Raw genomic sequence first — 57,671 nt, 5'->3', positions numbered from 1 at the left:
AAAGTTGCTGCAATCGGGCAATGAGACTGAAGAACCCAGGAATGCCGGTACCCGAGTTGAACGCGCCCGAGTTGAAGCCGCTGACTAAACCGCTCGGGAATGTGAGGAGGGGACCGGTGACGCCGGTGTTGAAGAAGCCGGAGGTGTAGCCGTTGAATAACGAGCCGCCGCTGGCGGTGTTTCCGATGCCTGAGACGGAGCCGTGTCCCACCCCGCCGCTTGCCGAGTTGTTGAAGCCCGAGACATTGGAACCGATGTTGTTGAAGCCTGACGACGTGGCACTGACGTCGGTAGTGGAACCGAACGCGGTGTTGAAGTTTCCGGAGTTCCAGAAGCCGGTGTTCACATTGCCCGAATTGCCATTACCGGTGTTGGTGTGACCGGAATTCCAGAAGCCGGTGTTGCCTCCGGTGAGGATACCGCCTCCGGCGTTGCCGGCTCCGGTGTTGACGTCACCCGAGTTGAAGAACCCTGTGTTCAGGGTGCCCGAGTTGCCAAAGCCGAAGTTCCCGGTTCCGCTTTCGCCTATGCCGATGTTGCCGTAGCCGGAGTTGCCGATGCCGATGCCTTGTAGTTTCCCGAATTCAGGGTCGGTAGGCGCATGGAATCCAGAGCCGAACAGACCGAGATTGCCATCACCGGAGTTGAAGAATCCGATATTTCCGGTGCCGGAATTGCCGAAGCCGATGTTGCCGGTGCCGGAGTTCAGGCCGTCGAAGTGGAATTGGCCGGTGACCGAGTCGTAGTAGGTACCCCCGATGCCGATCAATTTGTTACCGGAAAGCCCGAACCCTATGTTGCCATTTCCGGTGTTCCCGCCGCCGACGTTGGAGTCGCCGTGGTTGCCGAGGCCGAAGTTCCCGTTACCGAGGTTGCCCAGGCCGACGTTGGCACCTGGGTTGGAGCTGGTGGTCGCGTCGCCCAGGTTTCCGAAGCCGATGTTCTGGTTTCCGATGTTGCCGGAGCCCCAGTTCCGGCTCCCGTTGTTGCCGCTGCCGACGTTGGCGCTGCCGATGTTGCCGCCGCCGATGTTCTGGTTTCCGATGTTGCCGCTGCCGACGTTGTTGCTGCCGTTGTTGCCGTTGCCGACGTTCAGGCCACCGTTTTTGTTGCCGATGCCGATGTTGGGGTCCCCGGGCGCAGCCGGTGCGGCTCCCTTGACGCCGCCGAAGAGCTGCCCGATGCCGGGTAGGCCCTGCAGGGTCTGCTGCCAGGACGACAGCTGGGCGGCCACCGCGGAGGCGCCGCCGTGGTAGCCGAACATTGCGGCGACGTCGGTGGCCCAGAACTCCTCGTAGGCGGCCTCGGCGGCGGCGATGAAGGGGGCGTTGAAGCCGAAGAAGTTGGTGCGGACCGCTTGCACCATGGCTTGGCGGTTGGCGGAGATCACCTCGGGGTGCACCATCGCGGATTTGCAGGCCTCGAAGACCTCGGCGACGGCTTTGGCGCCGACGGAGGCGGTCAGGGCGCGGGTGGACGCCGCACGCAGGAACGCCGAGTAGGGGCTGGCTGCTTTGGTCATCGCCGCCGCGGCCGGGCCTTGCCAGGCCTGGCTGGTCAGCCCGGTGGTCACCGAGGCGAATGAGTCTGCCGCCGAACCTAATTCCTCGGCCAGGCCCGACCAGGCCGCCGCGGCTTCGAGCATGGGTGCTGACCCAGCGCCGCACAACATCCGTAGGGAGTTGACCTCTGGTGGAAGCATGGAAAAGTTCACAGCGCTGACCTCCGTTAAACCCGCCGCCCGCGACGAGTAAGCCCGACGCCGCAGACAATACGACTGCGCTACCCGCCATGTTTCGTTTTTGCTAAAAGTTTCGAGAATTCCGGGCGGAGTGGGCGTTCTTTGGGTGTCAGACGCTTTGCGGCGGTTGCTGGCGCCGTGGTTGAGACCGGGTATATCGGTACGGACGACATGCCTCTGCGGGAATTACCCGGGCGCCTTGCTCAGTCGCAGGGCCGAAAAATGGATTTAAAGTATCGGCGACGGCCGGGTGCGGCTGAATACGCCCGCCGGACTGGTTTCTCTATCAAGAAAGGCACAGATGAGACTGCAGCGGCATACCCTTCACGGACGCGGTCGCAGCCTCGTCGGAAGGTCCAAAAACTCGCCTGTTCGGCGCCGCCCCCGCGCGCCGATTGAATCGAAAAAGCAGCACGCCTGCCCGGCATCGGGTCCGATCCGCGGTGTGATCGGAGCCCGGGTTGCCGGCGGGGTGTTCAAGTTCCCGCCTCTCTCGAAGCCGCGTTGGCCCGATCCGGGTTGCCCAGGCCGGTGCTCCCTGTGCGCTCAGTGTGAGATCGACGAACAGATGACATGACCGGTGTTGGCCGAGCAAGCGCTTGGTTGATAGGCTGGGCGGGTGGAGCGAGTGGCCGGTCAGGCTAACAGCCGCCGAGACGAGTTACTGGAACTCGCCGCGGTGATGTTTGCCGAGCGCGGCCTGCGCGCCACCACCGTGCGTGACATCGCCGACGGCGCCGGGATCCTTTCCGGCAGTCTCTATCACCACTTCGCCTCCAAGGAGGAGATGGTCGACGAGCTGCTGCGCGGATTTCTCGACTGGCTGTTTGCACGTTACCGCGAGATCGTCGACAGCGAACCCAACCCCTTGGAGCGGCTCAAAGGCTTGTTCATGGCGTCGTTCGAGGCCATCGAACATCGGCACGCCCAGGTCGTCATCTACCAGGATGAGGCGCAGCGGCTTTCGTCGCAGCCACGGTTCTCCTACATCGACGAACGCAACAAGCAGCAGCGCGCGATGTGGGTCGAGCTGCTCAAACAGGGCGTCAAGGAGGGTTACTTCCGGCCCGACCTGGACGTCGACCTGGTCTATCGCTTCATCCGTGACACCACGTGGGTGTCGGTCCGCTGGTATCAACCCGGCGGACCGCTCACCGCACATCAGGTGGGTCAGAAATATCTCGCCATCGTTCTGGGCGGAATTGCAAAAGAAGGAGTCTGAACATGGCTGGGTTTTCCGAGGCATATGTCATCGATGCGGTGCGTACCGCGGTTGGCAAGCGTGGCGGCGGGCTGGCAGGAATCCACCCTGTCGATCTCGGTGCCCTGGGGTGGCGGGGACTGCTGGAGCGGACCGACGTCGACCCGGCTGCCGTTGACGACGTGATCGCCGGCTGCGTGGACGCGATCGGCGGGCAGGCAGGCAACATCGCCCGACTCTCGTGGCTGGCCGCCGGCTATCCGGAAGAGGTGCCAGGCGTCACCGTCGACCGGCAATGCGGATCCAGTCAACAGGCCATTTCCTTTGGCGCGCAGGCGATCATGTCGGGTACCGCGGATCTGATCGTCGCCGGTGGCATGCAGAACATGAGCCAGATCCCGATCTCGTCGGCGATGACTGTCGGTGAACAGTTCGGATTCACCTCGCCCACAAACGAATCCAAGCAATGGCTGCACCGGTACGGTGACCAGGAGATCTCCCAGTTCCGTGGCTCGGAGATGATCGCGGAGAAGTGGAACCTGTCGCGGGAAGAGATGGAGCAGTACTCGCTGACCAGTCATGAGCGGGCATTCGCCGCGATTCGCGGCGGCAACTTCGACAACGAAATCCTCACCGTCGAAACCGAAACCGGCCCGTTCCGGGTGGACGAGGGTCCCCGCGAGTCGTCGCTGGAGAAGATGGCGGGGTTGAAGACCCTGGTCGACGGTGGTCGCCTGACCGCGGCGATGGCCAGCCAGATTTCCGATGGGGCATCCGCGGTGCTGTTGGCGTCCGAGCAGGCGGTGAAAGACCATGGTCTGACGCCGCGTGCCCGCATCCACCACATCAGCACCCGCGGCGCCGACCCGGTGTTCATGCTCACCGGTCCCATCCCCGCCACCCGTTATGCGCTGGAGAAGACGGGCCTATCCATCGACGACATCGACACCGTCGAGATCAACGAGGCCTTCGCCCCTGTCGTGATGGCCTGGCTCAAGGAGATCAAGGCCGACCCGGAAAAGGTCAATCCCAACGGCGGCGCGATCGCACTCGGGCATCCCTTGGGCGCCACCGGTGCGAAATTGTTCACCACCATGCTGAACACCTTGGAGCGCATCGGCGGTCGCTATGGACTGCAGACGATGTGTGAGGGCGGCGGCACCGCGAACGTGACGATCATCGAGCGCCTCTAGGTCCTCGCACCTGGGGTCGAGTGTGGAACGTGCGACGCTCCATCGGCGTTTCGCGTCGTGGAATTCACAGTCGGCGATGGTTGGGGATGGGCGACGGCGGTGAACGCGCCCGGCTGACAGCATGCCCGGATGGATTGGCCGTTTCTGGGCGCCGAAGCCCTGGCCGGCAAGGCGATCAGCGAGCGCGCACTGCGTTGTCTGTACGAGCCCGTTTATCCCGGGGTGTACGGCCCGGCCGGTATTGAGCTGACGGCAGGCCAGCGCGCACGGGCCGCGTGGTTGTGGTCGCGCCGACGGGGCGTGGTCGCCGGCAACTCGGCCGCGGCGCTGCTGGGCGCCAAGTGGGTCAGCCCGGCGCTCGACGCGGAACTGGTGCACGACAATCGAAAACCCCCGGCGCGCATCGTCGTTCATACCGACAGTTTGGCGCCGCACGAGGTACTGATTGTCGACGGGATCACGGTCACCACTCCGGCGCGCACGGCATTCGATATCGGCCGGCGAACCGCTGACCGCTTACATGCCGTACAGCGCCTCGACGCTTTGGTGAACGCCACCGATCTCAAGTTCGCTGAGGTAGAGGCCGTCGTTGCCGGATATCGCGGTGCGCGCGGGTTGGTCCGGCTTCGCCGCATATTGCCGTTGGTCGACGGAGGGGCGGAGTCACCGCAAGAGACGCGGACCCGATTGGTGTTGATCGACGCGGGGCTACCGAAACCACGGACACAGATCCGGGTGCATGGGGAATACGGCGACTTCGTGGCCCGCATCGACATGGGCTACGAGGAGCTGCGCGTTGGCATCGAATACGACGGCCCGCAGCACTGGACGGATCCGGAACAACGTGCGCGGGATATCGACCGGCACGCCGCACTGATGGACCTGGGGTGGACAATCGTCAGGGTCAGCAACGACCTGCTCCGCTACCGGGAGGCAACGTTCATTGCTCGAGTTGTCGCGGCCATGCAGGCGGCCGGATGGCGCTGGTGACCCTGGACCCCGCGAGGCGGGCGGTCCGGGACTCCGGGACTCCGCGGGGCCGCGGGGCCGAGGCATGGGAAGTCGCGAACATGAACCTCACGTCGCCGAATCGGCGTGTCGCGTCGTGAGATTCACACTCGGCGAAGGGAAGCGGGGTGTGAGAGTCGCCAGGATGGCTAATGGCGCTGGGTATTACCGCGAGTGGGAATCTCACGACGCTCCGCCGGCGTGTCGCGTCGTGAGATTCACACTCGGCGAAGAGGGGCGAGGCCGGGGCCGCGAGGGGCGGGGCGAGGGGCCGCGAGGGGCGGGGCGAGGGGCCGCGAGGGGCGAGGCCGGGGCCGTGAGGGGCCGCGAGGGGCGCTGGGGGCCGGGGCGCTGGCCCTAGGCGTCGTAGTCGACCGAGACGAACGGCGTCGTGGGGTGCGACTGGCAGGTCAAAATGTAGCCCGCGTCCAGTTCGGCCTGCCCGAGCGCGAAGTTGTGGTCCATCTCGACGTTGCCCTCGACCAGCTTCGCCCGGCAGGTTCCGCACGCACCGCCCATGCAGGCGTACGGCGCATCGTCGCGAACCTGCAGCGCTCCCTCCAGGATCGAGTCGCCGGGGGTCAGGTCATACGTCCACTGCTTACCGGACAGCGTGAATGTCACCGTCGCGGCCTCGTAGGAATGCTCTGCGGCGGAACCGGTTTCGAACCCATGGAAGAGCTCGAGGTGGATGCACTCGGGATCCACGCGGTGCTCGAGCAGCGACTCGCGCACCGATGTCGTCATCTCCATCGGCCCGCAGATGAACCACTCGTCCACGGCCTCGGGCTGCAGGTTGCCGGTCAGCCACAGGTTGAGTTTGTCGCGGTCGATCCGGCCGCGCAGTTCCGGAGTGTGCAACGACTCGCCCGACAGCACGTGCAGGATCTCCAGCCGGTCGGCGTAGCGCGACTCGAGGCGGTCGAGCTCTGCGCGGAACATTGTCGATTCCTTGGTGCGGTTGCCGTAGATGAGCGTGAACCGGCTCTCGGTTTCGATCTCCAGGGTCGTCGCCAGGATCGACAAGACCGGCGTGATGCCACTGCCAGCCACCAGGCCGACGTAGTGCTTGCGGTTCAGCGGATGCAACGGGGTGCCGAACCGTCCGGTCGGGGTCATCAGCTCGAGCACGTCACCGGCCTGCAGTCGTTCGGCCACATACGTCGAAAAGGCGCCGCCTGGAATGTGTTTGACCGCAATCCGCAACTGCGCGCGGGTCGCCGGGGCGCAGATCGAGTAGTTGCGCCGAACACCCTCGGCGCCCACCACCGTCACATGCTGACCCGGCTCGAACCGGAACGCGTCCTGCAGGTCCTCCGGCACCGCGAAGGTGACCAGGGTGCTGTCGGCGGTGATCGGGTCCACCGACGCGACCGGGATGCGGTGCAGGACGGCGTGCGGCGAACTCGAGCGTGACGGCATCCGAACCGGCAGCAGCTTGGCGAGCCGGCCGTTGAGGTCCTTCCACTCCCGGTACTCGTCGGGATTCAGTTGCTGCCCGAAGACGGTGTTGATGGCGGCGTTGCGCTCCAGGTAAGCCTCTTCGTTGCGCTTCCACGTCCGCAGATACCGATAGAACGGCACGGACGGGTGCAGGTGGTGCACCAGGTGGTAGTTCTGCGACAGCAGCACCGGGGTGAACAGCCATTCGGCGCCGACGCGATTGCGGGTTGCGCGGTAGCGATTGGTGCGCTGAGTGTCTTCCAGACCGTGATGGGGCAGCCAGTCGAACCACCACGCCAGGATGGTGAGGCCGATCCGCTGCGGGATCAGGAAGACGACGGCCAGGATCCAGAAGTTTCCGGTGACGATCGCCGCGACCAGTCCGGCGATGGACAGCGTCATCATCACGACGGTCTCGGCCACTTCGACGACCGGCCGGCTGCGGGCGCGCGGCAGGTAGTACCGCAAGTAGAAGTACTCCACCATCGACCAGCGCAGCGGCAGCTGCCACCACTTGCCGTGCGAGGCGAAGGTGTCCGGGTCCTGGTCGTCGTCGTTGGAATGCCGGTGGTGCTGAATGTGGATGTAGCCGAACGACGGGAAGGCGACCACCGGGCCGACGAACAGCCAGGCCAGCCGCCCCATCAGACCGTTGACCCAGCGCACGGAGCTGATCGAGTAGTGCGACGCGTCGTGCACGACGGTGAACATCACGAACGTCACCGCGGCGTTGACCGGAATGGTCACCCACCAGGGTGACCAGCCGTTGATGTAGCCGACCGTCGTGGTGACGAACGCGGTCAGCGACGCGAGAAAGATCCCGATGGTGGGCAGCGCGAGCTTGGGAACTGCTTCACCCGGATCGGGCAGCGCGTGCTGCGCGGCGGACCCGGAGGTCGCTGGTGCCTGCTCGACGGTCGACATAGCTGGAAGAGCTTAGTCGACACGCGTCAACTACTCCACTAGCTTCGCCGCGGCCTGCAGATGCTCGATGGCCTCCGCGACGACCGATTCGATCAGCTCGGCACACGACGGCAGGTCGTCCAGAATGCCGGCCACCTGGCCGGATGCCAGCACGCCGGCGTCGGTGTTGCCCTCCACCAGTCCCGCCTTGAGCAACATCGGGGTGTTGGCCGCCATCACCACCTGCGACCAGGTCAGCTCCTTGCCGTGCCGCATCGCCAGACCGTCCTGGATCATCGACCGCCAGCTCATCTGCGACATCTGCTTGAACTTGGCCGCGTTGCGTACCGCCGCGGTGAAACCACGTGCCCGCGAGCCGCTTTCCAGCTTCTCCACCAGGCCGGTGCGCAGCACCCGGTGCGGCATGCCGTCGACGCGGGTGGTGACCACGGTGCCGTCCAGTGCCGAGTCCAGGTAACGCCGTTTGACGGCGTCGGGCACCGTGGAATCCGAGGTGAGCAGGAAGCGGGTGCCCATGGCAACCCCGGCTGCGCCGTAGGACAGCGCTGCTGCCAGTCCGCGTCCGTCGAAGAACCCGCCCGCGGCGATCACCGGAATGTCCGTGCCCTTGACCGCGTCCAGCACCGACGGCAGCAGCAGGGTCGTGGCAACCGGACCGGTGTGCCCGCCCCCTTCACCGCCCTGCACGATCATCGCGTCGGCGCCCCACCCGGCGACCTTGCGGGCGTGCTTGGCCGCCCCGATCGACGGAATAACCACGGCCCCAGCCTCTTTGAGCCGGGCGATCAATTCGGGTTTGGGCGCCAGCGCGAAGGACGCCACCTTGACGCCCTCACGGATCATCAGTTCGACGCGGTCGCCGGCGTCGGCGGCATCGGCACGCATGTTGACGCCGAACGGTTTGTCCGTCGCGGCCTTCACCTTCTTGATGGCCGCCGACAGTTCGTCGAGCGTCATGGTGGCCGAGGCGAGAATGCCCAACCCGCCGGCGTTGGCCGTGGCCGACACCAGCCGGGCACCGGCCACCCATCCCATCCCGGTCTGCACCACCGGGTGTTCGATGCCGACCAGCTCGGTCAGCGGCGTCTTGATCCTCACTACCGGATCTCTCTGTCGCGCAGCGCCTTCGGGTCGATGACCTCACGGATGAGTCGCAGTTCGTCGTCGGTGGGCTGCCGGGACTCACCGGCCTCGTCGAGGCCGTGCACCTCGAACGAGGTGGCCTCGCGGACGTCGTCGGGGGACACACCGGGGTGCAGGGACAGTGCCCGCATGGTGTGGTCCGGTCCGCCGAAGTCGAAGACACCCAGATTCGACACCACCCGGAAGACGTTGACGAACCGGAACGCCGGGTTGTCCGGATCGACCTTGTCGTAACCGATGCCGGAGACGACGTCGACGGTTTCGGTGAACACCCGCTTGGAGTGGCTACCGACCCAGTAACTGGTGGCGTGGTTGATGGTATTGCCTGGTGAGCCGCGGACCCCGAACATCTGCCGGGTCGGCTGCTGCAGCGGGCCAAACGCCGAGATGTTCTGATTGCCATAGCGGTCAACCTGATTGGCGCCCATCACGACATGCCGACGGCCCCAGCAGAGGGTTTCGAAGACCCGACCGAACGGCATCCAGCCTTCGACCGGTCCGGTCTTGCCGAGTGCCGGGGTGTCGGCCAGCAATTGCGCCTCGCCGTCGGTGAGCAGGATGTCGGGGGAGAAGGTCAGCCGTGCCAGCCGGGCCCCGACGGAGGCCATGTTGGTCATCGGGCTGATCATGATTTCGCCCGCGTCCCTGAACAACTCGGCGCAGGCGATCGCGCATACTTCTGCTCGGGTGCCGCTCATTTCGCTGCCTCCTCGGCGAACTTCCGCACGGCGGCCTGGTAATCCTCTTCGCCGCCGGACAGGTAGGTGGCTACGAACTGCTGCCAGCCCTCTTCGGTGGAAGCGGCCTCGGCGTAGTGCCGCTGGAACTTCTCGTCGCGGCCGTAGTCCGGTGCGGCGGTGGTGAAGTGAGCGCCACCAGGCGCTTCCACCACGCCGTCGACCATCATCCGGTTGATCAAAAGCGCCTGCGGGGGAACCGATTTGACCAGTTCCTCCGTAGGCACAATGCGCTCCACCGACAGGAATCTACGGTCGGCGGCCATCAGGAACAGGTCGTCGAAGTAGGGGTCGATGCCGGTGTATGCGGCATTGCCCCTGTTGTCACCGAGATTGAGGTGGGCGAACGCGACGTCGAGCCGCAGCGCCGGCATCGCGATCAGCTTCTCGTACCCGCCGTCGGTGGGGTAGGGGCTGGTGACGGTCTTGAGTTCGCCCTCCCAGAAGTCCGGCACCGAACTGCCGAGCCCCGCGCGGGTCGGCAGGAACGGCAGCCGTTGTGCCGCCGCCTGCAAGCCGTTGCGCAGCATGCCCTCGTCCATCTCGCGGGCCTCGATGGCGCCGCTGGTGCGGGCCTTGGCGAACCACGGGTCGTAGAAGGGCGGCGAGTCCAGGGAGACGAACCCGTAGTAGACCCGCTTGACCTTGCCGGCCGAGCACAGTAGGCCCAAGTCCGGGCCGCCGTAAGTGACGACGGTCAGGTCGGTGACGTCCGTGCGCAGCAGCGCCCGCACGAAGGCCATCGGCTTGCGGCGCGATCCCCAGCCGGCGATACCGATCGTCATGCCGCTCTCTACGTGCGCGACGGCGTCGTCCAGAGTGGTCGTCTTGTCGCGGGTCATGCGCCGCTCCTCCTCATCGCTTCGTCCCCTGCAAGCGGGCGGGACCCCCGCTGCATCGTCGCCGGCGTCATTCCTTCTTGCCCTTTGCCGTTCCGGCGAACGCGTCGCGGTGCTCGTCGGCGACACCGGCGAGGTTGAGTTCGAACGTGAACCCCTGCTCCATGCGGTAGCTCGAGTTGACGCGTTGCACGTCGATCAGGTTCAGCGCCTCCTTGGCGGCGCGGATGACGCGGGTGTCCTTGGCGGCGATATCGCGGGCCACTCTGAGCGCGGCTTCGTCCAACTCAGCGCGCGGCACCACCTCATGCACCGAGCCGAAGTGGTGCAGCGTCGCGGCGTCCACGGTGGCGGCGGTGAAGAACAGGCGCCGCATCATGTGCTGCGGCACCAGGCGGGACAGATGGGTGGCCGCGCCGAGTGCGCCGCGTTCCACCTCCGGCAGCCCGAAGATCGCGTCGTCGGAGGCGACGATGACGTCGGCGTTGCCCACCAGGCCGATGCCGCCGCCGACACAGAAGCCGTTGACCGCGGCGATCACCGGCACCGCACACTCGTAGACCGCACGGAATGCCGCGAAGCACCCGCGGTTCGCGTCGATCAGCGCCGTGAAGCCCTCGGTGCGCTGCATTTCCTTGATGTCGACGCCGGCGTTGAAGCCGCGGCCTTCGGCCCGCAGGATGACCGCATGGGTCTGCGGATCCCGGCCGGCGGCCGTGATGGCGTCCCCGAGTTCGAACCATCCTTGTGACGGAATGGCGTTGACGGGCGGGTAGTCGACGGTGACCGCGACTATTCCGGGTTCTGTCGTTGTGGAGGTGATCGTCATGGCACTTCCTGCTGAGTCCGCTGGGGTCAGTTACCTAAGCAAGCACTTGCTTGGTACGCTAGCACAGTGACCGAACCCCAATCAGCCCCCGGCAGCATCAATCTGGGTTTGGCCGGGCGTGTGGTGCTGGTGACTGGCGGCGTTCGCGGCGTCGGCGCCGGTATCAGTTCGGTTTTCGCCGAGCAGGGCGCGACGGTCGTCGCCTGTGCGCGACGCCCGGTCGAGGGCTTTCCGCACGAGTTCCACAGTTGCGACATTCGCGACGAGGAGTCGGTCAAGCGCCTGGTGGGGACGATAGTGGAGCAGTACGGGCGTCTGGACGTGTTGGTCAACAACGCCGGCGGTTCTCCGTACGTGTTGGCCGCCGAGGCGACGCACAACTTCCACCGCAAGATCGTCGAGCTCAATGTGCTTGCACCGCTGTTGGTTTCGCAGCATGCGCACGCGGTGATGCAGAACCAGCCGAACGGCGGCTCGATCGTCAACATCTGCAGCGTCAGCGGGCGCCGGCCCACGCCGGGCACCGCCGCCTACGGCGTGGCCAAGGCCGGCTTCGAAAACCTCACCACCACCCTGGCTGTCGAGTGGGCGCCCAAGATCCGCGTCAACGCGGTGGTGGTCGGCATGGTCGAGACCGAACAGTCCGAACTGTTCTACGGCGACGCCGACTCGGTCGCCCGGGTCGCGGCCACCGTGCCGTTGGGCCGGCTGGCCAAGCCTGTCGACATCGGTTGGGCGGCAGCATTTCTGGCATCCGACGTGGCGTCGTACATCAGTGGGGCGACGCTGGAGGTGCACGGCGGTGGGGAGCCGCCGCAGTATCTGGCCGCCTCGAGCGCCAACAAATGACGGAAAAGGAGTAGTGGCAATGGGTTTGGTTGACGGCCGAGTGGTCATCGTTACCGGCGCGGGCCGCGGCATCGGCCGTGCGCATGCCCTGGCGTTCGCCGCCGAAGGCGCACGGGTGGTGGTCAACGACATCGGCGTGGGCCTGGACGGATCGGCCGGCGAAAGCCCGGCGCAGCAGGTGGTCGACGAAATCACCGCCGCCGGTGGGGAAGCCGTGGCCAACGGCGACGACATCGCCGACTGGACCGGCGCGCAGAACCTGATCGACACGGCGGTCGACACCTTCGGCGGCCTCGACGTGCTGGTCAACAACGCCGGATTCATCCGTGACCGGATGCTGGCCAATACCAGCGAAAGTGAGTGGGACGCCGTCATCCGTGTGCATCTCAAGGGTCACTTCGCCACCCTGCGGCACGCGGCCGGCTACTGGCGCCGGCAGATCAAGGCCGGCACCGTCGGCCCGGACGAGCTGAATGCCCGCATCATCAACACCAGCTCCGGCGCCGGCCTGCAAGGCAGTGTCGGGCAGGGCAACTACTCCGCCGCCAAGGCCGGAATCGCGGCGCTGACTCTCGTCGGCGCCGCCGAACTCGGGCGCTACGGCATCACGGTCAATGCGATCGCGCCCGCCGCCCGTACCCGCATGACCGAGGCCGTGTTCGCCGAGACGATGGCCGCCCCGGAGGACGGTGGATTCGACGCGATGGCCCCGGAGAACGTCTCGCCGCTGGTGGTGTGGCTGGGCAGCGTCGAGTCCCGGGACGTCACCGGAAAGGTTTTCGAAGTCGAGGGCGGGCTGATCCGGGTCGCCGAGGGTTGGGCGCACGGACCACAGATCGACAAGGGCGCGAAGTGGGATCCCACCGAGCTGGGGCCGGTGGTCACCGACCTGCTGGCCAAGTCACGGACGCCGGTTCCGGTATACGGGGCCTAGCGTTTTGCGTTGACTCTGCGTACAGGGTGCGAATGTGCGGGTGCGTCGCGCCCTGGACGCAGAATCAACGCGGTCGCGGGATTTTTACGGGTCGCAGATGACGATCGGGATCGTCCGGTCGGTCCAGGCCTGATAGTCCTCATAGGTCGGGTACATGTCCACCAGCTTCGGCCAGTACTTGGCGCGTTCCTCGTCGGTGGCGTCGCGTGCGGTGAGGTCGAGGATTTCCTTCTTGATCTGCACCTTCACCTTGGGGTTTGCCTTGAGGTTGAGGTACCACATGGGGTTCTTGGCCGAGCCGCCCTTCGATGCCGCCACGATGACGCGGTTACCGTCGCGCAGGAAGTAGAGCGGGCTGACCCGGGGTTCACCGGTCTTGCGACCGGTGGTGGTCAGCAGGGCGACGGGGATCTTCTGGAATGTGCTGCCGAGACCTTCGCCGCCGTTGCGGCGGTACATCCACGTGTTCAGTCGCGACATCCACTTGATGAAGTGATCAGTCAGCGGCGAATTCAGAAAGCGCGGGGGAGATTTCGGCATGAATTGATCCTAGTGCTGGATGAACGGCGTGAAACTGGCTCTGATGTGCTGGATTTCGGCTTTGCCGGTGGGGCTTTCGGCCGGAATCACGAACGTCTCGTCGACCCGCGCGGCGATTCGCCGACCGGCGAGCGCCGCCTTGCTCAAGACGTCGTAGCGGGCGTGTACCTCGTCGCCCTCGATGCGGTAGTGCGGGGGCGTGGCATCGGCGATGACGCGGTACTGCAATCCGCGATTCAGGCCGCGCCGTAGGTGATTACCGGAGAAGCCGTTCTTCACGCCCAATTCGATGCGGGTGCATCCGGCGGCGAACGGAACGGCTTCGGCGTCGTGGCTGACGAGTGCATCGATGTAGCTCTGAGCCGCGGCGATGCGACTCTCCTCGGAGACGTGCACGGTCTAGATGCGTTCGATGATGGTCCCGGTCGACAGCGCGCCACCCGCACACATGGTGATCAGCGCGGTGCTCTGGTCAGTGCGCTCCAGTTCGTGCAGCGCGGTGGTGATCAGCCGGGCTCCGGTGGAGCCCACCGGGTGGCCCAGGGCGATGGCGCCGCCGTTGACGTTGACCCGGTCCATGTCGGGCTCGTGCACCCGCGCCCAGGACAGCACCACCGACGCGAAAGCCTCGTTGATCTCCACGATGTCGATGTCGCCCATCTTCATCCCGGCCTTCTCCAGCACCCGCGCCGTCGACTGCACGGGACCGTCGAGGTGGTAGTAGGGCTCCGCGCCGACGTTGGCCTGGCTGACGATTCGGGCCCGCGGCCGCAGCCCGAGCGCCTTGGCCTTGTCCTCATCCATCCAGAGCACCGCGGCCGCGCCGTCGGAGATCTGCGACGAGGTGCCCGCCGTGTGAATGCCGCCCTCCATCACGGGCTTGAGCTGGCTCAACCCCTCCAACGTGGTGTCGCGCAGACCCTGGTCGCGGGTGACCGGCGCGCGCTCGTCGGTCGGCCGCTTGTTCTCGTCGAGCACCGGCGCCACGATCGGCGAGATCTCCCGCTCGAACCGGTTCTCCTCCCAAGCCCGCTTGGCCTTCGCCTGGGAGGCGAAGCCGAATGCGTCGATCTCCTCGCGGGTGATGCCACGGCGCTTGGCGATGCGCTCGGCGGCCTCGAACTGATTCGGCATATCGATGTCCCAGGATGCCGCGCGGATCGCCGCGCGGTCGGGGCCGGCGTTGGCGCCCAGACCCACCCGGCTCATCGCCTCGATACCGCAGGCGATGCCGATGTCGATGGCACCGGTGGCGATCAACCCGGCGACCAGGTGATTGGCCTGCTGGCTGCTGCCGCACTGGCAGTCGATCGTGGTGGCGCCGACGTGCTCGGGCAGTCCGGCCGTCAGCCACGCCACCCGGGTGATGTTGTTGGACTGTTCGCCGAACTGCGTGACGCAGCCGCCGACGAGTTGTTCGACGTCTCCGGCCTCAATACCGGCCTTCTCGACCAGTGCCTTCTGCACCGCCCCGAGCAGTTCGGTGGCATGCAGTCCTGAGAGCCATCCATTGCGCTTGCCGATAGGGCTGCGAGTGGCTTCGACGATTACCGGGTTACCCATGAAGCCAGGCTAGAACACGTTTCATTACTATGACAAGCAAGGATGGTTACCTGCCTTTTATCTGCGCAGGAGCCGTGTTTTACTGGCACTAGAACACGTTGCAAATAGTGTTGTAAAAGGAGCGCACCCTACATGGCACCCCCCAATATTCCCGCCGACTTCGACTTCCTCGACCCCGACGTCAACCTCGCAGGTTTGCCCGTCGAGGAGCTCGCCTGGCTGCGCAAGGCGGAGCCGATCCACTGGGTCGACATCCCCGGCGGCGCGGGTGGGTTCGAGGACCACGGTTATTGGCTCGTCACCCGCCACGCAGACGTCAAAGAGGTGTCGAGGCGTAGCGACCTCTTCTCCAGCTGGATGAACGGCGCCATCCCGACTTGGCCGCCGGAGATGAAGCGCGAGCAGGTGGAACTGCAGCGCAGCGTCATGCTGAACATGGACGCACCCCACCACACCCGGCTGCGCAAGATCATCTCCCGCGGCTTCACCCCCCGGGCCATCGGGAGGCTGGAAGCGGAGCTGTCCCAGCGGGCCCAGAACATCGCCAAGACCGCCGCCAGTGCGGGTAGCGGCGACTTCGTCGAGCAGGTGGCATGCGAATTGCCATTGCAGGCCATTGCCGGCCTGCTCGGCGTTCCCCAGGAGGACCGCGACAAGCTCTTCCGCTGGTCCAACGAGATGACCGGTGGCACCGACCCGGAGTACGCCACCGTCGATCCGGCTCAGTCCTCGATGGAGCTGATCGTGTACGCGATGGCGATGGCCGACGAGCGGGGTAAGAATCCCACCGACGACATCGTCACGACGCTCATCCAGGCCGACATCGACGGCGAAAAGCTTTCCGACGACGAGTTCGGGTTCTTCGTGATCATGCTCGCGGTGGCCGGCAACGAGACCACGCGCAACTCGATCACCCACGGCATGATCGCCCTGGCGAACAACCCCGATCAGTGGGAGCTCTTCAAGAAGGAGCGGCCGTCGACCACCGCTGACGAGATCATCCGCTGGGCCACACCGGTTTCGGCGTTCCAGCGCACCGCCAGCGAGGACACCGAGCTGGGCGGCGTGCAGATCAAGAAGGGCCAGCGGGTGGTGATGTCCTACCGGTCGGCCAATTTCGACGAGGACGTGTTCGACGACCCGCACAGCTTCAACATCCTGCGCGACCCGAACCCGCACGTCGGTTTCGGCGGCACCGGCGCCCACTACTGCATCGGCGCTAACCTGGCCCGCATGACCATCAACCTGATCTTCAACGCGGTGGCCGATCACATGCCGGACCTCACCCCGGTCGGTGAGCCCGAGCGGCTGCGCTCGGGCTGGCTCAACGGAATCAAGCACTGGCAGGTCGACTACACCGGCAAAAACGCGGTGGCGCACTGATCACGATGGACTTCAATCTCAGCGCAGAGCAGGAGGCCGTCGCCGACGTCGTGAAGTCGGTACTGAGCCGCGAATTGTCATGGGCCGCACTGGCGGACGGCGGAGTGACGGCATTGGCGGTGCCCGAACGTCTGGGTGGGGACGGGGTAGGTCTGGCGGAGGTGGGCACCGTGCTCACCGAAGCAGGCCGCCACGGCGCCATCACACCGGCGTTGGTCACACTGGGCTACGGCGTGGTGCCGCTGATCGAACTGGCGTCGCAGGAGCAGCAGGACCGCTACCTGGCCGCAGTTTCCGGTGGCGGGGTGCTGACCGCGGCACTGAACGAACCCGGTTCCCCACTGCCGGACCGGCCTTCGGTTGCGTTCAGCGGCGGGCGGTTGTCCGGGGTGAAAGTCGCTGTCGGGTACGCGGAGTCGGCGGACTGGATGCTGGTGACGGCCGACACCGGTGTGGTGGTGGTGTCGCCCAATGCCGATGGCGTGCGCCTGGTCCGTACCCCGACATCCAGCGGCTCCGACGAGTACACAGTGACCTTCACCGATGTCGCGGTCGCCGACGCCGACGTGCTGGCCGGTGCTACGGCGGCGCGGGTCAACCAACTGGTGCTGGCCATGACCGGTGCCTATGCCGCCGGCCTGGTGGCCGGAGCGTTGCGGCTGACGGCTGACTATGTGGCCGGGCGCAAGCAGTTCGGCAAGCCGCTCTCGACATTCCAGACCGTTGCGGCGCAGCTGGCGGAGGTCTACATCGCTTCGCGCACACTCGATTTGGCGTCCAAGGCGGTGCTCTGGAAACTGGCCGAGGGACGCGACGCCGGTTCCGATCTCGACGTGCTCGGATACTGGCTGGCTTCGCAGGCGCCACCGGTGATGCAGACATGTCATCACCTGCACGGTGGCATGGGTATGGACATCACCTACCCGATGCACCGGTACTACTCCACGATCAAGGACCTGACCCGATTGCTGGGCGGGCCATCACACCGACTAGATCTGGTGGGAGTGTAGATGTTTATCGACTTGACCCCTGAGCAGCGCCAGCTGCAGGCGGAGCTGCGGGAGTATTTCACCAATCTGATTTCGTCCGACGAGGCGAAAGCGATGGAGCAGGACCGCCACAACGAGGCCTATCGAGCGGTGATCCGCCGGATGGGCAAGGACGGCAAGCTCGGCGTGGGATGGCCGAAAGAGTACGGCGGCTTGGGTTTCGGGCCGATCGAACAATCCATCTTCGTCAACGAGGCGCACCGGGCCGATGTGCCGCTGCCCGCGGTGACGCTGCAGACGGTGGGTCCGGTGCTGCAGCAGTTCGGCACCGAGGCGCAGAAGAAGAAGTTCCTGCCGGCGATCCTCGCGGGCGAGGTGCACTTCGCGATCGGTTACAGCGAGCCGGAGGCCGGCACCGACCTGGCCTCGCTGCGGACCTCGGCGGTGCGCCAGGGCGACGAGTACATCGTCAACGGCCAGAAGATGTGGACCACCGGCGGCCACGACGCCGACTACGTGTGGCTGGCCTGCCGCACCGACCCGGAAGCCGTGAAGCACAAGGGCATTTCGATCCTGATCGTGGACACCAAGGATCCCGGCTATTCCTGGACGCCGGTCATCCTGTCCGACGGCGCGCACCACACCAACGCCACGTACTACAACGACGTGCGAGTCCCGGCCGACATGCTGGTCGGCGAGGAGAACGGCGGCTGGCGGCTGATCACCACCCAGCTCAACAACGAGCGGGTGATGCTCGGGCCGGCCGGTCGTACCGCCGGCATCTACGATCGCCTGCACGCCTGGGCGTCCAAGCCCGGCGGCAATGGCGTCACTCCGATCGACCACCACGACGTCAAGCGGGCGCTCGGGGAGATCTACTCGCTGTGGCGGGTCAACGAGCTGTTGAACTGGCAGGTCGCCGCGGCCGGCGAGGACATCAACGTGGCCGATGCGGCATCGACGAAAGTCTTTGGTACCGAGAAGATTCAGTACATCGGGCGGCTCGCCGAAGAGATCGTCGGCAAGTACGGCAACCCGGCCGAGCCGGACACCGCGGAGCTGCTGGAGTGGCTGGACTCGCAGACCAAACGCAACCTGGTGATCACCTTCGGTGGCGGGGTCAACGAGGTGATGCGCGAGATGATCGCGGCGGCGGGTCTGAAGGTGCCGAGGGTGCCTCGATGAGCGAACTCCAAGAAGCCATCGCCGAGATTGTCGCGGCAGGTGGCGGTAAGCCGCGCACCGGGCGAGACCCGGTCAACCAGCCGATGATCAACAACTGGGTGGAAGCGATCGGCGACCGCAACCCGATCTACGTCGACGAGGCCGCGGCCCGTGCGGTGGGTCACCCGGGACTGGTGGCGCCACCGGCAATGATCCAGGTGTGGACCATGTTCGGCCTGAACGGCGCTCGCCCGGACGACGACCCGATGGGCCCGATGATGAAGTTGTTCGACGACAACGGTTATATCGGGGTGGTCGCGACCAACTGCGAGCAGACCTATCACCGTTATCTGCGGCCCGGCGAGGACGTCAGCATCACCTCCGAAATGGGCGACGTGGTGGGGCCGAAGCAGACCGCTCTGGGTGAGGGCTTCTTCATCAACCAGCACATCGTGTGGCGGGTCGGCGATGAAGACGTCGCCGAGATGAATTGGCGAATCCTGAAATTCAAGCCCGCTTCAGGGTCTTCTGGTGCTGCGGTGCCCGACGACCTGGACGCGGATGCGATGATGCGCCCGGCGTCGTCACGCGACACCGCGTTCTTCTGGGAGGGCGTCAAGGCGCACGAGCTGCGAATCCAGAAGCTGGCCGACGGTTCGCTGCAGCATCCGCCGGTGCCGGCGGTATGGCAGGACCCGGCCGATCCCATTGACTATGCGGTGGCCAGCGGACGCGGCACCGTGTACAGCTTCGTGGTGCACCATGCGCCGAAAGTGCCCGGCCGCACACTGCCTTTCGTGATCGCGCTGGTGGAACTGGAGGAAGGCGTCCGGATGCTGGGCGAACTTCGCGGCGTCGATCCCGCCGCGGTGGAGATCGGAATGCCGGTCCATGCAACGTATATCGATTTCCCGGCCGGGGAATCTGGGCCGGAGTGGACCCTGTACGCCTGGGAGCCGGAGGCATGAGCGCGCCTGCTGTGGGCTTTGCCCTGCCCGAGTTGAAGTTGTACGGCGACCCGACGTTCATCATCTCAACAGCGTTGGCTACGCGCGACTTTCAGGACGTGCACCACGACCGGGACAAGGCTGTTGCGAAGGGCTCGAAGGACATCTTCGTCAACATCCTGACCGATACTGGTCTGGTGCAGCGCTACATCACCGACTGGGCCGGGCCGTCGGCGTTGATCAAGTCGATCGGGCTGCGGCTCGGCGTGCCGTGGTACGCCCACGACACGGTGACCTTCTCCGGTGAGGTGACGGCGGTCGAGGACGGGTTGATCACGGTAAAGGTGATCGGCGCCAACAGCCTTGGCAACCATGTCATTGCGACCGTGACGCTGACGATGGGGGACGCGTAGATGTTGTCCGGTAAAGCGGCCATCGTCGGGATCGGCGCTACCGACTTCTCCAAGAATTCCGGCCGTTCCGAGCTGCGGCTGGCTGCGGAAGCCGTTTTGGACGCGTTGGATGATGCGGGGCTTTCGCCTTCGGACGTCGATGGGTTGACCACCTTCACCATGGACACCAACACCGAGGTCGCGGTGGCGCGCGCGGCCGGCATCGGTGATCTGAAGTTCTTCTCCAAGATCGGGTATGGCGGCGGTGCGGCGTGTGCCACCGTCCAGCAGGCCGCGATCGCGGTGGCCACCGGGGTGGCCGACGTGGTGGTGGCCTACCGCGCCTTCAACGAGCGCTCCGGCATGCGGTTCGGCCAGGTACAGACCCGGCTGACCGAGAACGCCGATTCGACCGGTGTGGACAACTCGTTCTCCTACCCGCATGGTCTTTCGACTCCGGCCGCGCAGGTGGCGATGATCGCCCGGCGGTACATGCACTGGTCGGGCGCCGGTAGCCGGGACTTCGGCGCGGTGTCGGTGGCCGACCGCAGGCACGCGGCGAACAACCCCAAGGCCTATTTCTACGAGAAGCCGATAACCATTGAGGACCACCAGAATTCGCGGTGGATCGCCGAGCCGCTGCGCCTGCTGGACTGCTGTCAGGAGACCGACGGCGCGGTGGCGATCGTGGTGACGTCGGCGGAGCGGGCGCGCGACCTGAAACACCGGCCGGCCGTCATCGAGGCGGCGGCCCAGGGATCCAGTCCGGACCAGTACACGATGGTCAGCTACTACCGGCCCGAGATCGGGCTGCCCGAAATGGGGGTGGTGGGGGATCAACTGTGGTCGCAGTCCGGCCTTTCGCCGGCTGACATTCAGACCGCGGTGCTGTACGACCATTTCACCCCGTTCACGCTGATTCAGTTGGAGGAGTTGGGGTTCTGCGGCCGCGGTGAGGCCAGGGACTTCATCGCCGACGGGGCGATCGAGATCGGTGGGCGGTTGCCGATCAACACGCACGGCGGTCAACTGGGTGAGGCCTACATCCATGGGATGAACGGAATCGCCGAGGGTGTAAGGCAATTGCGTGGAACGTCGGTGAACCCGGTTCCGGACGTCGAGCACGTGCTCGTCACCGCGGGGACGGGTGTGCCGACGTCCGGGCTGATCCTCGGCTGAGCCTTTTTGCCTTCGGCGAGTGTGCGGCTAGCCGCACACTCGATTGCGGAGGTGCGGCTAGCCGCACACTCGGCGGGGTGTAGACAGTTGAAGTGACCGCCGCGGCCCTGCGTGCGAGGCTGCCACCGTGCGTGAGCAGTTCATTGGTAGCGAGGCCCTCGCTACGGGAGTCCTGACCAAGTCTGAACTGTCTACCCGCTATCGCCGCCTGTTTCCAGACGTCTATGTGGGGCGGAATGCGGCGGTTAGCGCCACGTCACGAGCCGAGGCCGGGTGGCTGTGGACGGGTCGCTGTGGAGTGCTCGCGGGATACTCGGCGGCGGTGCTGCACGGCAGCCGATGGGTCGACGATGGTCAGGCAGTGGAATTGCTGCACGGTAATCGTCGGTGCCCACCCGGGATCCGTGTGCACCGCGACCGCATAGATGAAGACGAGATCCAGCTGATCGACGGCATGGTTGTCACCTCCCCGGGAAGGACTGCCTTGGATCTCGGCTGCTGGTATCCAACGACGAGAGCGGTAGCGGCCATTGACGCGCTGGCTCGGGCGACCGACATCAAGGCGGCGGACGTAGAGCTGTTGTCGCGTCGATACAGTGGAAGACGAGGCATCGTGCGTGCGCGTCGGGCAATCGACTTGTTCGATGCCGGTGCGCAATCTCCGAAGGAGTCCTGGCTGCGGGTGCTGCTTGTGCAAGCCGGCTTTTCCAGGCCGCAGACCCAAATTCCGGTGAGCGACGAGTTTGGCGACGTTTTTGCGTATCTCGACATGGGCTGGCCCGACTTGAAAGTCGCAGTTGAGTACGACGGTGAGCAGCACAGAACCGATCAGCGGCAGTACAAATGGGACAGCCGGCGGCGGGAAATGCTCGAGCGTCTTGGCTGGACTGTGATTCGAGTGCTGGCCGGCGACAAGTCCGCCGACATTATCAGTCGTGTTCGCTCAGCATTGGGGAGCCGAATGTGCGGCTAGCCGCAACACCGGAGGCCGAACGCGCGGCTGGCCGCACACTCGGCGGAATGGGGCTACGCGGGCACCAACTCCACGCCGCTGAGCACGACGGCGTTTTCGCGGGCTGGTGCGACAACGCCGGCCAGGAAACGGCCGTCTTCCTTCCAGACGTTGACCTGCAACGTCTCGCCCGGATACGCCACGCCCGCGAAGCGGGCGCCATAGGCCGCGACGGCTGAGGTGTCGCCGTCGAGCAGGGCGTCGGTGATGGCCTTGCACGTCATGCCGTAGGTGCACAGGCCGTGCAGGATCGGCTGCGGAAAGCCTGCGGCAGCAGCGAATTCAGGGTCGGAGTGCAGCGGGTTGCGGTCGCCGCAGAGCCGGTACAGCAGCGCCTGCTGCGGCAGAATCGGCATCGCCAGCTCGAGATCCGGCGCGCGGTCGGGTGCGGCGTCCGAACCCGACGGCCCACGTTCACCCCCGAAGCCACCTTCGCCGCGAGCGAAGATGGACCGCCGCTGCGTCCACAACACGGTGCCGTCCGGCGCCGTTGCCGTGGTCTCACTCCAGATCACCGCGGCCTTGCCCTTGTCCCAGATGTCGGTGAACCGGGTGACCGACGTCGCCGAGCCCGAAGGTGGCAGCGGCGCAGGCACTTCCACCCGCTCCGAGGCGTGCAGTACCTTACTCAACTCGATGTCGATACCGGGGAACTGCACGGTGGGCGGCTTGGTCATGTGGAAGGTCGCGGCGACGTTACCGAAGGTGGGCAGCACCTGCGGCGTGTCGTCGACCAGGTAGCGCAGTTCGCGCGGGTCCATGGGGTCGGCGCCGGCACCCAGGCCGAGGTGGTAGAGCTGGATGTCGGTACTCGTCCAGGAGAACTCGATGGGATCCAGTTCCGCGGCGAGCGCGACTTCGACGTCGATCGGCATGTCAGCGCTCTCCTGCGATGTGTAGTGCCGCCAGGTATCCGAACGTCATGGCCGGCCCGATGGTCCCGCCGGGGCCGGGGTAGGTGTGTCCCATTACCGGAGCGCTGACATTGCCTGCGGCGTAAAGCCCTTCGATGATGCTGCCGTCGTCGCGCAGGGCGCGTCCGTGGACATCGGTGCGGATGCCGCCCTTGGTGCCCAGGTCGCCCGGCACCATCTTGGCGGCGTAGTAGGGCGCGTGGGTGATCTCGCCGAGGTTCGGATTCGGCTTGTTGGTCGGGTCGCCGTAGTACTTGTCGTAGGCGCTTTCCCCGCGATGGAAGTCCTCGTCGACGCCGGAGCGCGCGAATCCGTTGAAACGCGCCACGGTCTTGCTGAGTTCGTCGACCGGTAGCCCGGCTTTACCGGCCAGCTCTTCCAGCGTTTCGGCCTGAATAATCACGCCGGACTCCATCCACTTACGCGGAATCCGTTGTCCGGGCTGCAATCCGGCAAAGATGTAGCGGTCCCGGTACTGCTGGTCGAACACCAGCCAGGCAGGAATGTTCTCGCCGGGCCCCGGGCCCTGGCCGTACTGGCCGCCGTACATGTGATGGCATGCCTCGACGTAGGGCATCGATTCGTTCATGAACCGCTTGCCGGACATATTGACGATGATCGAACCAGGCGAATTACGCTCCGACAGCGCGAACCACGGGGCGTCCACCAGCGGCACCGTCGGCCCCCACCAGGCGTCTTCCATCAAATCCAATGCAGCACCCAGTTTTTCGCCTGCAACGATGCCGTCGCCGGTGTTGGCTTTGGCGCCCACCGTCCACTCGGTGGTGATCGGGGCACGCTGGTACTTCACCCGCATCTGCTCGTTGTGCTCGAAACCGCCCGAGGCCAGGATGACGCCGCGCCGGGCCCGGATCAACCGTGGCTCCGCAGACTCCGGAGCTCCCGCGTCACGCACGTAGACGCCCCGTACCACGCCGTTCTCGACGTAGAGGTCGGTGAGCGCGGTGTTGAGCACGACCGGAACTCCGGCCCGCTGCAACCCGATTCGCAGCGGCGCGATCAACGCCCGGCCCATGCCGACCAGATTCTTGCCGGTTGCCTTGGCCCACATCGTGCGTCCGCCGATCTTCAAGCTGCGCAGCACGCCGCGCGGGTGCCGCTTGAGCATGTTGAGTCGCACGTAGTCCTGTTGCATGACAACCACATTGAGCGGGACCTTGCCGTAGGCGGGTTCGAGACCGGCCTCGTCGGGACCCAGCTTGCGCGCGTTGAACGGCTTGGGCTCGATGGACCGGCCGTCGGCCCGTCCGCCCGGCGCCTCCGGGTAGTAGTCGGAATAGCGCGGCACCCAGCACATCTTCAGCGGCGTGTGCTTGAGCACGAAGGAGAGCATCTCGGGCCCGCGCTCGAGGTAGGTGTCGATGCGTTCGGGCTCCACGACGTCGCCGACGATGCCGTGCAGATAGGTGCGGGCGGCCTCGGTGGTGTCCTTCACCTTGTCGCGCCGCAGAACCTCGTTGTTCGGGATCCACACGCCGCCGCCCGAGCGGGCGGTCGAGCCGCCATAGTGCGGCGCCTTCTCGATGACTACTGTCGAGAGGCCGCGGTGCGCGGCGGTGAGGGCAGCCACCATACCGGCGCCGCCGCTACCCACCACGACGACGTCGTACTCCTGTGCTGTCATGTAGAACACGTTATAGAATTGCCCGGGCTGGGCGCTACTGGCCCGGTCAAGCGGACGAAGGAACTTCGGTAAATGCTCACTGATGCGACCCGGGAAGCGCTAGCTGCCGACTTGGCCCAGGCCGAACGGACCCGCGAGGGAATCGCCCCGATTTCGCCCGCGTACCCCGACATCGACGTCATCGACGCCTACGAGATTCAGTTGCTCAACATCCGCCGGCGGATCGCCGACGGTGCCCGGGTGGTGGGGCACAAGGTGGGTCTGTCGTCGCCGGTGATGCAACAGATGATGGGCGTCAACGAGCCCGACTACGGCCATCTGCTGGATGACATGCAGGTGTTCGAGGATGTCCCGGTGCCTACGTCCCGGTATCTGCTGCCGCGGGTGGAGGTCGAGGTGGGCTTCATCCTGTCGGGTGACCTGCCTGGTGCGGAGTGCACCGAAGAGGACGTGTTGGCCGCCACCGAGGCGCTGGTGCCGTCGATCGAGCTCATCGACACCCGGATCAAGGACTGGCAGATCAAGATCTGCGACACCATCGCCGACAACGCCTCCTCGGCGGGCTTCGTGTTGGGACAGGCCCGGGTATCGCCGGGCGACGTCGACGTGAAGGCGATCGACGCGAAGTTGACCCGCAACGGGGAGCTGATTGCCGAGGGCCGCAGCGACGCGGTGCTGGGCAACCCGGTCACCGCCGTTGCCTGGCTGTCCCGCAAGGTGGAAAGTTTTGGTGTGCGGCTGAAGAAAGGTGACATCGTTCTACCTGGATCGTGCACCTTTGCCGTCGACGCGCGGGCCGGCGACGAGTTCGTCGCGGACTTCGCGGGCCTCGGTACCGTTCGGCTTTCCTTCGAATAGGAGGAGCGATCGCGAGCGCGGCGTAGCCGGGTGAAGCGGGTCGCGACCAAACAGAATAGGAGCGATCGCGAGCGCGGCGTAGCCGGGCGAAGCGGGTCGCGACCAAACAGAATAGGAGCGATCGCGAGCGCGGCGTTGCCGGGTGAAGCGGGTCGCGACCATGGGGTTAGGAGCAATATGCCGGCTAAGGCGAGTGTGGCCATTGTCGGATCGGGCAACATCAGCACCGATCTGCTGTACAAGCTGCTGCGATCCGACTGGCTGGAGCCCCGCTGGATGGTGGGTATCGACCCCGAGAGCGAAGGCTTGGCACGGGCCCGCAAGCTGGGGCTGGAGACCAGCCACAAGGGGGCGGACTGGCTGCTGGAACAGGACGAGAAGCCCGATTTGGTGTTCGAGGCGACCAGCGCCTACGTGCACAAGGCGGCGGCGCCCAAGTATGAGGCGGCCGGCATCCGGGCCATCGACCTGACCCCGGCCGCGGTCGGTCCGGCGGTGATTCCGCCGGCGAACCTGCGCGCACACTTGGACGCCCCGAACGTCAACATGATCACCTGCGGCGGGCAGGCGACCATTCCGATCGTCTATGCCGTGTCCCGAGTCGTGGATGTGCCCTACGCCGAGATCGTGGCGTCGGTGGCGTCGGTGTCCGCGGGGCCGGGCACCCGGGCCAACATCGACGAGTTCACCAAGACGACCTCGCGCGGCGTCCAGACCATTGGTGGTGCGGCCCGCGGCAAGGCGATCATCATCCTCAACCCGGCCGACCCGCCGATGATCATGCGCGACACCATCTTCTGCGCGATTCCCGAGGACGCCGACCGCGACGCGATCGCGAAGTCCATTCACGACGTGGTGGCCGAGGTGCAGACCTATGTGCCGGGATACCGGTTGCTCAATGAGCCGCAATTCGACGAACCGTCGGTGGTCAACGGCGGCAACCACGTGGTGACCACGTTCGTGGAGGTCGAGGGCGCCGGCGACTACCTGCCGCCGTATGCCGGCAACCTGGACATCATGACCGCGGCCGCGACCAAGGTCGGCGAGGAGATCGCCAAAGAGACGCTGGCTGTGACGGGAGGCGCACGATGAGCGGCCACATTTTCGAGGGCGCATGGGACGTCCGGATCACCGACACCTCGCTGCGCGATGGGTCGCACCACAAGCGGCACCAGTTCACCAAGGACGAAGTGCGCTCCATCGTGACGGCGCTCGACGCCGCCGGGGTGCCGGTAATTGAGGTGACGCACGGCGACGGCCTCGGGGGCTCGTCGTTCAACTACGGCTTCTCCAAGACCCCCGAGCAGGAACTGATCAAGCTCGCCGCCGAGACCGCCCAGGAAGCCAAGATCGCCTTCCTGATGTTGCCCGGTGTCGGCACCAAAGAAGACATCAAAGAGGCGCAGGACAACGGTGGTTCGATCTGCCGCATCGCCACCCACTGCACCGAGGCCGACGTCTCCATCCAGCACTTCGGGCTGGCCCGCGAACTCGGGCTGGAAACCGTCGGGTTCCTGATGATGGCGCACACCATCCCGCCGGAGAAGTTGGCCGCACAGGCCCGCATCATGGCCGACGCCGGCTGCCAATGCGTCTACGTCGTCGACTCGGCCGGGGCCCTGGTGCTCGACGGTGTGGCCGACCGGGTGTCGGCGCTGGTCGCCGAACTCGGCGAGGACGCGCAGGTGGGCTTCCACGGACATGAGAACCTCGGACTCGGGGTGGCCAACTCGGTCGAGGCGGTGCGCGCCGGCGCCAAGCAGATCGACGGCAGCGTGCGCCGGTTCGGTGCCGGTGCGGGCAACGCGCCGGTAGAGGCGCTGATCGGGGTGTTCGACAAGATCGGCGTCAAGACCGGAATCGACTTCTTCGACATTGCCGACGCCGCCGAGGACGTGGTGCGCCCGGCCATGCCGGCCGAATGCCTGTTGGACCGCAACGCGCTGATCATGGGCTACTCCGGGGTGTACTCGTCGTTCCTCAAGCACGCCGTGCGTCAGGGCGAGCGCTACGGCGTCCCGGCACATGAGTTGTTGCACCGGGCGGGTCAGCGCAAGCTGATCGGCGGCCAGGAGGACCAGCTGATCGACATCGCGCTGGAGATCAAGCGCGAGCAGGAGGCGAACGCCTAAAGCGCCTGGTTGGAGCGTCAGCAGCGGCCGCTCAACGTGGCCGTGGTGCATTTTTGCCGCGGTTTTTGTCACCTGCGCGCGAGTACCCTCGACTGCAGAACCCGCGCCGCGTGAAGGAGCATTCCGATGTTGACCCTGCCTTCGAGGATTTCCAGGATGCTGGCTGGCGGACTGCTGGGTGCCGCCGGTGCCGCGCTGATCGTGATGCCTGTGGCCGCCGCCGACCCTGGCCAGCAGTGCAACACCACCTTCGGCCAGACGGCGTCCGAACAGGTACAGGGCTACCTGAACAAGCACCCCGACGTGAAGGCGGAGATCACCGCGCGTTCGCAGGCGTCGGGGTCGGGCACCAATCTGGTCGACTACCTCAATCGGCACCCGGACGTACGTCAGGCGCTGATCACGCTGGCCAACGAGTGCACGTCCTGAGGTGATCGGGCTTCGTCGGTGAGCGTTATGCGCGACACGCGCAAATGTTCGCGGTTGACTCAAAATAGGAACACGTTCTAGCGTCAGTTACGTGTTTTCTGACGCGCTCACCGAAGCGATCGCGGAAGCCGAGAAGCTTGTGGCTGCCGCCCCGCACATCGAGACCGAAGCCGACCTCCTCGAAGGACTGCAGTATCTGGCCGGCTGTGTGACCGGCTGCATGCATCTGGCCTTCGACTACGAACGCGACCATCCCTTCCTGCAGTCCGGAACCGGCCCGTTCACCAAGATGGGCTTGGACAATCCGGACACCCTCTACTTCGGCACCCGCGTCCACGCTGACCACGACTACGTGGTGCGTGGGGTGCGCGGTACCACCACCGACCTGAGCTTTCAGTTGCTAGGTGGTGAATACACCGACGACAACGTGCCCGCCAGCCAGGCCGCGTTCGACGACCGCGAACTCGACATCGCTGCCGACGGCACCTTCGAGTGGCGGTTGCGGCCGACCAGTCCGGGACAACTCGTGATGCGCGAGGTCTACGGTGACTGGTCGGCCACCCGGGGCACGCTGACCATCGAACGGGTGGACACCGCGGGCACCGCGCCACCGCCGCTGACCCGCGAGCTGATCGAAAAGCGTTATGCCACAGCGGGTAAACAGCTGGTCAACCGGGTCAAGACGTGGCTGCAGTTTCCGCAGTGGTTCTACCTCAAGATCCCGGTCAACACCATGGTGCCGCCGCGACTGACTCCCGGCGGTCTGGCGACCCAGTACTCGTCGGTTGGCCACTTCGACCTGCAACCGGAACAAGCGCTGGTGATCACGGTGCCTGTGAGTGACGCCCCGTATCTGGGCTTCCAGCTGGGCAGCATGTGGTACATCTCGCTGGACTACATCAACCACCAGACTTCGCTGAACAACACTCAGGCGCAGGCTGATCCGGACGGCAAGGTCCGCATCGTCGTCAGCGAACAGAATCCCGGAGTGACCAATTGGGTTGAGACGCTGGGCCATCGGCGCGGGTTCCTGCAGTTCCGGTGGCAGCGGGTGTCCCGGGAGCTGACTGAGGCCGACGGCCCGACCGTCGAGCTGGTCGACGTCGACGCGGTGCCGGCTTCGCTGCCTTATTTCGAGCACAACAAGATTTCCGAGGACGACTGGCGGACGCGGATCGCGCTGCGCCAGTTGCAGATTGCGGCAAGGATGCTGGGATGACCGACATGCTCGACGGCAAGGTGGTAGTGATCAGTGGCGTCGGCCCGGGCCTGGGCACGACGCTGGCGCGCCGATGTGCCCTCGAAGGGGCCGACCTGGTGCTGGCAGCGCGCAGCGCGGACCGGTTGGACGACGTCGCCAAGCAGGTCGTCGATCTGGGTCGCAAGGCGGTCGCGGTGCCCACCGACATCACCGACGACGCCCAGGTGAGCAACCTGGTGGAGGCGTCCCTGCAGGCGTACGGCAAGGTCGACGTGCTGGTCAACAATGCGTTCCGGGTGCCGTCGATGAAGCCGTTGGCGGGCACGACATTTCAGCACATCCGCGACGCCATCGAGCTCAGTGCGCTGGGGGCCTTGCGGCTCATCCAGGGATTCACGCCCGCGCTGGCCGCGTCGAATGGTTCCGTCGTCAACGTCAACTCAATGGTGATCCGGCACTCCCAGGCCAAGTACGGGGCCTACAAGATGGCCAAGTCGGCACTGCTGTCGATGTCGCAGTCGCTGGCGACCGAACTCGGCGAGCAAGGTATTCGCGTCAATTCCGTGGCACCGGGCTATATCTGGGGCGACACGCTGCAGGGTTACTTCAACCACCAGGCCGGTAAGTACGGCACCACCGCCGAGCAGATCTACCAGGCCACCGCTGCGAACTCGGATCTGAAGCGGCTACCCACCGAGGACGAGGTGGCCTCGGCGATTCTGTTCATGGCCAGCGACCTGTCCAGCGGCATCACCGGACAGACGCTGGACGTCAATTGCGGGGAGTACCACAACTAATGGCCGAGCGAACTGACGTCGGAACCGTCGACGACCTGCACGCGTCGGCGACCAAAATGACCGGTCTGGACGACTTCGGCACTGACGACGACAACTACCGCGAAGCGCTGAGCGTGCTGCTGGACGCCTACAAGCGCGAAGCGGGCCTGACGGCGTTGGGCAGCAAGATGAATCGGGTATTCCTGCGCGCCGCGCTGGTGGCCCGGCTGCTGTCGGAGTCGGCATGGAAGCAGTACCCGGCCTATGCGGACGTGGCCATCAAGCAGCCGATTTTCGTGACGGGACTGCCGCGCACCGGCACGACGGTGCTGCACCGGCTGCTGGGCGCCGATCCGGCGCACCAAGGACTGCATCTGTGGCTGGCCGAGTTCCCGCAGCCCCGCCCGCCCCGGGACACCTGGGACTCGAACCCCTGGTACAGCCAGCTGAATGAGCAGTTCAACAAACACCACCAGGAGAACCCGGAGTACACCGGGCTGCACTTCATGGCTGCCTACGAGCTGGAGGAATGCTGGCAGCTGCTGCGCCAGTCGCTGCATTCGGTGTCCTACGAGACGTTGGCCCACGTACCGAGCTACGCACAGTGGCTTGCGCAACAGGACTGGACCCCGTCCTACCAACGGCACCGCCGCAATCTCCAGCTCATCGGAATGAATGACGCCGACAAGCGTTGGGTGCTCAAGAATCCCAGCCATCTGTTCGCGCTGGACGCGTTGATGGCGACCTATCCTGACGCTTTGGTGATCCAGACCCACCGGCCGGTGGAGACGATCATGGCGTCAATGTGCTCGTTGGCGCAGCACACCGTTGAAGGCTGGTCGACGTCGTTCACCGGCGCCCAGATCGGCGCCGACTCGATGGAAACCTGGTCGCGGGGGCTGGAGCGCTTCAATACCGTTCGCGCGTCGCACAATCCGGCTCAGTTCTGCGATGTGGACTACCGTGATCTGATCGCCGACCCGTTGGGCACGGTCGCCTCGGTATACCGCCATTTCGGTCTGACACTGACCGACGAGGCGCGAAAGGCGATGGAGGACAGTCACGCCGAGAGTCAGACCGGTGCGCGTGCGCCCAAGCACAAGTACTCGCTGGCCGATTATGGGCTGACCGCCGAGCAAGTCAAGGAGCGGTTCGCCGGGCTGTGATCGGCGCTGCCTGTCGCTGCTACTCGGGCAGCGCGGCACTCGACTTCGGCTGTTGGCCAGTGTCGTTGCCCGGCCCCGTAGCGACAACTACTCCGCAGCCTCCAGGATCCCTTCGGCCACCGCATGTTCGATGCTGTCGGAGAGCCGGGGGCAGGAACGGGTGCGTGCAGTGTTCCCACCACAGGCCCGCACCTCGGCGAAGTGCGCACACCGCTGCGACGCCTCGGTATTCCATTGCACCGCAGTGTGACCCGGACCCAACCAGCGCACCGATACGGTGACGTGACAGAAGCGGCAGTCCACCGGGCGTAGCCCGCCAGTGAGATAGCGCTCCCGGTCCGCGCGGCTGGCCTCGGCCACCGCAGCGGCCCGCTGCGGATCGTCGGCGAAATCCCGTGACTTCGACCACGAACCGGACCCTCCGTTGGAGCCGTGCGGCTCGTCGTGATCATGGTGATCACCGTGCAGCATCAACATCGACCGGGCGAGCCTATCGACGTCGGGAACCGCCGGCTGGTCGTCGGACATTTCGGTCAGTGCTGTTCGGCCGGCACTTCGTCGGCAACCGCTTCGTCGGAAACCGCTTCGTCGGAAACCGCTTCGGCCTCTTTGGCTTTCAGGTTCTCGGCGACTTCCGCGTTCCAGAACTCGTTGGCCCGGGCGGTGTCGACCTCCATCTCGAAGCGCTCCACCATCTCCGGGGTGACGTCGGCGACGTCGACGTAGAACTGCTGATACCAGCGACGCATCTGGTAGACGGCGCCGTCCTCTTCGACCAGCAGCGGATTGTCGATGCGGGTCTTGTGCTTCCAGATCTCGACGTCCTGCAGGAAGCCCTTGCTCACACCCTCGGTGAAGACTCGGGACAGTTTGTCGCTCATCTTTTCGTCCATGCCCTTGGGCTTTTCGACGATGACGCCCCACTGCAGGACGAAGGAGTCCTGAGTCACCGGGTAGTGGCAGTTGATCAGGATCGACTCGGACTTAAAGCCGCTGTAGCTGTTGTGCAGCCAGTTGATCATGAAGGACGGGCCGAAATAGGAGGCCTCCGAGTCCAATTCCGCCTCGCCGTACGAGGTGCCGAGATCGTTGACGTCGGGGCGTCCCACGTTGTGCAGGTACTGCGACGCGATGTGGCCCTCGAAGACGTTCTTGAAGTACGTCGGCAGGCCGAAGTGGATGTAGAAGAAGTGCGCCATGTCGGTGACGTTGTCGATGATGTCCCGGCAGTTGGATCCCTCAATGAGGATCCGGTTCCAGCGCCAATTGGTCCAGTCGTCGCTGTGGGCTTCCGGAATCTCGGGGATCCGGACCGCAGGGTCCGGCGGATTGCCCTCGTGGTCGTGCCAGACGAACAACAGGCCGCCGCGAACGTCCGTCGTCCACGCCCGGGTGCGCGCCGTCTTGGGGGTGCGCTTGGCGTAGGGCACCAGCTTGCAGCGGCCGTCGCCGCCCCACCGCCAGTCGTGGAAGGGGCAGGCGACCTCGTCGCCCTTGATGGTGCCTTCGGACAGGTCGCCGCCCATGTGCCGGCAGTAGCCGTCCAGGATCTTGATGTCGCCCGTGGAGTCGGCGAAGACGACCAACTTGGTGCCGAACGCCTGAACCGAGTGCGGCTTGCCGTCACGGAAGTCTTCGGCCACGCCCAGGCAGTGCCATCCTCGGGCATATCTGGTCGGCAACGCGCCGGCATCGATCTCCCGGACACCGACTCCACTTGTGTCGGTACTCACCTGTCACCTCCAGATCACGGGTACTAACTAGAACACGTTACAGTTTTGGGGCGGGGAAGCGCAACGACGGCGAGTCTGGCTGAGTTTGCTGGGGGCGTATGCGCATTGCGGTATATGTAATTGATGCCGCTGTTCTCTTTCGAAGGCCGCTCGCCGAAGGTCGATCCCACCGCGTTCGTGGCGCCGACCGCGACCCTGATCGGTGACGTCACCGTCGAGGCGGGGGCGTCCGTCTGGTACAACGCCGTGCTGCGCGGCGACTACGCGCCCGTAGTGATCCGTGAGGGCGCGAACGTGCAGGACGGGTCGGTTCTGCACGCACCGCCGGGCATCCCCGTCGACGTCGGTCCCGGGGCCACCGTGGCGCATCTGTGCGTGATCCACGGCGCGCACATCGGCTCCGAGGCGTTGATCGCGAACCATGCGACGGTGCTCGACGGCGCGGTGATCGGCGCGCGCTGCATGGTGGCGGCCGGTGCTGTGGTGGTGGGTGGAACCCAGATTCCGCCCGGCATGCTGGTGACCGGCGCGCCCGCGAAAGTGAAGGGGCCGATCGAGGGCACCGGCGCCGAGATGTGGGTCAACGTCAACCCGCAGGCTTATCGGGACCTGGCGCAGCGGCATATCGCCGGGGTGGAGCCGATCGAGCCGGCCTAGCTTTGGCCGAATGAGCCGGCCTAGCCCTGGCCGAATGTGCGGCCAGCTGCACGCTCGTGGCCGAATGTGCGGCCAGTTTCACACTCGGCGGGGGGAGACTGGCTTCACACTCGGCGGGTGGCGGCGGCGGCCCGGTCCATTTCCCAGTACGCGCGCAGCGCCACCATCTGCCCTTCGTCGTTGGCCTTGTACGTGAAAACGCCTTCGGCCGTGGTCTGGTAGTCGCCCGTGGTGATCAGAATGTGCCCGACGTTGGCTTCCTCGTTGCCGCACTGGTAGGTGTCGCGGAAGAAGAACTCGATCTTCGTGGTGGGCGCGATTGCCTTGTCCCAGAACGCGGATATCGCCTCAAGGCCGCGGTGGCCCTTGCCTTCCGGGTCGAAAGCCGATGGGCCGATGGGGTCTTCGACAATGGCGTCATCGGCGAAGACGGCCAGCCAGGCGTCTTTGTCGCGAGCGGCGACCGCCTCGCGGGATCGCCGGCCCGCCTCGTGCGCCGGATTGGTCACTTGTCCTGCCAGCCGGAATGAATGTAGGTGTCGGCGAACCGCTTCATCGAGTCCTGCTTCTTGTCCAGCGGCGCATCGAAGGCCAGGCCGTCGAACACCCACGGAATGGTGATGTAGTCGGTCACCCCGATCTCGGCCAGCTCCCGATGGCCGTCCACGCCGAACTTGTCCATACAGACGGCCTGGTACTCGAAAGGATCGTCCGCGCGGCCGTTTTCGGCGAGCAGTGCCTTGAGCTTCTTGATGGTCTCGTCCAGTTCGGCGTGCGTCATCATCGCGCTGGTCCACCCGTCGCTGACCCGGGCGGCGCGCTTGAGGGCGACGTCGGTGTGGCCGCCGACATAGAACGGCACCGGCTCGCTGGGCGCGGGACTCATCTGCAGGCGGTCGAAATCGTAGAACTCGCCGTGGAATTCGACCATCCCGCCGGCCAGTACCAGCTTGATCACTTCGATCATCTCGTCGACGCGTTTGCCGCGACGCGCATACGGCACCCCGCACCACTCGAATTCCTCTGGTGCCCAGCCGATTCCCACGCCGAAGCCGAAGCGGTTGTTGGTCAGGTTGGCCACCGAGCCGACCTGACGGGCCAGCAGTAGCGGGTTGCGTGAACCCAGCTTCATCACGTTGGTGTAGAACCGCAGCTTCGAGGTAACCGCGCCCATCGTGCCCGCCAAGATCAGCGGATCGACCCAGGGGGCGTTCTCGTCGAACATCCGCTTGCCGTCGGCGGTGTAGGGATAGTCGACGGACTGCTGCTCGAAGTAGAAGATCGAATCCGGTAACGCGATGGAGTCGAACCCGACTTCCTCTGCCGTCTTGGCAAGCTCGGTCATCTGCTCGATCGGGCTGAACGCGATACTGAGCGTGTACTTCATATCGAAGCTTCCTCCGGTTTGTCGCTGCCGACTACCCACATGGAGTAATACTGCGAACCGCCGCCATAGGCGTGGCCCAACGCCTTACGGGCATTGGGCACCTGATGGTCACCGCCCTTGCCCATAACCTGAATGGCAGCCTCGGCGAAGCGGATCAGGCCGGAGGCGCCGATCGGGTTGGAGGACAGCACGCCGCCGGACGGATTGACCGGGATTCGTCCGCCGATAGCGGTCTCGCCCGCCTCGGTGAGTTTCCAGCCCTCGCCCTCGGGGGCAAAACCGAGGCTCTCCAACCACATCGGCTCGAACCAGGAGAACGGCACGTAGATCTCCGCGGCGTCGATCTCGTCGATCGGGCTGGTGATGCCGGCGGCCTTCCACAGCGCGGCGGCCGCGTCACGGCTGGCCTGCGGGCTGACCTGGTCACGGCCGGAGAACTGCAGCGGCTCGGTGCGCAACGCGGTGGCGTGGATCCACGCGACGGGACGGCCCTCAGCCACCTTGGCATCGGCCGTTTCCTCGTCACCGATGACGACGGCGGCGGCACCGTCCGAGGACGGGCACGTCTCGTCGTACCGGATCGGGTCCCACAGCATCGGGGACTCCATCACCTTCTCCACGGTGATGTCGGGCTGGTGCAGGTGGGCCAGCGGGTTGCGCACCCCGTTGAGCCGGTCCTTGACCGCGACCATGGCACCGATGTTGAGCGGCGCGCCCGACCGGCGGATGTAGGACCGGACGTGCGGGGCGAAATACCCACCGGCGCCCGCACCCACGGGCTTGATGAACGGAATCGGGATCGAAAGTGCCCACATGGCATTGGATTCCGACTGCTTCTCCCAGGCCATCGCCAGCACCCGCCGGTACTTGCCGGACTGGACCAGACTGGCCGCCACCACGCCGGTGGAGCCACCCACTGAACCCGCGGTGTGCACCCGGATGAGTGGCTTGCCCGTCGCGCCGACTGCGTCGGCCATGAACAACTCGGGCATCATGACGCCCTCGAAGAAGTCGGGTGCCTTGCCGACGACGACGGCGTCGATGTCGTCGAAGGTGCAGCCCGAATCTTCCAGCGCCCGGTCGATGGCCTCGCGAACCATGCCGTTCATCGACACGTCTTTGCGCTTCGCCACATGCTTGGTCTGCCCGGTACCGAGTACCGCGGCGAGGTGCGCTCCTGCGCCGGCCATCAGTTCTGTCCTTCCATGACCGCGACCAGATTCTGTTGCAGCGCAGGCCCGCTGGTGGCGTGCGCGAGCACCCGCTGTGCCGATCCGTTCCAGATGTGTTGTGCCGCCAGGCCGATACGCTCCAGTCCGGCGACGAACATCGGGTTGGCCGCGAGCGCACCGCCGGACGGATTGACCTTCGTCTTGTCGGTCAACCCGATCGCCTCAGCCAGGATCAAGTGCTGGTGGGTGAACGGCGCGTGTATCTCGGCGACGTCGATGGCGGTGTCGCCGTTGGTGGCGGCCTTTGCCGACGCCGCGGTGGACGGCGAGGTGGTGAGGTCGCGCGCACCCAGCACCGGCGTCTCGATAAGGTGCTCGATTCCCGTGATCCAGGCCGGGTTTTCGCGCAGTTCCCGGGCTCTGTCATCGGCGGCCAGCACGATCGCGGCGGCGCCGTCGGTGATCGGAGCGATGTCGTGGCGGCGCAACGGGTCGTTGAAGAACGGGCGGGCCAGCAGTTCGTCGATGCTCTTGGCCGGCTTCTCGGAGTCGTTGCGCTCGGACTGCGCGAACGAATCGAGCGCGACCTGAGCCATCTGCTCGGGTGTCCACTTGCCGGAGTCCAGCCCGATCCGGGCCTGCAACCCGGCCATCGACACCGAGTCGGGCCACAGCGGCGCAACGGTGTAGGGGTCGGTCTGGCGGGTCAGGACCTGGCGCAGAATGCCCGCCGAGGATTTTCCGAAGCCGTACACCAGCGCGGTTTCGACCTCGCCGGTGAGGATCTTGATGTAGGCCTCGAAAAGAGCCCAGGCGGCATCCATTTCGACGTGTGACTCGTTGATCGGCGGCACCGCGCCGATCGAGTCGATCGCCGAGATAAACGAAAACGCACGCCCGGCAAGGTAATCGGAGGAGCCCGAGCACCAGAAGCCGATGTCGGACTTGTTGATGCCGAGGTCCTGGTAAAGCTGTGCGAAGCACGGCATCAACATCTCGACGCCGTTGGTGGTGCCGTCGGTACGGCGAACATGCGGCGCGTGGGCGAAGCCGACCACCGCGACATTGCGATCACTCATGTGTAGCTGTGCCCTTTACAGGTGGTGCTTGTAGGTGTCGTACTCGGCGTCCGGTTCGCCGGTGGGCCGGAAGAATTCGATGTTGTCGATCCCGAATCCCCACTCCTCGCGGGGTTTCCATACGGCCTCGACCCGCATCCCCATGCGTACCTCGTGCGCGTCCACGTCGGCGACCAAGTGCAGGAACGGAATATCGGCACCGTCGAGCAACACGTAGGCCGCGACGTAGGGCGGCTTGATGCGTTGGCCCTGGAAGGGGATGTTGATGATGGCGAACGTCGTCACCGTGCCCTTGTCCGGCAGCTCGACGAACTCGGTGGTCGGCAGGCCGGTGGCCGGGTCGGCGCCGTGCGGCGGGAAGTAGACCTTTCCGGCCTCACCTGTCCTGGCGCCCAACAGCTTTCCTTCGGCTATCGCCCGCAGGTAGGCGCTCTCCTCGTGGGATGCGGTGTGCTGGATGGTCAGCGAGACCGGCGTGATGATCATGCTGACCGGGTCCAGTCCGGCCTGGGGTTCCGGCACGTCCTCGGCCTGGTCGCCGGGTGCGAAGTAGGCGATGTCGGTGATGGCACCGACGGTCTCGTCGGCCCAGTGCACGTGCACCCGGTCGCCGGTCTTGATGCCCGAAGGACCGGCGGCTCCGACATCCACGGCGTGGATCAGCGGAGTATCGGCACCGTCGAGCTTGATCAGCGCCCAGGCGAACGGCCGGTCCAGCGGTTCACCGCCGATCGGCGCGGGTTGCCAGGTCCAGGAAACGACGGTGCCGACGCTTTCCACCGGTACCATTTCGCCCAGCGGTTCGTAGGTAACCGGGTCATATTCCGGCGGCGGCACATGTACCCGGCCATCGGAACCGCGTACTCCCAGAACGCGGCGCTCACGCAGTGCAGTGAAAAACTTGCCCAGCGTGGGACCCACCGAACGGGTGTAGTCGAAGGACAACGTCAACGGGGCAGAGAGGGGCGGCTCAGGGTGATCGATCAGGGCCGGGCCGCTTGAGCTGGCTGTCACGCATTCGAGTAGAACAGGTTCTAAGAATGGTTTCAACTAGGCCCTTTGGAAGGCCTTGGGAAGGCGACGCATGAAGCTCGGATTGCAACTGGGTTATTGGGGCGCTCAGCCGCCGGAGAACCACGCGGAGCTCGTCGCGGCCGCCGAGGAGGCCGGTTTCGACGCCGTGTTCACCGCCGAGGCATGGGGCTCCGACGCCTACACGCCGCTGGCGTGGTGGGGCCGGGAGACGCAGCGCGTGCGGCTGGGCACTTCGGTGGTGCAGCTGTCCGCGCGCACCCCGACCGCCTGCGCGATGGCGGCGTTGACGTTGGACCACCTGTCGGGCGGCCGGCACATCCTCGGCCTGGGCGTGTCCGGCCCGCAGGTGGTCGAGGGCTGGTACGGGGCACGCTTCCCCAAGCCGCTGGCGCGTACCCGCGAATACATCGACATCGTGCGCCAGGTGTGGGCCCGGGAGAAGCCGGTGACCAGCGATGGGCCGCACTACCCGTTGCCGTTGACCGGCGAGGGGACAACGGGTTTGGGTAAGCCGCTGAAGCCCATCACCCACCCGCTGCGCGCCGACATCCCGATCATGCTGGGCGCGGAAGGGCCGAAGAACGTCGCGCTGGCCGCCGAGATCTGCGACGGCTGGTTGCCAATCTTCTATTCGCCGCGGATGGCCGACACCTACAACGAGTGGCTGGACGAGGGATTCGCCCGGCCCGGCGCCCGCCGCAGCCGGGAGGACTTCGAGGTCTGCGCGACCGCACAGGTGGTGGTGACCGAGGACCGTGCCGGGACGTTCGAGGCGGTCAAGCCGTACCTGGCGCTCTACATGGGCGGCATGGGCGCCGAAGACACCAACTTCCACGCCGACGTCTACCGCCGGATGGGATATTCCGAGGTGGTCGACGAGGTCACCAAGCTGTTCCGGTCGGGCCGCAAGGATGAGGCGGCGAAGGTCATCCCGGACGAGCTGGTCGACGACGCCATGATCGTCGGTGATCTGGACTACGTGCGTAAGCAGATCGTGGCCTGGGAGGCATCCGGCGTCACCATGATGGTGGTCGGTGCTCGCAGCGTTGAGCAGGTGCGCGACCTCGCCGCGCTGACCTGAGGCCGGTGCTTGCGGCCTCGCTAGAACACGTTCTAGATTGGCCGGATGGAGATGGTGTCAGACGGCGCGTGCGTCGCCGAACGACATCTCCACGTTGGTGACCGACTGCGTCATCAGCGCCCGCTTGGGCAGTCCCAGCGTCGCCAGTTCCTTGGCGTAGGGGTGCTCGCCGAGACGGATCCTGGCACCACCGAGCCGGGTCCGCACACCCGTGGTCTGCATGGTCGAGGTGGTCTCGCGGGTCACGCCGTCCAGGCAGGAGTAGGTCGTCAATGTCTGGGGTTTGGGCGCCGGATGCGGCAGTCCGCGGCTGAACTCGATGCCAGCTATCAACTGACCGTCGGCGCTGACGTCGAACTCGAACTTGCGTCCCTCCCGAACGTTGAAGTCCGCCATGATCTTTGGGTATCCCCAGATGGTGCGGCCGGCCTCGAGGGTGAACTCCTGGTCGACCGGCAGTTGGTGGATGAAGGTGGCCGCGCCGGCCATGGCGCGGATGCCTTTGTCGTGGGTGCCTGGCCTGTTGACCATGAACGCGGTGCCGTACTCGTGGTATTTGCCGAGATCGCCGTCGATGTAGCGGACCAGCAGTTGCAGCAGAATGGCCCGGCCGGGCAGGTATTGGAAGACTTCGAGGCCGCTGTAGTCGATGAGGCGCTGGGCTGCGTCGGCGTCGACGGAGAACATCGCGGAATGCTGATCGGCTTTGCGAATGACGACCGGCATGGTGAGAACCGTTCCGGCGATGGTGTGTTGCGAGACAGGCATGGGGCTTACTGTAATGGCCTCGAGGCAGAAAACTGGAGGCTGTAGATGACGTCAACGATTCCGGACACGATCTTGAACATCGATCTGGCGGACGGCAACTTCTATGCCGACGGGGTTGCGGCGCGGGAGGCGTACCGCTGGATGCGGGCCAACCAGCCGGTGTTCCGGGACCGCAACGGATTGGCAGGTGCGACAACGTATCAGGCGATCCTTGACGCCGAGCGCAACCCGGAGCTGTTCTCCAGCACCGGGGGCATCCGTCCCGACCAGCCGGGTATGCCCTACATGATCGACATGGACGACCCAGCGCACCTGGTGCGTCGCAAGCTCGTCAACGCGGGCTTCACCCGCAAGCGGGTCAAGGACAAAGAGGCGTCGATCGCGGAGCTGTGCGACACCCTGATCGACTCGGTGTGTGAGCGGGGGGAGTGCGACTTCGTCCGCGACATCGCCGCGCCGTTGCCGATGGCGGTGATCGGCGACATGCTCGGCGTGCTGCCTTCAGAGCGGGGCATGTTGCTCAAATGGTCGGATGATCTGGTGTGCGGGCTGTCGTCGCACATCGACCCGACCTCGGCGGAGTTCCAGACGGTCATGGAGGCATTCGCCGGCTATACGGCCTTCACCATGGACCTGATCGGCAAGCGCCGTGCGGAGCCCACCGACGACCTCTATTCGATCCTGATCAATGCCGAGGTCGAGGGTCAGCGGATGTCGGACGAAGAGATCGTCATGGAGACCTTGCTGATCCTGATCGGCGGGGACGAAACCACCCGGCATACGTTGAGTGGCGGGACCGAGCAGCTGGTGCGGCATCAGGATCAGTTCGCGGATCTGGTGGCCGACCCTTCGTTGCTGCCGGGTGCCATCGAGGAGATGCTGCGTTGGACGTCGCCGGTGAAGAACATGTGCCGGACTTTGACCGCAGACACGGACTTTCACGGCACCTCGTTGAGGGCGGGGGAGAAGATCATGCTCTTGTTCGAGGCAGCGAACTTCGACGAGTCGGTCTTCGATCAGCCGGAGAAGTTCGATATCCGTCGTAATCCGAACAGCCACTTGGCTTTTGGCTTCGGCACCCACTTCTGCATGGGTAACCAGCTGGCCCGTCTGGAGTTGTCGTTGATGACGTCGCGGGTGTTGCAGCGGTTGCCTGATCTGCGCTTGGCCGACGAGTCCGCGTTGCCGTTGCGGCCGGCGAACTTCGTGTCCGGCCTGGAGTCGATGCCGGTGGTGTTCACGCCGAGCGCGCCGGTGTTGGGGTAGACGCGCGGGTCGACCACGCGACGGCAAGCCGGCCCAGAATGCCTCCCGCGGTGTCCTGGCTGGTGACTCTGAGGACGATCCAGTCAAGATCGGTCGTCATCGTTTCGTAGCGCGCGATGTCTTTGGCGAACTGCCCTGGCCTCCGATGATGCTCGCCCTCGTATTCGAGCGCGACTCTTATTGTCTCCCAGCCCATGTCGACAATGCCGACGAGTTCTTGGTATCGGCCGTAGATTGGGATCTGCGTCTGCGGGCGCGGATAGCCGGCCTGGATGACCAGCAGCCGCAGCCAGGTCTCTTTCGGGGACTGTGCGCCCGGGTCGACGAGGGCCAGGGCTTTTCGGGCTCGGCGGATGTTGCGGTGGCCTCGGTAGTGCGCGAGAAGAGGCTCTACGTCAGCGGTTTGGAGCTTCGTGACACGTGCGAGTGCGTCGATCGCCGCGACCGCTTTGTTGAGTGGATAGTGGCAGGCGAGATCGAAGGCCGTGCGAGTGGGGGTGGTCGCAAGTACGCCCGCGACCACCTGCGTTTCCTCCGGCGCAACCCGGTCCGACCAAATCACAATGTCTTTCGGGGGGTGCCGATTCTCGTACTGGAGCTCCGCAGGCTTCCGGTGATCGACCCATTTGGCTTTGTGTAACGCGGCCGCGGACTGTCCGGCCACGATCCCGCGCCCTTTCGACCACAGCCAAGCGGCGTAGGCGCGCTGTATCGCGGTCAGTTCGGTGCCTTTTGCGATATAGACGTCCGGATGGATTGCTTGGTAGCGGCTGCGCAGCTGGTATGGCGTCAGAATGCCCTTTGCGATGGCTTCGCTGCCGATGAATGGTCCCGTCACGGCTCCGCACTCTGTCGTAAGGGTCCGACAGCCCCGCCGAACGTGAACTGGCTGCGAAAAATGCACGTAATTTTCGCAGTATGTTCACGCTCGGCGAGGAGGGGGAGTCGGGGCGCGAGGGGGCGCGGGGCGCGAGGGGGCGCGGGCGCGAGGAGGGGGCGCTGGGGGCGAGGGGGCGCTGGGCGCGAGGCGCGGGGCGCGAGGCGCGAGGGTGCGACGCTGAGCGCGCGAGGGGCCACGCCCGGCGCGAAAATGGGTCAGCGGTTTTTGAACTCGGGCTTGCGTTTCTCGGCGAACGCCCGCGGCCCTTCCTTCGCGTCGTCGGACAGGAAGACCTGGATGCCGATCTGAGTATCGATCTTGAACGCCTCGTTCTCGTGCATACCTTCGGTCTCGCGGATGGTCCGCAGGATCGCCTGCACAGCGAGAGGGCCGTTGTTCTCGATGATTTCGGCGAGTTCGAGCGCCTTGGTCAAGGCCTGACCGTCGGGGACGACGTGCCCGATCAAGCCCATCTCGAGGGCCTCGGTAGCGGTGATGTGCCGTCCGGTCAGCAGTAGGTCGCATGCGACGGTGTAGGGGATCTGCCGGACCAACCGGACGGCCGAACCGCCCATCGGGTACAGGCTCCATTTGGCCTCGGAGATGCCGAACTTGGCGCTCTCGCCGGCCACCCGGATATCGGTGCCTTGCAGAATCTCGGTGCCGCCGGCGATCGCCGGTCCCTCCACCGCCGCAATCAACGGCTTGGTGAGCCGGCGACCTTTGAGCAGGGCGTCGATGCGTGACGGGTCGTAGCTGCCGTCCTTGAAGGAGTCACCCGGCGGCTTCTGCGTTGCGGTCTTGAGGTCCATGCCCGCACAAAAGTAGCCACCGGCACCGGTCAGGATGCAGCAGCGGATGTCGGGATCGTTGTCCACGCGGTCCCACGCCTCCACCATGATCTGCATCATTTCAGTGCTCAGAGCGTTGCGGCGGTGCGGCCGGTTCATCGTCACGATGAGGGTGTGACCGCGCTGCTCGACCAGCGCGTCCGGCCCGGATTCGTTTGCTGGCTGCTCCGCCACGGCTACCGCCTCTTCTTCGACATGGGGTGTGAGCTTGTCAAGAAATGTAACACGTTCTAATTTGGTGGCCGTGGCTCTGAATATTGCTGACCTTGCCGAGCACGCCATAGACGCTGTGCCGGATCGTGTTGCTCTCATCTGTGGTGACGAGCAGTTGACCTACGCCCAACTGGAAGAGAAGGCCAACCGCCTCGGGCATTACCTGATCGACCAAGGTGTGCGCGAGGGCGACAAGGTCGGCCTCTACTGCCGCAACCGCATCGAGATCGTGATCGCGATGCTGGGCATCATCAAGGCGGGGGCCATCCTGGTCAACGTCAACTTCCGCTATGTCGAGGGCGAACTGCGCTATCTCTTCGACAATTCCGACATGGTGGCGCTGGTGCACGAGCGCCAGTACTCCGACCGGGTCGCCAACGTGCTGCCGGACACCCCGAACGTCAAGACGGTGCTGGTGGTCGAGGACGGCAGCGATCTGGACTACCAGCGCTACGGGGGCGTCGAGTTCTACTCCGCGATCGCTGACAGTTCGCCCGAGCGCGACTTCGGCGAGCGCACCGCCGACGCCATCTACCTCCTCTACACGGGCGGCACCACCGGCTTCCCGAAAGGCGTGATGTGGCGCCACGAAGACATCTACCGCGTGCTACTCGGCGGAACCGATTTCGCCACTGGGGAATTCGTCAAGGACGAGTACGACCTCGCCAAGGCCGCCGCGGCGAATCCGCCCATGGTTCGGTACCCGATTCCACCGATGATCCATGGGGCCACCCAATCGGCCACCTGGATGTCGATCTTCGGAGGCCAAACCACGGTGCTGGCACCGGAATTCAACGCCGACGAGGTATGGCGCACGATTCACAAGCACAAGGTGAACCTGCTGTTCTTCACCGGTGACGCGATGGCGCGGCCGCTACTGGATGCGCTGGAGAAGAACAACGACTACGACTTGTCGTCGCTGTTCCTGCTGGCCAGCACTGCGGCGCTGTTCTCGCCGAGCATCAAGGAGAAACTCCTTGAGCTGCTGCCCAATCGCGTCATCACCGACTCGATCGGCTCGTCGGAGACCGGGTTCGGTGGCACCAGCATCGTCGCCAAGGACGCGCCGCACAGCGGTGGCCCGCGGGTCACCATCGATCACCGCACCGTCGTGCTCGACGACGAAGGCAACGAGGTGAAGCCGGGTTCGGGTGTGCGCGGGTTCATTGCGAAGAAAGGCAACATCCCCGTCGGTTACTACAAGGACGAGAAGAAGACTGCCGAGACGTTCAAGACCATCAACGGTGTGCGCTATGCGATTCCGGGCGACTACGCGTTGGTCGAAGAGGACGGCACCGTAACGATGCTGGGCCGTGGGTCGGTGTCGATCAACAGCGGCGGCGAGAAGATCTACCCTGAAGAGGTCGAGGCTGCGTTGAAGGGTCACCCCGACGTGTTCGACGCACTGGTGGTGGGGGTGCCGGACCCGCGCTACGGCCAGCACGTCGCGGCAGTGGTGCAGGCCCGGGAAGGGGCGCGCCCGTCGCTGGCCGAGCTGGACAGCTTCGTTCGCTCCGAGATCGCGGGATACAAAGTGCCGCGCAGTCTTTGGTTCGTAGACGAGGTGAAACGGTCACCGGCCGGCAAGCCCGACTATCGGTGGGCCAAGGAGCAGACTGAGGCACGGCCGGCCGACGATGTGCACGCCGCGCACGCGACTGCCTGACGCATAACGTTTTTCGCGGTTAGGGCGCGCCGCCGGCCCCGCCGGCGCCGCCACTGAGACCGGCCAGGCCGCCCGTTCCGCCCTTGCCGCCGGTGTTGCCACTCGGCGCCGCACCATTTCCGCCTGCCGAACCGCTGGCGCCGCCGGTGCCGGACTTGCCGGTGTTGCCGCTGCCGCTGATACCGCCGGTGCCACCCATTCCACCGGCGCCGCCAGTGCTGCCTTTACCGCCGGTACCGCCGGTGCCGCCCACGGGTGCGGTTCCGCCGGCACCGCCGTTGCCGATCGTGGCGGTGCTTGAGCCGCTGCCGCCGCCGGTTTGGCCGCCGGCCCCACCGGCGCCGCCGGCACCCGCTTTGGTGGCGCCCGTTCCGCCCTTGCCGCCGTTGCCGCCCGTTCCGCCTACCCCGTTGGCGCCGCCGTCGCCGCCGTTGCCGGCGATGCCGCCGGCGACTCCGCTGCCACCGCCGGTGCCGCCGTTGCCGCCGTTCGCGCCGCCGAGGTTGCTGCCGCCCGCGCCGCCGATGCCGCCGGTACCGCCGATGCCTTTGCTCGAGGCGCCGCCGTCGCCGCCCTGTCCGCCGGCCCCGGCATTGGCGCCGGCGCCGCCTGCTCCGCCGTTCGCGCCGGGCGTTGTGGCCGTGAGGCTGAGGCCGCCGGTGCCGCCGGTGCCGCCGTTGCCGCCGTCCCCGCCGATTCCGCCGGTGCCGCCGGCGCCTCCGGTACCGTTCACCGCTGTACCGCCGGCGCCGCCCTTGCCGCCCTGACCGCCGACGGAGCCGGCTCCGCCTGCGCTGGCGTTGCCAGGCGTTCCGCCGGATCCGCCGTTGCCGCCGTTGCCGCCGATCTGGTCTGTGGCCCCGCTGTTGCCGCCGTTGCCGCCGGTGCCGCCCTTGCCGCCGTTGTTCGCTCCCGTTGCGTTGCCGCCGTTGCCGCCGTTGCCGCCGTTGCCGTTGATGCCGGCGTTACCGGCTATACCGGCATTTCCGCCCTTACCGGTCGCGCTGCCGTTGCCGCCGTTGCCGGCGTTGCCGCCGTTTCCGCCTTGGCCGCCATTTCCACCGGTGCCGCCGGTAGCTCCGGGGGTTGTCGCGTTGCCGCCGTTGCCGCCGTTGCCGGCGGTGCCACCGGTCCCGCCGCTGCCGCCTTGACCGCCGTCCCCGCCGGTTCCCCCACCACCGACATTGCCGCCGTTACCGGCGTTGCCTCCGGTGCCGCCATTGGCGCCTGCGCCGCCGGTGCCGGTGCCGGTGTTAGTGGCGCCGCTGCTGCCGGCACCGCCGTTGCCACCGTTGCCGCCTACACCGCCGCTGCCGTTGATGCCGGTGCTGGTGAGTCCGGCCCCACCCTGCCCACCGGCACCGCCCGCACCACCGTTTCCACCCGCTTTGCCGGTCGCACCCGAGGCAGTCACGATTCCGCCGTCGCCGCCGGTGCCACCCGCTCCGCCGGCGCCGCCGGTACCGCCGCTGCCCCTGTTGGCACCCGTCCCGCCGCCGCCAGAAGCGCCACCGGCGCCGCCCGCACCACCGTTGCCGGCATTCCCGCCGGCGATGGCCGATGCGCCCGACCCACCGCTACCGCCATTGCCGCCTGCCCCGCCGGCGCCACCCTGACCGCCGTTGCCGCCGATGCCGGCGCCGCCGGTGCCGATCGGATTGCCGCCGCTGCCACCCTGGCCGCCGGCGCCACCCTGGCCGCCGTTGGTACCCGCAGCCCCGCTGCCGGCCGCCCCGGACGTCCCTGCTGTGCCGGCACCGCCATTGCCGCCGGTGCCACCGTTGCCGGCGTTGCCGGCGGTGCCACCCGTGCCGCCGGTGCCGGCGATCCCTGCGGTGCCCCCCTTGCCGCCCTGGCCGCCATTGCCGCCGCTACCGCCGGCTGTGGTGCTGACACCGCCCTGTCCGCCGGTTCCGCCTACGCCGCCGTTGCCACCGCTGCCGTTGACACCGTTGGTAAGGCCGGTGCCGGCGTTACCACCTTGGCCACCCGTGCCCCCGGTGCCACCGCCGGTGCCATTGCCGGCGGTGGCGGCGTTGGGCCCCGCCGCGCCCGTGCCACCCTGGCCGCCGTCGCCACCCTTGCCGCCGTTGCCGCCGTTGCCCTGGGTGCCCGGCGTAGAGCCGGTTCCCGCCGCGCCGGCCTTGCCGCCGTTGCCGCCCAGGCCGCCGGTGCCGCCGGTGCCTGCACCGCTGCCGGTGTCGGTGGCACCTTGGCCGCCCGTTCCGCCCGTTCCGCCGTTGCCGCCGTTGCCGCCCTGGCCCCCGGCACCTTGGATGCCGGCGGTGCCGCCGTTGGTGGCGCCGGCTGAGCCTCCGGAACCGCCCTGGCCGCCGTCGCCGCCGGCGGCACCGGGCCCGCCGACACCGCCGCCGCTGCTTCCTGTGGTCCCGTTGCCGCCGTTTCCGCCGTTGCCGCCCAGGCCGCCCGCGCCGCCGTTGCCCGCGGTACCGGCGGTGCCTGCCGTAGAGCCGACACCGGCCTGTCCGGCGGCGCCACCAGTGCCTCCTGTGCCGCCCTTTCCGCCGGTGCCGCCGGCGATGCCCACGTTGGCGCTGTTGTCCGTGCCGTTGCCGCCGGTGCCACCCTTACCGCCGGTGCCGCCGACGCCGCCCTGGCCGCCGGCGCCTTGAGTTCCGGCGGTGCCGCCGTTGGTGGCTCCGGCTGTGCCTCCGGTGCCTCCCTGGCCGCCGTCGCCTCCGGCGCCGCCCTGGGCGCCTTGCTGGCCGGTGGAAGCGATGGCGGTGTTGTCGGCCCCCTTGCCGCCGTTGCCGCCCAGGCCGCCGGTGCCGCCGTTGCCGGCGGTGCCTGCGGCACCCGCGGTGGAGCCGGTGCCGCCCTTGCCGGCTGCGCCGCCGCTGCCTCCGGTGCCACCCTGGCCGCCGGCTTGAGCGGCTGTGCTCGGGTTGGTGCTGGCGGTGCCGTTGCCTCCGGTGCCACCCTTGCCGCCGGTGCCTCCGACGCCGCCCTGGCCGCCGGCGCCTTGGGCACCGTTGAAGCCGCCGTTCGCCTTGCCGGCGGCCCCGCCAGCGCCCCCTTGGCCGCCGTCGCCTCCGGTGCCGCCCTGGGCGCCTTGCTGGCCGGCGGATGCGGCGGTGGTGTTGTCGGCCCCCTTGCCGCCGTTGCCGCCCAGGCCGCCGGTGCCGCCGTTGCCGGCGGAGCCTGCGGCACCCGTGGTGGAGCCGGTGCCGCCCTTGCCGGCTGCGCCGCCGTCGCCTCCGGTGCCGCCCTGGCCGCCGGCTTGACCGGCTGTGCTCGGGTTGATGCTGTCGGAGCCGTTGCCGCCGGTGCCGCCCTGGCCGCCGGTGCCGCCGAAGCCACCCTGTCCGCCGGCGCCCTGGACGCCGTTGAAGCCGCCGTTGGCGTTGCCCGCGGCGCCACCGGCACCGCCCTGTCCGCCGTCGCCGCCGGCCGCGCCCTGGCCGCCGGTGCCGCCACCGATCGCGCCGGCATTGCCTTGTCCGCCCGCGCCGCCGGTGCCGCCGGTGCCGCCGGTGCCGCCGTTACCGGCCGTGCCGGCGGCTCCTGCTGTCGAGCCGGCGCCGCCCTTGCCGGCCGCGCCTCCGGTGCCGCCGACGCCGCCGGTGCCGCCTGCGCCACCGACGATGCCGGGGTTGGAGCTGTTGTTGGTGCCGATGCCGCCGGTGCCGCCCTGGCCGCCCTTGCCGCCGAGGCCACCTTGTCCGCCGGCGCCCTGGACGCCGTTGAAGCCGCCGTTGGCGTTGCCCGCGGCGCCACCGGCGCCGCCGTGTCCGCCGTCGCCGCCGGCCGCGCCCTGGCCGCCGGTGCCGCCACCGATCGCGCCGGCATTGCCTTGTCCGCCCATGCCGCCGGTGCCGCCGGTGCCACCGGTGCCGCCGTTACCGGCCGTGCCCGCGGCTCCTGCCGTCGAGCCGGCGCCGCCCTTGCCTGCCGCGCCTCCCGTGCCACCGACGCCGCCGGTGCCGCCGGCGCCACCGACAACCCCGGGGTTGACGCTGTTGTCGGTGCCGAACCCGCCGGTGCCGCCCTGGCCGCCCTTGCCGCCGAGGCCACCTTGTCCGCCGGCGCCCTGGACGCCGTTGAAGCCGCCGTTGGCGTTGCCCGCGGCGCCACCGGCGCCGCCTTGTCCGCCGTCGCCGCCGGCGGCACCCTGGCCGCCGGTGCCGCCACCGATCGCGCCGGCATTGCCTTGTCCGCCCATGCCGCCGGTGCCGCCGGTGCCACCGGTGCCGCCGTTACCGGCCGTGCCCGCGGCTCCTGCCGTCGAGCCGGCGCCGCCCTTGCCTGCCGCGCCTCCCGTGCCACCGACGCCGCCGGTGCCGCCGGCGCCACCGACAACCCCGGGGTTGACGCTGTTGTCGGTGCCGAACCCGCCGGTGCCGCCCTGGCCGCCCTTGCCGCCGAAGCCACCCTGTCCGCCGGCGCCCTGGACGCCGTTGTAGCCGCCGTTGGCGTTGCCCGCGGCGCCACCGGCGCCGCCTTGTCCGCCGTCGCCGCCGGCCGCGCCCTGGCCGCCGGTGCCGCCACCGATCGCGCCGGCGCTGCCTTGTCCGCCCATGCCGCCGGTGCCGCCGGTGCCACCGGTGCCGCCGTTGCCGGCGCTGCCGGCCGCGCCCGTGGTCGAGCCGGTCCCACCGAGTCCGGCTGCGCCGCCGGTGCCGCCGGTGCCGCCGGTGCCCCCGGCGCCGCCGGCGATGCCGGGGTTGGTGCTGTTGTCGGTGCCGATGCCGCCGGTGCCGCCCTGGCCACCCTTGCCGCCGAAGCCACCCTGTCCGCCGGCGCCCTGGACGCCAGCCGTGCCGCCGTTCGCTTTACCCGCGGCGCCACCGGCACCGCCCTGTCCGCCGTCGCCTCCGGCGGCGCCCTGGCCGCCGGTGCCGCCACCGATCGCGCCGGCGCTGCCTTGTCCACCCATGCCGCCGGTGCCTCCGGTGCCGCCGGTGCCGCCGTTGCCGGCCGTGCCTGCGGCTCCTGACGTCGAACCGCTGCCGCCCTTGCCGGCCGCGCCGCCGGTGCCGCCGCTGCCGCCGGTGCCCCCGGCACCGCCGGCGGTGCCGGGGTTGGTGCTGTTGTCGGTGCCGATGCCGCCGGTGCCGCCCTGTCCGCCCTTGCCGCCGACGCCGCCCTGTCCGCCGGCGCCTTGGGTTCCGGCGGTGCCGCCGTTGGTGGCTCCGGCTGCGCCGCCGGCACCGCCTTGTCCGCCGTCGCCGCCGGCGGCTCCCTGGCCGCCGGTGCTGCCACCGATCGCGCCGGTGCTGCCTTGTCCACCCATGCCGCCGATGCCGCCAGTGCCACCGGTGCCGCCGTTGCCGGCCGTGCCGGCGGCACCCGTCGTCGAACCGCTACCGCCCTTGCCGGCCGCGCCGCCGGTGCCACCACTGCCGCCGGTGCCCCCGGCGCCACCCGCGATGCCGGGGTTGGTGCTGTTGTCGGTGCCGAACCCGCCTTGGCCGCCAACGCCGCCTTGGCCGCCGACGCCGCCCTGACCGCCGGCGCCTTGGGTTCCGGCGGTGCCGCCGTTGGTTGTCCCGGCTAGGCCGCCGGTACCGCCCTGTCCGCCGTCACCGCCAGCCGCGCCTTGGCCGCCGGCGCCGCCGCCAATCGCGCCGGCGCTACCGGCACCGCCCTTACCGCCGGTGCCGCCGGTGCCACCCACGCCGCCGTTGCCGGCGGTGCCGGCCGCGCCGGTGGTTGAACCCGAGCCGCCCTTGCCCGCTGCGCCTCCGGTGCCGCCACTGCCGCCGGTGCCGCCGGCGCCACCGGCGATGCCGGGGTTGGCGCTGTTGTCGACGCCGGTACCGCCCGTTCCTCCTTGGCCGCCGATTCCGCCGATGCCGCCCTGTCCGCCGGCGCCTTGGGTTCCGGCGGTGCCGCCGTTGGTTGTCCCGGCTAGGCCGCCGGTACCGCCCTGTCCGCCGTCACCGCCAGCCGCGCCTTGCGCTCCGATGCCACCGCCGCTGGTACCGGTGCTGCCTTGTCCGCCCTTGCCGCCGGTGCCACCGGTGCCACCTACGCCGCCGTTGCCGGCGGTGCCGGCCGCGCCGGTGGTCGAACCCGCGCCGCCCTTGCCCGCTGCGCCTCCGGTGCCGCCACTGCCGCCGGTGCCGCCGGCGCCACCCGCGATGCCGGGGTTGGCGCTGTTGTCGGTGCCGACGCCGCCCTGGCCGCCCGTTCCACCCGTGCCGCCGATGCCGCCCTGGCCGCCGGCGCCTTGGGTTCCGGCGGTGCCGCCGTTGGTTGTCCCGGCGGCGCCGCCGGTACCGCCCTGTCCGCCGTCACCACCCGCAGCGCCTTGCGCTCCGATGCCACCGCCGCTGGTACCGGTGCTGCCTTGTCCGCCTTTGCCGCCGGTGCCACCGGTGCCACCTACGCCGCCGTTGCCGGCGGTGCCGGCCGCGCCGGTGGTCGAACCCGCGCCGCCCTTGCCCGCTGCGCCTCCGGTGCCGCCACTGCCGCCGGTGCCTCCGGCACCACCCGCGATGCCGGGGTTGGCGCTGTTGTCGACGCCGGTACCGCCGGCGCCGCCTTGGCCGCCGACGCCGCCGATGCCGCCCTTGCCACCGGCGCCCTGGTTTCCGGCGGTGCCGCCGTTGGTGGCGCCGGCTGCGCCGCCCGCACCGCCCTGTCCGCCGTCACCACCGGCCGCGCCCTGGCCGCCGATGCCGCCACCACTGGTGCCGGTGCTGCCTTGTCCGCCCTTGCCGCCCGTTCCTCCGGTGCCACCTACGCCGCCGTTGCCGGCGGTGCCGGCCGCGCCGGTGCTTGATCCGGCACCACCCAGGCCGGCCGCCCCGCCCGTGCCACCGATGCCGCCGGTGCCTCCGGCGCCACCGGCGATGCCCGGGTTGGTGCTGTTGTCGGTGCCGATACCGCCAGCGCCGCCTTGGCCGCCGACGCCGCCGATGCCGCCCTTGCCACCGGCGCCCTGGTTTCCGGCCGTGCCACCCTTGGTGGCTCCGGCAGCGCCGCCCGCACCGCCCTGGCCGCCGTCACCACCGGCTGCTCCCTGGCCGCCGTTGCCGCCACCACTGGTGCCGATGCTGCCTTGTCCGCCCTTGCCGCCGGTACCGCCGGTGCCTCCGACGCCGCCGTCGCCGGCTGTGCCGGCGGCTCCTGTCGTCGAGCCGCTGCCGCCCTTGCCGGCTGCGCCGCCGGTGCCGCCACTGCCGCCGGTGCCGCCCGCGCCTCCGGCTATGCCGGGGTTGGTGCTGTTGTCGGTGCCGATTCCGCCGGTGCCGCCCTGGCCGCCGATTCCGCCGATGCCGCCCTTGCCGCCGGCGCCCTGGTTTCCGGCGGTGCCGCCGTTGGTGGCGCCGGCTGCGCCGCCGGCACCGCCATCTCCGCCGTCGCCGCCGGCCGCGCCCTGGCCGCCGATGCCGCCACCGCTAGCGCCGGTGCTGCCTTGTCCGCCCTTGCCGCCGGTACCGCCGGTCCCGCCTACGCCGCCGCTGCCGGAGGTGCCGGACGCGCCGATGACGGATCCGGTGCCGCCCTTGCCGGCTGCGCCGCCGGTGCCGCCGATGCCGCCGGTACCGCCCGCGCCACCGGCGATGCCGGGGTTGGCGCTGTTGTCGGTCCCGATACCGCCGATGCCGCCCTGGCCGCCGATTCCGCCGATGCCGCCCTTGCCACCGGCGCCCTGGTTTCCGGCGGTGCCGCCGTTGGTGGCTCCCGCCGCGCCGCCCGCGCCGCCTTGGCCGCCGTCGCCGCCGGCCGCGCCCTGGCCGCCGGTGCCACCACCGCTGATGCCGGTGCTGCCTTGTCCGCCCTGTCCGCCGGTGCCGCCGGTACCGCCTACGCCGCCGCTGCCGGCGGTGCCGGCCGTACCGATGGTGGAGCCGGTGCCGCCCTTGCCGGCTGCGCCGCCGGTGCCGCCGGTGCCCCCGGTTCCACCGGCTCCGCCGGCGATGCCGGGGTTGGCGCTGTTGTCGGTCCCGATACCGCCGATGCCGCCCTGGCCGCCGATTCCGCCGATGCCGCCCTTGCCACCGGCGCCCTGGTTTCCGGCGGTGCCGCCGTTGGTGGCTCCCGCCGCGCCGCCCGCGCCGCCTTGGCCGCCGTCGCCGCCGGCCGCGCCCTGGCCGCCGATGCCGCCACCGCTAGCGCCGGTGCTGCCTTGTCCGCCCTGTCCGCCGGTACCTCCGGTGCCTCCGACGCCGCCGTCGCCGGCGGTGCCGGCCGTACCGATGGTGGAGCCGGTGCCGCCCTTGCCGGCTGCGCCGCCGGTGCCCCCGATACCGCCAGTTCCACCAGCTCCGCCGGCGACGCCGGGGTTGGTGCTGTTGTCGGTGCCGATTCCGCCGGTGCCGCCCTGGCCGCCGACGCCGCCGATGCCGCCCTTGCCGCCGGCGCCTTGGTTTCCGGCGGTGCCGCCGTTGGTGGCGCCGGCTGCGCCGCCGGCTCCGCCTTGGCCGCCGTCGCCGCCGGCCGCGCCCTGGCCGCCGGCGCCGCCGCCTGTGGTCCCAGTGGCTCCGGCGCCGCCCTTGCCGCCAGTTCCGCCGACGCCGCCCGCGCCACCGTTGCCGGCAGTGCCGGCCGTACCGATGGTGGAGCCGGTGCCGCCGAGGCCGGCTGCGCCGCCGGTTCCACCTGTGCCGCCGGTGCCACCTGCACCGCCGGCGACCCCGGCGTTGGTGCTGTTGTCGGTTCCGGTACCGCCAATGCCGCCTTGGCCGCCGATCCCGCCGGTGCCGCCCTTGCCGCCGGCGCCCTGGAGACCAGCGGTACCGCCCTTCGTGGCTCCAGCTGCGCCGCCGGCGCCGCCTTGGCCGCCGTCACCACCGGCCGCGCCCTGGCCGCCGATGCCGCCACCGCTGGTGCCGGCGCTGCCTTGCCCGCCCTTGCCGCCGGTGCCACCGGTGCCACCGACTCCGCCATTACCCGCGGTGCCGGCCGTACCGGTGGTCGAGCCAGTGCCGCCCTTGCCGGCACCGCCGCCGGTTCCGCCGATCCCGCCGGTGCCCCCTGCGCCACCCGCAATGCCGGGGTTGGTGCTGTTGTCGACGCCGGTGCCGCCCGTGCCGCCTTGGCCGCCGATGCCGCCTATGCCGCCTTGACCGCCTGCGCCCTGGGTTCCGGCGGTGCCGCCGTTGGTGGCTCCGGCTGCGCCGCCGGCTCCGCCTTGGCCGCCGTCTCCACCGGCCGCGCCTTGCCCGCCGGTGCCGCCACCTGCGGTGCCGGTGCTGCCTTGCCCGCCTTGGCCGCCGGTGCCGCCGGTGCCACCTACGCCGCCGCTGCCGGAGGTGCCGGCCGCGCCGGTGCTCGAGCCAGCGCCGCCCTTTCCTGCCGCGCCGCCCGTTCCGCCAACGCCGCCCGCACCGCCGTCACCGCCGGGGATGCCGGGGTTGGTGGTGTTGTTAATGCCGGTGCCGCCTGTGCCGCCTTGGCCGCCGACGCCGCCTATGCCGCCTTGACCGCCAGCGCCTTGGGTTCCGGCGGTGCCGCCGTTGGTGGCGCCCGCTGCGCCGCCGGCACCGCCCTGACCGCCGTCACCGCCGGCCGCGCCTTGGCCGCCGGTCCCGCCGCCGCTGCTCCCTGCGGTCCCGGCGCCGCCCTTGCCGCCGGTCCCGCCGACACCACCGGTGCCGCCGTCACCGGCCGTGCCGGATGCGCCGGTGCTGGACCCGGACCCGCCGAGGCCTGCGGCGCCGCCGGTTCCGCCGATGCCGCCGGTGCCGCCTGCGCCACCGGCGATGCCGGGGTTGGTGCTGTTGTCGGTGCCGGTCCCGCCGTGGCCGCCTTGGCCGCCGACGCCGCCGATGCCGCCTTGGCCGCCGGCGCCTTGGGTGCCGGCGGTGCCGCCGTTGGTGGCTCCGGCTGCGCCGCCGGCGCCGCCTTGGCCGCCGTCGCCACCGGCCGCGCCTTGGCCGCCGGTCCCGCCGCCGCTGGTGCCGGTGCTGCCTTGTCCGCCTTTGCCGCCGGTGCCGCCGACACCGCCGGTGCCGCCGTCGCCGGCTGTTCCGGATGCGCCGGTGCTGGAGCCGGATCCGCCCAGGCCTGCTGCTCCGCCCGTGCCGCCGATGCCGCCGGTGCCGCCTGCGCCACCCGCAATGCCGGGGTTGGTGCTGTTGTCGGTGCCGGTCCCGCCTTGGCCGCCTTGGCCGCCGACTCCGCCGATGCCGCCTTGGCCACCGGCGCCTTGGGTGCCGGCGGTGCCGCCGTTGGTGGCTCCGGCTGCGCCGCCGGCGCCGCCTTGGCCGCCGTCGCCACCGGCCGCGCCTTGGCCGCCGGTCCCGCCGCCGCTGGTGCCGGTGCTGCCTTGTCCGCCTTTGCCGCCGGTGCCGCCGACACCGCCGGTGCCGCCGTCGCCGGCTGTGCCGGAGGCGCCGGTGCTGGACCCGGATCCGCCGAGGCCGGCTGCGCCGCCGGTGCCGCCGATACCGCCGATGCCGCCCGCGCCGCCAGCCACACCCGGGTTGGTGCTGTTGTCGCTGCCGGCACCGCCAACGCCTCCGACGCCGCCGACGCCGCCGATGCCGCCCTGACCGCCCGCGCCTTGGGTGCCGGCGTTGCCGCCGTTGGTGGCTCCGGCTGCACCGCCGGCACCGCCCTGGCCGCCGTCTCCACCGGCCGCGCCCTGGCCGCCGGTTCCGCCATCTGCGGTGCCGGTGCTGCCTTGTCCGCCCTTGCCGCCGGTGCCGCCGACACCACCGACGCCGCCGTCGCCGGCTGTGCCGGAGGCGCCGGTGCTGGAGCCGGATCCGCCGAGGCCGGCTGCTCCGCCGGTGCCGCCGATACCGCCGGTGCCGCCCGCGCCCCCGGCGATGCCGGGGTTGGTGCTGTTGTCGGCGCCGGAACCGCCGTGGCCGCCTTGGCCGCCGACTCCGCCGATGCCGCCTTGGCCACCGGCGCCTTGGGTGCCGGCGGTGCCGCCGTTGGTCGCTCCGGCTGCGCCGCCGGCGCCGCCTTGGCCGCCGTCACCGCCGGCTGCGCCTTGGCCACCGGTCCCGCCGCCGCTGGTCCCGGTGCTTCCGGCCCCGCCCTTGCCGCCGGTGCCGCCGATGCCGCCAACCCCGCCGTCGCCGGCTGTGCCGGAGGCGCCGGTGCTGGACCCGGATCCGCCGAGGCCGGCTGCGCCGCCGGTGCCGCCGATACCGCCGATGCCCCCCGCGCCACCCGCAATGCCGGGGTTGGTGCTGTTGTCGCTGCCGGCACCGCCAACGCCTCCGACGCCGCCGACGCCGCCGATGCCGCCCTGACCGCCCACGCCTTGGGTGCCGGCGGTGCCGCCGTTGGTGGCTCCGGCTGCACCGCCGGCACCGCCCTGGCCGCCGTCTCCACCGGCCGCGCCCTGACCGCCGGTTCCGCCACCCGCGGTACCGGTAACCCCGGCCCCGCCCTTGCCGCCGGTGCCGCCAACCCCGCCAACCCCGCCGTCACCGGCCGTGCCCGATGCGCCGGTGCTGGAGCCGGATCCGCCGAGGCCTGCCGCGCCGCCGGTGCCGCCGACGCCGCCTACGCCGCCCGCGCCGCCGGCCACACCCGGGTTGGTGCTGTTGTCGGTGCCAACACCGCCGTCGCCACCGGTCCCACCGACTCCGCCGATGCCGCCCTGGCCACCCGCGCCCTGCTGGCCGCCGCCGCCCGTTCCGGCTGCGCCGCCGGCGCCGCCCTGGCCGCCGTCACCGCCAGCCGCCCCTTTACCGCCGGATCCGCCACCCGCGGTGCCGGTGCTGCCTTGTCCACCAGCGCCGCCGGTCCCGCCGACACCACCAACACCTCCGTCGCCGGCCGTGCCCGAGGCGCCCGTGCTCGAGCCCGAGCCGCCCAGGCCTGCCGCGCCGCCGGTGCCGCCGACACCGCCTACGCCGCCCGCGCCACCGGCAACACCCGGGTTGGTGCTGTTGTCGCTGCCGGAACCGCCAACGCCTCCGACGCCGCCGATTCCGCCGATGCCGCCCTGACCGCCCACGCCTTGGGTGCCAGCGGTGCCGCCGTTGGTCGCTCCGGCTGCGCCACCGGCGCCGCCCTGGCCGCCGTCTCCACCGGCCGCGCCCTGGCCACCGGTCCCGCCACCTGCGGTGCCGGTGCTGCCTTGTCCACCAGCGCCGCCAGTGCCGCCGATGCCGCCGACCCCGCCGTCACCGGCCGTGCCGGAGGCGCCGGTGCTGGACCCGGACCCGCCGAGGCCGGCTGCGCCGCCGGTGCCGCCGATACCGCCGATGCCGCCCGCGCCGCCAGCCACACCCGGGTTGGTGCTGTTGTCGGTGCCGGCACCGCCAACGCCTCCGACGCCTCCGACACCACCGATGCCGCCCTGACCGCCCGCGCCCTGCTGGCCGCCGCCGCCGGATCCGGCTGCGCCGCCGGCACCGCCCTGGCCGCCGTCACCACCGGCCGCGCCTTGGCCACCGATCCCGCCGCCGGCGGTGCCGGTGCTGCCTTGTCCGCCTTTGCCGCCGGTGCCGCCGACCCCGCCGGTGCCGCCGTCGCCGGCGGTGCCGGAGGCGCCGGTGCTGGACCCTGATCCGCCGAGGCCTGCTGCTCCGCCGGTGCCACCGGTACCGCCGGTGCCGCCCGCGCCACCCGCGATGCCGGGGTTGGTGCTGTTATCGGTGCCGGTCCCGCCGTGGCCGCCCTGGCCGCCGGTGCCGCCTATGCCGCCTTGACCGCCGGCGCCTTGGGTTCCGGCGGTGCCGCCGTTGGTGGCGCCGGCTGCGCCGCCGGCGCCGCCGTGGCCGCCGTCACCACCGGCCGCGCCTTGGCCGCCGGTCCCGCCGCCGCTGGTGCCGGTGCTGCCTTGTCCGCCTTTGCCGCCGGTGCCGCCGACA

At 68.5% G+C, this 57,671-nt stretch carries 45 protein-coding genes (1 of these 45 running past the window's edge); 23 read left to right on the top strand and 22 right to left on the bottom strand.

The window, feature by feature from the left end:
- Nucleotides 1-1,702 carry the 5' portion of a PPE family protein gene (locus QXH22_RS25435; RefSeq protein ID WP_306247995.1) on the bottom strand. The gene continues 2 nt to the left of window position 1, outside the view, so 1,702 of the gene's 1,704 nt are visible here — the first part of the coding sequence; it begins with the start codon at nucleotides 1,700-1,702; the stop codon is cut by the window's left edge — 1 of its three bases falls inside, at nucleotide 1.
- A gap of 658 nt (nucleotides 1,703-2,360) precedes the next feature.
- Between QXH22_RS25435 and kstR2 the strand changes: the two genes are divergently transcribed.
- The 3 genes from kstR2 to QXH22_RS25420 all read left to right on the top strand — a co-directional run bounded on the left by kstR2 (nucleotide 2,361) and on the right by QXH22_RS25420 (nucleotide 5,125).
- Nucleotides 2,361-2,963 carry a TetR family transcriptional regulator KstR2 gene (gene kstR2 / locus QXH22_RS25430; RefSeq protein ID WP_306247364.1) on the top strand — a complete coding sequence of 201 codons (603 nt, stop codon included), beginning with the start codon at nucleotides 2,361-2,363 and terminating at the stop codon, nucleotides 2,961-2,963.
- Between the two features lie 2 nt (nucleotides 2,964-2,965).
- Nucleotides 2,966-4,135, top strand: a complete 1,170-nt coding sequence (gene fadA6 / locus QXH22_RS25425; protein ID WP_306247366.1) for a steroid 3-ketoacyl-CoA thiolase FadA6 — start codon at nucleotides 2,966-2,968, stop codon at nucleotides 4,133-4,135.
- 129 nt (nucleotides 4,136-4,264) lie between these two features.
- Complete coding sequence (locus tag QXH22_RS25420; RefSeq protein WP_306277396.1) at nucleotides 4,265-5,125, top strand: endonuclease domain-containing protein; 861 nt, start codon at nucleotides 4,265-4,267, stop codon at nucleotides 5,123-5,125.
- A 375-nt stretch (nucleotides 5,126-5,500) separates the two neighbouring features.
- Here the strand turns inward: QXH22_RS25420 and QXH22_RS25415 are convergent, their stop codons facing one another.
- The 5 genes from QXH22_RS25415 to echA20 form a co-directional block, all read right to left on the bottom strand.
- The gene (locus QXH22_RS25415) at nucleotides 5,501-7,510 is read right to left on the bottom strand and encodes a fatty acid desaturase (RefSeq protein ID WP_306277395.1); all 2,010 of its coding nucleotides are present in this window, start codon (nucleotides 7,508-7,510) and stop codon (nucleotides 5,501-5,503) included.
- 30 nt (nucleotides 7,511-7,540) lie between these two features.
- On the bottom strand, nucleotides 7,541-8,608 hold the full coding sequence (gene ipdC, locus QXH22_RS25410; protein ID WP_306247372.1) for a (3aS,4S,5R,7aS)-5-hydroxy-7a-methyl-1-oxo-octahydro-1H-indene-4-carboxyl-CoA dehydrogenase: 1,068 nt from the start codon (nucleotides 8,606-8,608) through the stop codon (nucleotides 7,541-7,543).
- Nucleotides 8,608-9,351 (bottom strand): cholesterol ring-cleaving hydrolase subunit IpdB, encoded by a 744-nt coding sequence (gene ipdB, locus QXH22_RS25405; protein ID WP_306277394.1) that lies wholly within the window; start codon nucleotides 9,349-9,351, stop codon nucleotides 8,608-8,610. The genes ipdC and ipdB overlap by 1 nt, the downstream gene beginning before the upstream one ends.
- Entirely contained in the window at nucleotides 9,348-10,232 is an 885-nt protein-coding gene (ipdA, locus tag QXH22_RS25400) for a cholesterol ring-cleaving hydrolase subunit IpdA (RefSeq protein ID WP_306247997.1), read from the bottom strand. Before ipdA ends, ipdB begins: the two co-directional genes overlap by 4 nt.
- Nucleotides 10,233-10,299: 67 nt before the next feature.
- Nucleotides 10,300-11,058 (bottom strand): (7aS)-7a-methyl-1,5-dioxo-2,3,5,6,7,7a-hexahydro-1H-indene-carboxyl-CoA hydrolase, encoded by a 759-nt coding sequence (gene echA20 / locus QXH22_RS25395; RefSeq protein ID WP_055581943.1) that lies wholly within the window; start codon nucleotides 11,056-11,058, stop codon nucleotides 10,300-10,302.
- A gap of 66 nt (nucleotides 11,059-11,124) precedes the next feature.
- Between echA20 and QXH22_RS25390 the strand changes: the two genes are divergently transcribed.
- Entirely contained in the window at nucleotides 11,125-11,907 is a 783-nt protein-coding gene (locus QXH22_RS25390; RefSeq protein ID WP_306277393.1) for an SDR family oxidoreductase, read from the top strand.
- 19 nt (nucleotides 11,908-11,926) lie between these two features.
- Nucleotides 11,927-12,841 (top strand): SDR family oxidoreductase, encoded by a 915-nt coding sequence (locus QXH22_RS25385; protein WP_306247379.1) that lies wholly within the window; start codon nucleotides 11,927-11,929, stop codon nucleotides 12,839-12,841.
- An 84-nt stretch (nucleotides 12,842-12,925) separates the two neighbouring features.
- Here the strand turns inward: QXH22_RS25385 and QXH22_RS25380 are convergent, their stop codons facing one another.
- Genes QXH22_RS25380 through QXH22_RS25370 form a run of 3 tightly spaced genes read right to left on the bottom strand, consistent with a single transcriptional unit; the run spans nucleotide 12,926 to nucleotide 14,944 of the window.
- Nucleotides 12,926-13,381: a nitroreductase family deazaflavin-dependent oxidoreductase gene (locus tag QXH22_RS25380; protein ID WP_306247381.1), complete on the bottom strand. Its 456-nt coding sequence runs from the start codon at nucleotides 13,379-13,381 to the stop codon at nucleotides 12,926-12,928.
- Nucleotides 13,382-13,390: 9 nt separating this feature from the next.
- Nucleotides 13,391-13,777, bottom strand: coding sequence for a hypothetical protein (locus QXH22_RS25375; RefSeq protein ID WP_306247383.1), 387 nt, complete (start codon nucleotides 13,775-13,777; stop codon nucleotides 13,391-13,393).
- A gap of 3 nt (nucleotides 13,778-13,780) precedes the next feature.
- Nucleotides 13,781-14,944, bottom strand: a complete 1,164-nt coding sequence (locus QXH22_RS25370; protein WP_306247385.1) for a steroid 3-ketoacyl-CoA thiolase — start codon at nucleotides 14,942-14,944, stop codon at nucleotides 13,781-13,783.
- Between the two features lie 132 nt (nucleotides 14,945-15,076).
- Here QXH22_RS25370 and QXH22_RS25365 point away from each other — a divergent pair, with 132 nt between their 5' ends.
- The 7 genes from QXH22_RS25365 (at nucleotide 15,077) to QXH22_RS25335 (ending at nucleotide 21,971) form a co-directional block, all read left to right on the top strand.
- Nucleotides 15,077-16,327: a cytochrome P450 gene (locus QXH22_RS25365; protein ID WP_306247387.1), complete on the top strand. Its 1,251-nt coding sequence runs from the start codon at nucleotides 15,077-15,079 to the stop codon at nucleotides 16,325-16,327.
- Between the two features lie 5 nt (nucleotides 16,328-16,332).
- Nucleotides 16,333-17,337 (top strand): acyl-CoA dehydrogenase family protein, encoded by a 1,005-nt coding sequence (locus QXH22_RS25360; RefSeq protein ID WP_306277392.1) that lies wholly within the window; start codon nucleotides 16,333-16,335, stop codon nucleotides 17,335-17,337.
- A complete protein-coding gene (fadE29, locus tag QXH22_RS25355) occupies nucleotides 17,338-18,501 on the top strand; it encodes an acyl-CoA dehydrogenase FadE29 (protein ID WP_306247391.1) in 1,164 nt (387 codons plus the stop codon). It abuts the gene before it with no gap.
- On the top strand, nucleotides 18,498-19,448 hold the full coding sequence (locus QXH22_RS25350; protein WP_306277391.1) for a bifunctional MaoC family dehydratase N-terminal/OB-fold nucleic acid binding domain-containing protein: 951 nt from the start codon (nucleotides 18,498-18,500) through the stop codon (nucleotides 19,446-19,448). The genes fadE29 and QXH22_RS25350 overlap by 4 nt, the downstream gene beginning before the upstream one ends.
- Nucleotides 19,445-19,840, top strand: a complete 396-nt coding sequence (locus tag QXH22_RS25345; protein ID WP_306277390.1) for a MaoC family dehydratase — start codon at nucleotides 19,445-19,447, stop codon at nucleotides 19,838-19,840. Before QXH22_RS25350 ends, QXH22_RS25345 begins: the two co-directional genes overlap by 4 nt.
- Entirely contained in the window at nucleotides 19,841-20,998 is a 1,158-nt protein-coding gene (locus tag QXH22_RS25340; RefSeq protein WP_306277389.1) for a lipid-transfer protein, read from the top strand.
- Nucleotides 20,999-21,125: 127 nt separating this feature from the next.
- A complete protein-coding gene (locus QXH22_RS25335) occupies nucleotides 21,126-21,971 on the top strand; it encodes an endonuclease domain-containing protein (protein WP_306277388.1) in 846 nt (281 codons plus the stop codon).
- Nucleotides 21,972-22,024: 53 nt separating this feature from the next.
- Here QXH22_RS25335 and QXH22_RS25330 read toward each other — a convergent pair whose 3' ends face one another.
- Both QXH22_RS25330 and kstD read right to left on the bottom strand, forming a co-directional pair.
- Nucleotides 22,025-22,885: a MaoC/PaaZ C-terminal domain-containing protein gene (locus QXH22_RS25330; protein ID WP_306277387.1), complete on the bottom strand. Its 861-nt coding sequence runs from the start codon at nucleotides 22,883-22,885 to the stop codon at nucleotides 22,025-22,027.
- 1 nt (nucleotide 22,886) lies between these two features.
- Nucleotides 22,887-24,569 (bottom strand): 3-oxosteroid 1-dehydrogenase, encoded by a 1,683-nt coding sequence (gene kstD / locus QXH22_RS25325; protein ID WP_306277386.1) that lies wholly within the window; start codon nucleotides 24,567-24,569, stop codon nucleotides 22,887-22,889.
- Between the two features lie 72 nt (nucleotides 24,570-24,641).
- On the opposite strand from kstD, the gene QXH22_RS25320 reads away from it, so the two are divergent.
- The 7 genes from QXH22_RS25320 to QXH22_RS25290 all read left to right on the top strand — a co-directional run bounded on the left by QXH22_RS25320 (nucleotide 24,642) and on the right by QXH22_RS25290 (nucleotide 31,131).
- The gene (locus QXH22_RS25320) at nucleotides 24,642-25,427 is read left to right on the top strand and encodes a 2-keto-4-pentenoate hydratase (RefSeq protein WP_306247404.1); all 786 of its coding nucleotides are present in this window, start codon (nucleotides 24,642-24,644) and stop codon (nucleotides 25,425-25,427) included.
- Nucleotides 25,428-25,604: 177 nt separating this feature from the next.
- Nucleotides 25,605-26,519, top strand: a complete 915-nt coding sequence (locus QXH22_RS25315) for an acetaldehyde dehydrogenase (acetylating) (RefSeq protein WP_306247405.1) — start codon at nucleotides 25,605-25,607, stop codon at nucleotides 26,517-26,519.
- Entirely contained in the window at nucleotides 26,516-27,559 is a 1,044-nt protein-coding gene (gene dmpG / locus QXH22_RS25310) for a 4-hydroxy-2-oxovalerate aldolase (RefSeq protein ID WP_306247407.1), read from the top strand. Before QXH22_RS25315 ends, dmpG begins: the two co-directional genes overlap by 4 nt.
- 126 nt (nucleotides 27,560-27,685) lie before the next feature.
- Nucleotides 27,686-27,988, top strand: coding sequence for a hypothetical protein (locus QXH22_RS25305; RefSeq protein ID WP_306277385.1), 303 nt, complete (start codon nucleotides 27,686-27,688; stop codon nucleotides 27,986-27,988).
- 91 nt (nucleotides 27,989-28,079) lie between these two features.
- Complete coding sequence (locus tag QXH22_RS25300) at nucleotides 28,080-29,207, top strand: hypothetical protein (RefSeq protein ID WP_306247411.1); 1,128 nt, start codon at nucleotides 28,080-28,082, stop codon at nucleotides 29,205-29,207.
- Nucleotides 29,204-29,986, top strand: coding sequence for an SDR family oxidoreductase (locus QXH22_RS25295; RefSeq protein WP_306247414.1), 783 nt, complete (start codon nucleotides 29,204-29,206; stop codon nucleotides 29,984-29,986). Before QXH22_RS25300 ends, QXH22_RS25295 begins: the two co-directional genes overlap by 4 nt.
- Entirely contained in the window at nucleotides 29,986-31,131 is a 1,146-nt protein-coding gene (locus QXH22_RS25290) for a sulfotransferase (RefSeq protein WP_306247416.1), read from the top strand. Before QXH22_RS25295 ends, QXH22_RS25290 begins: the two co-directional genes overlap by 1 nt.
- 87 nt (nucleotides 31,132-31,218) lie before the next feature.
- Here QXH22_RS25290 and QXH22_RS25285 read toward each other — a convergent pair whose 3' ends face one another.
- Together QXH22_RS25285 and QXH22_RS25280 are read right to left on the bottom strand one after the other, a co-directional pair.
- Entirely contained in the window at nucleotides 31,219-31,659 is a 441-nt protein-coding gene (locus QXH22_RS25285; protein WP_306247418.1) for a hypothetical protein, read from the bottom strand.
- Between the two features lie 5 nt (nucleotides 31,660-31,664).
- Entirely contained in the window at nucleotides 31,665-32,864 is a 1,200-nt protein-coding gene (locus QXH22_RS25280) for a Rieske 2Fe-2S domain-containing protein (protein ID WP_306247420.1), read from the bottom strand.
- A gap of 123 nt (nucleotides 32,865-32,987) precedes the next feature.
- On the opposite strand from QXH22_RS25280, the gene QXH22_RS25275 reads away from it, so the two are divergent.
- Nucleotides 32,988-33,521 carry a gamma carbonic anhydrase family protein gene (locus QXH22_RS25275; protein ID WP_306247422.1) on the top strand — a complete coding sequence of 178 codons (534 nt, stop codon included), beginning with the start codon at nucleotides 32,988-32,990 and terminating at the stop codon, nucleotides 33,519-33,521.
- Nucleotides 33,522-33,625: 104 nt separating this feature from the next.
- Here QXH22_RS25275 and QXH22_RS25270 read toward each other — a convergent pair whose 3' ends face one another.
- From QXH22_RS25270 to QXH22_RS25250, 5 genes are read right to left on the bottom strand one after another with little or no spacing between them, the layout of a single operon-like run.
- A complete protein-coding gene (locus QXH22_RS25270) occupies nucleotides 33,626-34,030 on the bottom strand; it encodes a nuclear transport factor 2 family protein (RefSeq protein ID WP_306247424.1) in 405 nt (134 codons plus the stop codon).
- Nucleotides 34,027-34,908 (bottom strand): TIGR03619 family F420-dependent LLM class oxidoreductase, encoded by an 882-nt coding sequence (locus QXH22_RS25265; protein WP_306277384.1) that lies wholly within the window; start codon nucleotides 34,906-34,908, stop codon nucleotides 34,027-34,029. Before QXH22_RS25265 ends, QXH22_RS25270 begins: the two co-directional genes overlap by 4 nt.
- Nucleotides 34,905-36,098: a thiolase domain-containing protein gene (locus QXH22_RS25260; RefSeq protein ID WP_306277383.1), complete on the bottom strand. Its 1,194-nt coding sequence runs from the start codon at nucleotides 36,096-36,098 to the stop codon at nucleotides 34,905-34,907. Before QXH22_RS25260 ends, QXH22_RS25265 begins: the two co-directional genes overlap by 4 nt.
- Entirely contained in the window at nucleotides 36,098-37,159 is a 1,062-nt protein-coding gene (locus tag QXH22_RS25255) for a thiolase domain-containing protein (RefSeq protein WP_306247430.1), read from the bottom strand. Before QXH22_RS25255 ends, QXH22_RS25260 begins: the two co-directional genes overlap by 1 nt.
- 15 nt (nucleotides 37,160-37,174) lie before the next feature.
- Nucleotides 37,175-38,173 carry a Zn-ribbon domain-containing OB-fold protein gene (locus tag QXH22_RS25250; protein ID WP_306247433.1) on the bottom strand — a complete coding sequence of 333 codons (999 nt, stop codon included), beginning with the start codon at nucleotides 38,171-38,173 and terminating at the stop codon, nucleotides 37,175-37,177.
- Nucleotides 38,174-38,243: 70 nt separating this feature from the next.
- On the opposite strand from QXH22_RS25250, the gene QXH22_RS25245 reads away from it, so the two are divergent.
- Entirely contained in the window at nucleotides 38,244-39,275 is a 1,032-nt protein-coding gene (locus QXH22_RS25245) for an LLM class F420-dependent oxidoreductase (RefSeq protein WP_306277382.1), read from the top strand.
- 57 nt (nucleotides 39,276-39,332) lie between these two features.
- Here the strand turns inward: QXH22_RS25245 and QXH22_RS25240 are convergent, their stop codons facing one another.
- The gene (locus QXH22_RS25240; RefSeq protein ID WP_306247437.1) at nucleotides 39,333-40,043 is read right to left on the bottom strand and encodes an acetoacetate decarboxylase family protein; all 711 of its coding nucleotides are present in this window, start codon (nucleotides 40,041-40,043) and stop codon (nucleotides 39,333-39,335) included.
- Between the two features lie 45 nt (nucleotides 40,044-40,088).
- On the opposite strand from QXH22_RS25240, the gene QXH22_RS25235 reads away from it, so the two are divergent.
- Nucleotides 40,089-41,309 (top strand): cytochrome P450, encoded by a 1,221-nt coding sequence (locus QXH22_RS25235; protein WP_306247438.1) that lies wholly within the window; start codon nucleotides 40,089-40,091, stop codon nucleotides 41,307-41,309.
- On the opposite strand, the gene QXH22_RS25230 is transcribed toward QXH22_RS25235, so the two are convergent.
- Together QXH22_RS25230 and QXH22_RS25225 are read right to left on the bottom strand one after the other, a co-directional pair.
- Nucleotides 41,281-42,147 (bottom strand): hypothetical protein, encoded by an 867-nt coding sequence (locus QXH22_RS25230; RefSeq protein ID WP_306247440.1) that lies wholly within the window; start codon nucleotides 42,145-42,147, stop codon nucleotides 41,281-41,283. The genes QXH22_RS25235 and QXH22_RS25230 overlap by 29 nt on opposite strands.
- 257 nt (nucleotides 42,148-42,404) lie before the next feature.
- Nucleotides 42,405-43,214, bottom strand: coding sequence for a crotonase/enoyl-CoA hydratase family protein (locus tag QXH22_RS25225; RefSeq protein ID WP_055582018.1), 810 nt, complete (start codon nucleotides 43,212-43,214; stop codon nucleotides 42,405-42,407).
- A 64-nt stretch (nucleotides 43,215-43,278) separates the two neighbouring features.
- Between QXH22_RS25225 and QXH22_RS25220 the strand changes: the two genes are divergently transcribed.
- Nucleotides 43,279-44,919, top strand: coding sequence for an acyl-CoA synthetase (locus QXH22_RS25220; RefSeq protein WP_306247441.1), 1,641 nt, complete (start codon nucleotides 43,279-43,281; stop codon nucleotides 44,917-44,919).
- Between the two features lie 19 nt (nucleotides 44,920-44,938).
- On the opposite strand, the gene QXH22_RS25215 is transcribed toward QXH22_RS25220, so the two are convergent.
- A partial coding sequence (locus QXH22_RS25215; RefSeq protein ID WP_306277381.1) for a hypothetical protein occupies nucleotides 44,939-57,671 on the bottom strand: 12,733 nt, incomplete at its 5' end.

The organism is Mycobacterium sp. TY814 (assembly GCF_030755175.1).
GTDB lineage: Bacteria > Actinomycetota > Actinomycetes > Mycobacteriales > Mycobacteriaceae > Mycobacterium.
The sequence above is the reverse complement of the archived record's forward strand: the minus strand, read 5'-3'. Positions and strand labels throughout refer to the sequence as shown.

Coding starts and splice junctions, on each gene's coding strand:
- fadA6 (WP_306247366.1), top strand. CDS start 2,966: ATGGCTGGGTTTTCCGAGGCATATGTCATCGATGCGGTGCGTACCGCG.
- QXH22_RS25420 (WP_306277396.1), top strand. CDS start 4,265: ATGGATTGGCCGTTTCTGGGCGCCGAAGCCCTGGCCGGCAAGGCGATC.
- QXH22_RS25415 (WP_306277395.1), bottom strand. CDS start 7,510: ATGTCGACCGTCGAGCAGGCACCAGCGACCTCCGGGTCCGCCGCGCAG.
- ipdB (WP_306277394.1), bottom strand. CDS start 9,351: ATGAGCGGCACCCGAGCAGAAGTATGCGCGATCGCCTGCGCCGAGTTG.
- ipdA (WP_306247997.1), bottom strand. CDS start 10,232: ATGACCCGCGACAAGACGACCACTCTGGACGACGCCGTCGCGCACGTA.
- echA20 (WP_055581943.1), bottom strand. CDS start 11,058: ATGACGATCACCTCCACAACGACAGAACCCGGAATAGTCGCGGTCACC.
- QXH22_RS25385 (WP_306247379.1), top strand. CDS start 11,927: ATGGGTTTGGTTGACGGCCGAGTGGTCATCGTTACCGGCGCGGGCCGC.
- QXH22_RS25380 (WP_306247381.1), bottom strand. CDS start 13,381: ATGCCGAAATCTCCCCCGCGCTTTCTGAATTCGCCGCTGACTGATCAC.
- QXH22_RS25370 (WP_306247385.1), bottom strand. CDS start 14,944: ATGGGTAACCCGGTAATCGTCGAAGCCACTCGCAGCCCTATCGGCAAG.
- QXH22_RS25365 (WP_306247387.1), top strand. CDS start 15,077: ATGGCACCCCCCAATATTCCCGCCGACTTCGACTTCCTCGACCCCGAC.
- QXH22_RS25360 (WP_306277392.1), top strand. CDS start 16,333: ATGGACTTCAATCTCAGCGCAGAGCAGGAGGCCGTCGCCGACGTCGTG.
- fadE29 (WP_306247391.1), top strand. CDS start 17,338: ATGTTTATCGACTTGACCCCTGAGCAGCGCCAGCTGCAGGCGGAGCTG.
- QXH22_RS25350 (WP_306277391.1), top strand. CDS start 18,498: ATGAGCGAACTCCAAGAAGCCATCGCCGAGATTGTCGCGGCAGGTGGC.
- QXH22_RS25345 (WP_306277390.1), top strand. CDS start 19,445: ATGAGCGCGCCTGCTGTGGGCTTTGCCCTGCCCGAGTTGAAGTTGTAC.
- QXH22_RS25340 (WP_306277389.1), top strand. CDS start 19,841: ATGTTGTCCGGTAAAGCGGCCATCGTCGGGATCGGCGCTACCGACTTC.
- QXH22_RS25330 (WP_306277387.1), bottom strand. CDS start 22,885: ATGCCGATCGACGTCGAAGTCGCGCTCGCCGCGGAACTGGATCCCATC.
- kstD (WP_306277386.1), bottom strand. CDS start 24,569: ATGACAGCACAGGAGTACGACGTCGTCGTGGTGGGTAGCGGCGGCGCC.
- QXH22_RS25320 (WP_306247404.1), top strand. CDS start 24,642: ATGCTCACTGATGCGACCCGGGAAGCGCTAGCTGCCGACTTGGCCCAG.
- QXH22_RS25315 (WP_306247405.1), top strand. CDS start 25,605: ATGCCGGCTAAGGCGAGTGTGGCCATTGTCGGATCGGGCAACATCAGC.
- dmpG (WP_306247407.1), top strand. CDS start 26,516: ATGAGCGGCCACATTTTCGAGGGCGCATGGGACGTCCGGATCACCGAC.
- QXH22_RS25305 (WP_306277385.1), top strand. CDS start 27,686: ATGTTGACCCTGCCTTCGAGGATTTCCAGGATGCTGGCTGGCGGACTG.
- QXH22_RS25295 (WP_306247414.1), top strand. CDS start 29,204: ATGACCGACATGCTCGACGGCAAGGTGGTAGTGATCAGTGGCGTCGGC.
- QXH22_RS25290 (WP_306247416.1), top strand. CDS start 29,986: ATGGCCGAGCGAACTGACGTCGGAACCGTCGACGACCTGCACGCGTCG.
- QXH22_RS25285 (WP_306247418.1), bottom strand. CDS start 31,659: ATGTCCGACGACCAGCCGGCGGTTCCCGACGTCGATAGGCTCGCCCGG.
- QXH22_RS25275 (WP_306247422.1), top strand. CDS start 32,988: ATGCCGCTGTTCTCTTTCGAAGGCCGCTCGCCGAAGGTCGATCCCACC.
- QXH22_RS25265 (WP_306277384.1), bottom strand. CDS start 34,908: ATGAAGTACACGCTCAGTATCGCGTTCAGCCCGATCGAGCAGATGACC.
- QXH22_RS25260 (WP_306277383.1), bottom strand. CDS start 36,098: ATGGCCGGCGCAGGAGCGCACCTCGCCGCGGTACTCGGTACCGGGCAG.
- QXH22_RS25255 (WP_306247430.1), bottom strand. CDS start 37,159: ATGAGTGATCGCAATGTCGCGGTGGTCGGCTTCGCCCACGCGCCGCAT.
- QXH22_RS25245 (WP_306277382.1), top strand. CDS start 38,244: ATGAAGCTCGGATTGCAACTGGGTTATTGGGGCGCTCAGCCGCCGGAG.
- QXH22_RS25240 (WP_306247437.1), bottom strand. CDS start 40,043: ATGCCTGTCTCGCAACACACCATCGCCGGAACGGTTCTCACCATGCCG.
- QXH22_RS25235 (WP_306247438.1), top strand. CDS start 40,089: ATGACGTCAACGATTCCGGACACGATCTTGAACATCGATCTGGCGGAC.